A 57671-nucleotide genomic window follows, 5' to 3' on the forward strand; every position below is an offset into this window, starting at 1 on the left:
GGCGACCTTGTCGGCACCCCAGCCGGGCTGGACGGGCACCTCGTGAGCCGCGGCCAGCCGCCGCAGGTCGTCGACCGGCGTCTCGACGTCGACCCGCTCCCCCATCGCCGCGGACAGGCCCTCGTAGAACGACAGCCACTCCCACTCGGCATCCAGGTCGATCGTCCCGGCCGCGCTCTCCACCTGCCGGCTCCCGATCTCGTCCGCGGCGGCCAGGATCATCCGCCGCATGAGGTCGGCCATGGTGAACTGGTCGCCGTAGGACTGGTAGCACTCCAGCATGGTGAACTCCGGCGAGTGCGTGGAGTCGATGCCCTCGTTGCGGAAGATGCGCCCGATCTCGTAGACCCGCTCCACCCCGCCGACGACGGCCCGCTTGAGGTGCAGCTCCAGCGCGATGCGCAGGGTCATCGGCAGGTCGAAGGCGTTGAGGTGGGTGTTGAACGGCCGGGCGTTGGCACCCCCGTGCAGGGCCTGCAGGACCGGGGTCTCGACCTCGACGTAGCCGTCACCCTCGAGCACCCGGCGGACCGCCCGGGTCATGGCCGCCCGCTTCAGGACCATCTGGCGCGCGTCCTCGCGCACCAGCAGGTCGACGTACCGCTGGCGCACGCGCTGCTCCTCGGAGAGCTCCTTGTGCAGCACCGGCAGCGGCCGCAGGGCCTTGGACGCCATGCGCCAGGAGGTGGCCATGACCGACAGCTCCCCCCGGCGCGAGCTGATGACGCGGCCCTCCACGAAGACGTGGTCTCCCAGGTCCACCCACGCCTTCCACCGGTCCAGGGCGTCCTGGCCGACCTCGGCGAGGGAGAGCATGGCCTGCAGCCGGGTGCCGTCACCGGACTGCAGCGAGGCGAAGCAGAGCTTGCCGGTGTTGCGGACGAACATCACCCGGCCGGCGACACCGACCACGTCGTCGGTCTCCTCACCGGTCTCCAGGTGCGCCCAGCCCTCGCGGACCTGGGCGAGGGTGTGCGTGACCGGCACCTCGACGGGGTAGGGGTCGACGCCGGCGTCGAGCATGGCCTGACGCTTGCCCTGGCGGACCGCGATCTGCTCGGGCAGGTCGGTCTCGGGCACGCTCGGTCGGGTCTGCTCGCTCACCCTCCCAGGGTAGTCGGCGACGGGCGCGCCCCCGGCACCGCGTCGGGCCCCGACCCGGTCACCGGTAGCGGGTCAGACGGGCAGCGTGGGCGCGGTCCGCGACCGTTCCAGGTCCAGGAGGACCTGCTTGCGCTCCACCCCGCCGCCGTAGCCGGTGATCGAGCCGTCCGCCCCGACGACCCGGTGGCACGGCACGACGATGGACAACGGGTTGCGGCCGTTGGCGAGCCCGACGGCGCGGGAGGCACCGGGGCTCCCCAGGGCGCGGGCGAGCTCGCCGTAGGACCAGGTCCGGCCGTAGGGGATGGCCCGCAGCCGGGCCCAGACCCGCTGCTGGAAGTCGGTGCCCGGTGCGTCCGTCGGCAGGTCGAAGTCGGTGCGGTCGCCCGCGAAGTACTCCTCGAGCTGCCGGGCGGTCTCCCGCAGCACCGGGGGCGCCAGGGCGGCGTCGACCGGCTCGCCCAGGTCGTCGGGCGCGTGCCGGTGCTCGGTGAAGAACACCCCGGTGAGGTGCTCGCCGTCGCTGCGCAGGCGGAGGGGTCCGACCGGGGAGTCGGTGGTGAGGTGGACGGTCATGAGGTCTCCTTGGGGGCCGTGGGTATGCCGTCGCCCCGGCGGGACGACGGCGCGGGGGTGGCGGGCGTGGCGGCCGTGGCGGCCGTGGCGGCCGTGGCGGCCGCGGCGGGCAGGGTCGCGGCGGCGTGGCCGGAGGCCGCCCACAGGACGGCGGCGGCGTAGCTGCGCCAGGGGCGCCAGGCCTCGGCGTGCCGGAGCAGCCCCGCGCCGGCCGGGACCCCGGCCGCGGCCGCGGTGACCTTGACGCCGAGGTCGGTGGCCGGGAAGGCGTCGGGGTCACCCAGGCCGCGCAGCAGGACCATCTCGGCCGTCCACGGGCCGACGCCGGGCAGCGCCAGCAGCGCCTCCCGGGCGTCCTGCCGGTCGGCCCCCGGCCCCAGCCGCAGGTCCCCCTCGGCGAGCGCTCGGGCGACCGTCCGCAGGGTGCGCTGGCGGGAGGCCGGCATGGCGGGCAGCTGGGCGGCGGACGCCTCCGCGACGGCCTTCGGCGTGGGGAAGAGGTGGGTCACGGACCCGGTCATCGGCTCCGGCAACGGCTCCCCCAGCGCCCGGACGAGACGCGCCGTGTGGGTGCCGGCCGCGGCGGTGGAGACCTGCTGGCTCAGGACCACGCGCAGCGCGAGCTCGTCGGCGTCCACTGTCCCGGGGAGCCGGACACCGGGGTGCGCGTGCACGAGCGGGGCCAGTCTCGGATCGGCCGCGAGGTGCTCGTCGACCGCGACCGGGTCCGCGTCGAGGTCCAGGAGCCGCCGGCAGCGCCCGATCGCGGCGGCCAGGTCGGCGACATCGCTGAGCCGCAGGGTGACGCCCACGTGCCGATCGCCCTCGCCACCGGGGCGCAGCACGATGAGGGCGGGTCCACCCGGCAGCCGCACCGCGCGGGTCAGGGCCCCGTCGGACCACGCCTCCGGGCCCCGGACGGAGGTCGCCACGAGGTGGCCGAAGAGGCTGGGCACGTGCAGCGGCGGCCGGAACGGCAGCCGCAGGGTGATGCCCACCGGGGCGGGACCGCTCGCCCGGTCGCCCCCGGCCCACCCGCCGGACGGTCCTCCGGCCGGACGACGCCGCCCGGCGGCGCGCAGCTCGGAGGGCGCGGCGGCATACACCTCGCGCACGGTGGCGTTGAAGGAGCGGGTGCTGGAGAAGCCGGCGGCGTGGGCGACGTCGACCATCGGCAGCGTCGTCCCCTCGAGGAGCAGCCGCGCGGCCTGGGCACGTTGCGCCCGCGCGAGGGCGAGCGGCCCCGCGCCCAGCTCGGCCTGCACGAGCCGCTCGAGCTGGCGCACGGAGTACCCCAGCCTGGCCGCCAGGCCGGACACCCCCTCCCGGTCCACCACCCCGTCGGCGACGAGCCGCACCGCCCGGGCCACGACATCACCCCGGACGTGCCACTGCGGGGACCCCGGCGTCGCGTCCGGGAGGCAGCGCTTGCAGGCCCGGAAGCCGGCCCCCTGGGCGGCGGCGGCACTGGGGTAGAAGCGCATGTTGCGCACCTTCGGCGTGATGGCCGGACAGCTGGGGCGGCAGTAGATCCTCGTGCTCAGCACCCCGGTGACGAACCAGCCGTCGAACCGGGGGTCCTTGCTGCGCACGACCGCGGCGCAGCGGTCGTGGTCGAGGTGGAGGTGAGGGGTGGGCACCCCTCCATGGTGCGACACCCGGCCCGGCGGGTCTAGCAGGAAAACGACATCACGGCACGGGCTCCCCGTCGGCCACCTTCTGCCGCACGCGACGGCGCTCGGCCAGCACCCCGGCCTCGAAGGTGGCGGTGACGAGCAGGGTGAGCCCGACGAGCGGCAGCACGAAGATCACCATGACGATCTCGAAGCCCTGGAGCGCCTCGTGCCGGGTCGCATTGAGCACGACAAAAGCGGTGTAGGCGAGGTAGAGCAGCACGAAGAGACCGCCCTCCCACCGCGCGACCGTGAAGCCGGTGAAGACCACCGGCGCGAGCGCCACCGAGGCGGCGACCATGAGCGGGATGTCGAGGGCGATCGCCGGGAAGGGCACCGGCAGCCCGCCGGAGGAGATGATCGCCGGCACCCCGAGCACCAGACCGATGTTGGCGATGCAGCTGCCGACGACATTGCCGACCGCGAGGTCGCGCTCGCCGCGGACCGCGGCGATGACGGAGGCCGCGAGCTCGGGCAGCGAGGTGCCCACGGCGACCACGGTCAGCCCGACGACGAGACCGCTGACGCCGAGCGCCTCGGCGATGTTCACCGCACCCGCCACCAGGAGGTTGGCACCGAGCACGAGCAGCGCCACCCCGGCGACGACGAGACCGAGAGCCGGCAGGACCCCCATCGGCTCCCCCTCGCGGGACGCGGGGGCCCGACGCTTGCGCAGCTCCCGGCGCTGCTTCCTCCGGCTGACCACCACGGTGAGGACGGTGTGGGCGACCATGACGACCAGCAGGATGAGCCCCTCGACGGTCGTGATCACCCCGTCGAGCGCGACGAGCAGCAGCGCCACCGACAGTCCCACCATGACGGGCACGTCGATCTTCACCAGCTGCTCGCGCACCGTGAGCGGCAGCACGAGTGCCGCGATCCCGAGGATGAGCAGGATGTTGGCGATGTTGGAGCCGACGACATTGCCGACCGCGAGCTCGGGCTGCCCGTCGAGGACCGCCCCGACGGTGACCGCGAACTCCGGGGCGGAGGTCGCGACGGACACCACGGTCAGGCCGACCACCAGGGGGCTGAGACCAAGGCGGGTGGCGAGGTTGGAGGCCCCTCGCACCAAGAGCTCCCCGCCCACGACGAGCAGGACGAGGCCGCCCAGGATCCGGGCGATGTCGAGAAGGTCCACGATGCGGCACCCTAGTGCCATGAGCCTCCCGGCACCTCCCCACGGGACCACGGTCTGGGAGCCGGCGTGGCAGGAGGCGCTCTACGGCCCCGGCGGCTTCTACCGCGCCAGCGCCCCGTCCGCGCACTTCGCGACCTCGGCCCAGGGCATCCCCGGGGGTGGGGAGCTGCTGGCCGCGGCGGTCGTCGCCCTCGCGCACCGGCACCGCTGCCGGCGCGTCGTCGACCTCGGGTGCGGCCGCGGCGAGCTGCTGACGCAGGTCCGGCGGCTGGACCCGTCGCTGCACCTGACCGGGGTCGACGTCGTCGCCCGACCCGCGGGGCTCGACGTCGACGCGTGGCTGGTCTCCCCCGGCGGTGCGGCCCTGCCCGACGGGCTGCGGGACCTCGGGGCGACGCTGGTGCTCGCGCACGAGTGGCTCGACGTCGTCCCGTGCCCCCTCGTGGCCCGCGACGAGACCGGGGTATGGCGCTCCCTCACCGTCGCCCCGGACGGCACCGAGCACCTCGGTCCGGTCCTGCGCGGCGACGACCTCGCCTGGGTGCGCCGCTGGCTCGACGACCACGGCGCTGACGACGACGGCGAGGCGACGGCCGCACTCGTACGCAGCAATCCTCCCTCCGGGGTGATGCATCGCGGCAGAGGAACACCTCCTGCAGGTGAGTGGTGCCGGCGCGGTGAGGTGGGTCGGCCGCGGGAGGCCGCGCTGGCCGACCTGGTCGGCCGGGTCCGCAGCGGCCTGCTGGTGGTGGTCGACTACGGCCACACGGCCGACGACCGGCCACAGGACGGCACCCTCACCGGCTTCCGCGGCGGGCGCGAGGTCGCCCCGGTGCCCGACGGCAGCTGCGACCTGACGGCCCACGTCGCCGTCGACGCCCTGCTCGCCTCGCTCCCTGACCCCCACGCCGGACACGCTCCGGGCACGCCGCCGCCCGGTGCGGGACGGCCGGGAGGCCCGCCGCGGCTGGTCCGCCAGCGCGACCTCCTGGGCGAGCTCCTCGGCGACCCCGGACCGCCGGTGCCGCACGCGCTCTCCCGGAGCGACCCACCGGCATACCTCGCGGGGCTCGCCCGGCGCGCCGCCCTGACCACGCTCACCGGCGGGGCCCTGGGCGACTTCTGGTGGCTGCTCGTGCCGGTCCCACCAGAGCCCGGCGACGCCGCGGACCCGGGCATAGGGTGAGGGTGTGAGCAGCCGAGACGTGGACGTGACCCTGGGCGCCGCCGGCGTGGGCGGGCTCTCCACCACCGAGATGGTGCTCAACATCGGGCCGCAGCACCCGGCGACCCACGGTGTGCTGCGGCTGCGGATCACCGCCGACGGCGAGCGCATCACGGCCGCCGAGCCGGTCGTCGGCTACATGCACCGTGGCGCGGAGAAGCTCTTCGAGGTCCGCGACTACCGGCAGATCATGGTGCTCGCCAACCGCCACGACTGGCTCTCGGCGTTCAACAACGAGGTGGGGGTGGCGCTCACCGTCGAGCACCTGCTCGGCATGGAGGTGCCCGAGCGGGCCACCTGGGCACGCACCCTGCTCAGCGAGCTCGGCCGCGTGCTCAACCACCTCATGTTCCTCGGGTCCTACCCGCACGAGCTCGGCGCCATCACCCCGATGTTCTACTCCTTCCGCGAGCGCGAGGAGATCCAGGCTGTCATGGAGGAGTTCTCCGGCGGCCGGATGCACTTTATGGCGACCCGGGTCGGGGGGCTGCTGCACGACCTGCCCGAGGGCTGGCTGGACCGGGTCGACGCGGCGGTCGCGACGGTCCGCGGCCGGATGCCGGACCTCACCGGCCTCGTGCTGGGCAACGAGATCCTGCAGGGCCGCACGCGGGGGGTCGGCGTGCTCGACCTCGACACGGTGCTGGGGTACGGCGTGTCCGGCCCCATCGCCCGCGCCTCCGGGCTCGACGTGGACCTGCGGCGCGACGAGCCCTACCTCGCCTACGCCGAGCTCTTCGCCGAGGGCGGTCCCGGGCGGGTGGTGACCCGCGAGGCCGGCGACTGCTTCGCCCGGCTCGAGGTGCTGGCCGAGCAGATCGAGGTCAGTCTCGACCTCGTCGAGGCCTGCACGGCCCGGCTGCGCGAGCTGGGCGAGGGACCGGTGAGCACCCGGCTGCCGAAGAAGCTCAAGGTGCCGGCCGGGGAGCACTGGTTCGCGGCGGAGAACCCGCTCGGCTTCAACGGCTACTACCTCGTCAGCCGCGGCGACACCGTCCCGCACCGGCTCAAGCTGCGCTCGGCGTCCTTCAACAACGTGCAGGTGCTCCGCGAGATGCTGCCCGGCACGGTCGTCGCCGACATGGTGGCGATCCTCGGGTCGATGTTCTTCGTCGTCGGGGACATCGACAAGTAGTTCTGGACATAGCTTTCTGGGGCCCGTTCCCCAGAAATCTATGTCCAGAACGGCAGGTGGGCACGTGGGCACGTGGGCACGTGGGCACGTGGGCAGGGTCAGCCGTAGGCGAGGTCGCCGTCGCCCACGCCGTCGTCATCGTCGTCGTCGTGCTCGGTGGGCGGGATCCGGCACCACGCCTGGCCGAGGTAGCCCGCGCCGGACAGCCCCAGCGCCACCGCCGCGTGCACGAGCCCCCACACCAGCTGCACGCGCTCGCTGGGGACGTCGGCGTTGGGCAGGTGGACCAGGGCGTTCGCGGCGTACCACCCCACGAGCGCGGCGCCGCCCAGCGCGGCGGCCTGCGCGCCCACGAGGGTGCCCCGGCCGCGCTGCGGGGAGGGTCGCACGCTGCCGCGCCCGAGGAGGTAGCGGCGGATCTGCCAGCACATCACCAGCACGAGCAGCGCCACGGCGACCAGCGGGACCAGCCCGATCCAGGAGATCGCCGGGTAGCCGCCACCGAGCGAGCGCACCACCTGTAGCAGCAGCCAGCTCGCCATCGCCGAGAGCACGGCGAGGATGACGCCGGTGCCGACCCGCACCCCGTCCCGCGAGCTCACCCCGCCTCCTCGACCGGTGTGACGGCCTGCCCGGCCAGGTCGGGTATGAGGTCGCGCACCGCCACTGCCCGGTCACCGACGCGCAGGGTGGCCGTGGGGTCGACGTCGTCCCAGGGGACGAGGACGAAGGCGCGCTCCCGGGCGCGCGGGTGCGGCAGCGTCAGGTCCGGGTCGTCGCTGCGCACGTCGGCGCCGGCAGCGGGATCGCCGTACTGGACGAGGTCGAGGTCCAGGGCGCGGGCCTCCCACCGCACGTCGCGGGTGCGTCCCAGGTCGGCCTCCACCCGGTGCAGGACCGCGAGCAGCGAGGCGGGGGCGAGGCTGGTGCGGGCCACCGCGACGGCGTTGACGTAGTCCGGCTGACCGGCGACGGCCGCACCACCCACCGGCGCCGTCCGGAAGGAGCGGGACACCCGGACCCGGTGCAGACCGCGCAGCCGACGCAGCCGGCGCGCCGCCCGGGCCACGGTCGCCGCCGGCTCCGACCCGTCCGGACCGGGGAGGTTGGCCCCCAGCGCGACGACCACGGGCACGTCCGTGCGGCGGCGCACCACGACGGCGACGTCGTCGAAGGGCACGCCCACCGGGGCCTGCGGCTTGTGCACGGTGACCTCCACCGCCTCGACGAGGGGGTGGACCAGCACGCGGGCGGCGATCTCCTCGGCGACGGTCTCGACGAGGTCGCGCGGCTCCCCCTCGACCACGGCGACGACCTGGGCGGCCACCGCGCCGTAGTCCACCGTCCGGGCCAGGTCGTCGCTCGCACCCGCGGCGGCGAGGTCGACCTCCAGGGTGACGTCGACGACGAAGTCCTGCCCGTCGCGCCGCTCGTGCTCGAAGACCCCGTGGTGCCCGCGGGCGCGGACCCCGGTGAGGCGGATCAGGTCACCTCGCACCGGCAGCCCCCTGCGTCAGCTCCCACACCGCGAGCGCGTCGCGGGTCGGACCCACCTCGTGCACCCGCACCGCCCAGGCGCCCGCCTGTGCGGCAAGCAGGCTCGTGGCGGCCGTCGCGACGTCGCGCTCCTGGGGCGCGGTGGGCTCGTCGGGCACCGGCGCACCGGGGCGCGCGGGCAGCCGGCCGAGGAAGCGCTTGCGCGAGGCCCCGACGAGCACCGGCAGCCCGAGGGCGACGACCCGGTCCAGCCCGGCCAGCAGCGTCCAGTTGTGGCCGGCGTCCTTGGAGAAGCCCAGGCCCGGGTCCAGCACCAGCTGCTCCTCGCGCACGCCCAGCCCGACCAGCGCGTCCACCCGGTCGCCGAGCTCGGCGCAGACCTCGCCGACGACGTCGTCGTAGTGGTGGGTGGCGGTGGGGTCGCTCAGCAGCCCCCGCCAGTGCATGACGACGTAGCGGGCGCCGGTCTGCGCCACCATCGGCCCCATCTCGGGGTCGCCCAGCCCGCCGGACACGTCGTTGACGAGGACCGCGCCCGCCTCCAGGGCCGCCTGCGCGACGGACGCGCGCATGGTGTCGATGGACACGGCATACCCCTGCTGCGCGAGCGCGGAGACGACCGGCAGGACGCGGTCGCGTTCCTCGGCCTCCGACGGACGGCTGCTGCCGGGTCGCGTCGACTCGCCCCCCACATCGACGAGCTCGGCGCCGGCGGCGACGAGCTCACGCCCGCGGGCGACCGCGGCCTCGGGGTCGACGAAGCGGCCCCCGTCGCTGAAGGAGTCGGGGGTGACGTTGACGACGCCCATGATCGAGGTGTGCCGTTGGCTCACGGGGACCTCAGCGCCCGGTGATGAGGCTCATCGCCTCGGCGCGGGTGGCCTGGTTGCGCAGCTGGCCGCGGACGGTGGACGTCACGGTGCGGGCCCCGGGGCGCCGCACCCCCCGCATGGACATGCACAGGTGCTCGGCCTCGACGACGACGAGGACGCCGCGAGGCGCGAGGTGCTCGACCAGGGCGTCGGCGACCTGGGTGGTCAGCCGCTCCTGGACCTGGGGCCGACGGGCGTAGACGTCGACCAGCCGGGCCAGCTTGGACAGGCCGACGACCCGCCCGTCGCGCCCGGGGATGTAGGCGACGTGCGCCGAGCCGTGGAAGGGCACGAGGTGGTGCTCGCAGACGCTGTAGAGCTCGATGTCCTTGACGAGGATCATCTCGTCGTGGTCGACGTCGAAGGTGGTGCCGAGGACCTCCCGGGCGTCCTGCTGGAGCCCGCCGAAGATCTCGGCGTAGGAGCGGGCCACCCGGGCCGGGGTGCCCTGCAGCCCGTCCCGGTCCGGGTCCTCGCCGACCGCGAGCAGGATCTCGCGCACCGCGGCCTCGATCCGGGCGTGGTCGACCGGTCGGGTCGCGGGCGGCTCGCCCGCCCCCGCCTCAGGCGTGGCCGGGGTCGACATGGCCACCCTCGGGCACCTGGACCACCTCGGCCGGGGGGTTCTCCTCCCCGACCTCGGTCAGCGGGTGGTGGCCGTTGGCCATGGCCCGCCGCTCCGCGTCGGTGAGCACCGGGCCCGCCTCGTGGATCGTGCGGGCGTCGGAGGAGAGCCAGACCGGGCGCACCGGGCGCTTGCGGACGTCGGTGAAGACCTCGGCGATCGCGTCGGCGTTCAGCGTCTCCTTCTCCAGCAGCTCCAGCACGAGGGCGTCGAGGATGTCGCGGTTGTCGTTGAGCGCGTGCCAGGCCTCGTCGTGCGCGGCCTCGATGAGCCGGCGCACCTCCTGGTCGACGACGCCGGCGAGGTTCTCGGAGTAGTCGCGCTCGTGGCCCATGTCGCGCCCGAGGAACACCTCGCCCCCGGCCGACCCGAGCTTGACCGCCCCGACCCGCTCGGACATCCCGAACTGCGTGACCATCTTGCGGGCGAGGCCGGTGGCCTTCTCGATGTCGTTGGCGGCGCCGGTGGTCGGGTCGTGGAAGACCAGCTCCTCGGCCACCCGGCCGCCGAGGGCGTAGGCGAGCTGGTCCAGCAGCTCGTTGCGGGTGGTGGAGTACTTGTCGTCGGCGGGCAGCACCATCGTGTAGCCGAGTGCCCGGCCACGGGGCAGGATCGTCACCTTGCTCACCGGATCGGTGTGGTTCATCGCCGCGGCGACGAGGGCGTGGCCGCCCTCGTGGTAGGCGGTGATCTTCTTCTCCTTCGCGCTCATGACCCGGGTCCGCTTCTGCGGGCCGGCCATGACGCGGTCGATCGCCTCGTCGAGGTCGGCGTCGGTGATGACCTGCTCGTTCTTGCGGGCGGTGAGCAGGGCGGCCTCGTTGAGCACGTTGGCCAGGTCGGCGCCGGAGAAGCCCGGCGTGCGCCGCGCGATCGCCATGAGGTCCACGTCGGCCAGCGGCTTGCCCTTGCCGTGCACCTGCAGGATGTGCAGGCGGCCCAGCATGTCGGGCGCCTCGACCGCGATCTGCCGGTCGAAGCGGCCCGGGCGCAGCAGGGCCGGGTCGAGGATGTCGGGCCGGTTGGTGGCGGCGATGAGGATGATGTTGGTCTTGACGTCGAAGCCGTCCATCTCGACGAGCAGCTGGTTGAGCGTCTGCTCCCGCTCGTCGTGACCGCCGCCCATGCCGGCGCCGCGGTGGCGGCCGACGGCGTCGATCTCGTCGACGAAGATGATCGCCGGGGCGTTCTCCTTGGCCTGCTCGAAGAGGTCGCGGACGCGGGAGGCACCCACGCCGACGAACATCTCGACGAAGTCCGAGCCGGAGATGGAGTAGAACGGCACCCCGGCCTCGCCGGCGACGGCCCGGGCGAGGAGGGTCTTGCCGGTCCCGGGCGGGCCGTAGAGCAGCACACCCTTGGGGATCTTGGCGCCCACCTCCAGGAACTTGCGCGGCTCGGAGAGGAACTCCTTGATCTCGTGCAGCTCCTCGACGGCCTCGTCGGAGCCGGCGACGTCGGCGAAGGTGACCTTGGGCATGTCCTTCGTCGCGAGCTTGGCCTTGGACTTGCCGAACTGCATGACGCCTCGGCCGCCGCCCTGCATCCGGGTCATGAGCCACAGGAAGAGCGCCAGGATGAGCAGCAGCGGCAGGAAGTTGACCAGGATGGACACGAAGACGTTCTGCCGGGCCGGGTCGTCGGTCCACCGCTCCGTGGGCGGGTTCGCGTCCAGGGCCTCGATGACCTGCGGGCCGCGGGCGTCGACGTAGAACGCCTGCACCTGGTCGGTCTCCCGGACGTCGTCGCTGGAGAAGGTCTCCCCGTCGCGCAGGGTGAGGTCGATGCGGTCCGGCGTCACGACCGCCTCGGCGACCTGCCCGTCCTCGATCAGCTGGAGCGCGTCGGCGGTGTCGATCCTGCTGTAGGGGCTCTGCGACAGCAGCGAGTACCACAGGATGCCGAGACCGAGGAAGAGGAAGACCCACATCCACGGGCTGGGCTTGGGCCGCTTGCTGGGCCTGTTGGTCGGGGCAGTGCTCATATCAGTGACGTTCGGGGAGCCACGGGACCCCCCGGTCCTCCTGGTCGGTGGTCCGGCAGTGATTCTTCTGCCCGTCAACGCGCGGCAGATGGACAGTGTTCCACCTCACCCGGGGGCTCCGCCCCACACCCCGCGCCGGGTGCGGCGGCACCCGCCCCTCGCCGGTCCGCCCAGGACGCCCGACCCCGGGCTACGGTGACGCGTATGACGCCCCTCGGCCTGATCTTCCCGCCGGACCAGCCCCCCGAACGGCTCCGGGAGGTGGCCCGGGCCGCGGAGGAGGCCGGGCTGGACGAGCTGTGGCTGTGGGAGGACTGCTTCAAGGAGCGCGGGATCGCCCCCGCGGCGGCCGCCCTCGCGTGGACCTCGAGCCTGCGGGTCGGCATCGCCCTCATGCCGGTGCCGCTGCGCAACGTCGCGCTCACCGCGATGGAGATCGCGACCCTGGCGCGGCTCTTCCCCGGGCGCTTCCTCCCGGCGGTCGGTCACGGGGTGCAGGGCTGGATGGGGCAGACCGGCACCCGGGTCGACTCGCCCATGACGCTGCTGCGCGAGCAGGTCGAGGCGCTGCAGTGCCTGCTGCACGGGGAGCAGGTGTCGCGGCAGGGGCGCTACGTCACCCTCGAGGAGGTGGCGCTGGACTGGCCGCCCGCGCAGGTGCCGCCGCTGCTGGTGGGCGCCCAGGGGCCCCGGACCCTGGCGCTGGCCGGTGAGCTCGGCGACGGGGTGGTCGTCGACGTGGCCGAGCACCTGCCGCGGGCGGCGGCGGCGGTGCGCGACGCCCGGGCCGCGGCGGGCCGGGAGGGGGAGCCGGACGTGCTCGTCTTCCAGACCGTGGCCCTCGGGACCCCGGCCGAGGAGGTCGCCGAGCTGGTGCGGGCCCGCGTCGCCGAGGGCGCGCGGCGGGTGGCGATCACGGTGGTGACCGCGCCGGGCGGACCTCCGGAGCCGGGCCCCGCGCTGCTGGACGCCGTCCCGACGCTGGGCCGCGCCCGGGAGCTGCTCGCTCAGCTGTAGACGTGCGGGGCCAGGGTGCCGATGACGCGCAGGTTGCGGTACTTCTCCGCGTAGTCGAGGCCGTAGCCCACGACGAACGCGTCGGGGATGTCGAACCCGACGTACCTCGTGTCGATCTCCACCTTGGCGGCCTCCGGCTTGCGGAGCAGGGTGCAGATCTCCAGGCTCGCCGGGCCGCGGGAGCGCAGGTTGGCGCTGATCCACGACAGGGTGAGGCCGGAGTCGATGATGTCCTCGACGATGAGCACGTGCCGCCCGGTGATGTCGGTGTCGAGGTCCTTGAGGATCCGCACCACCCCGCTGCTCTTGGTGCCCGAGCCGTAGCTGGAGACGGCCATCCAGTCCATCTCCGCCGAGCCGGGCAGCGCCCGCATGAAGTCGGCCATGACCATGATCGCGCCCTTGAGCACGCCCACGAGGAGCACGTCCTTGTCGTGGTAGTCCGCCCACACCTCCTCGGCCAGCTCGGCGAGGCGGCCCTGGATCTGCTCCTCGGTGTACATCACCTCGGCCAGGTCCTCACCCATGTGCTGTGCGTCCACGCAGCCTGCTCCTTCGTCGTCCGGCGCTGAGACCCGGGCGGTCACGCACCCGCGTCGGACCCCATCCAACTACGCCTCCCGGTGCAGCCGCACCCCCTCCCCCGTCCGGACGGCCCGGACCCCGCCGGGCAGGTGCAGCGGTCCCTGCCCGTGCCAGTCCGTGACGAGGGCGTCGACGGCCCGCAGGTGCTCCCCCGTGAGATCGGTGCCGGGGCTGCCCTGCTCGAGCGCCGCCCGACGCCACAGCCGGGTCCGGACGGCCCGGGGCAGGGCCGCCAGGGCCGGTGCGCCCCACGGCTGCTCACCCAGGTCGAGGTATGCCGTGTCCGCCAGCGCGTCCAGCGCGTCGGCGTCGTCGCGCAGCAGGTCGGCGGAACGCGCCAGGTTGCCGGCCAGGCCGGGTCCGAGGTCGCCCTCCAGCCGGGCGAGGGCCCCCCGGGCCCGGACCCGCGCGAAGCGGCGGTCCTCGTTGTGCGGGTCGCGGTGGGGAGCCAGGCCCAGCGCCGCGCAGGCGTCCGACGTCCGCTGCCGGGAGAGCCCGAGCAGCGGCCGGCCCAGCAGCAGGCCCCCGCCGAGCGGCCGCCGGTCGGACATGCCGGCCAGCGAGCGGGCGCCGGACCCGCGAGCCAGGCCGAGCAGCACCTGCTCGGCCTGGTCGTCGCGGGTGTGCCCCAGCAGCACCGCCGCCGCACCGAGCCCTCGCGCGGCGTCGGCCAGCGCGGCATACCTCGCCGTCCGGGCGTCCGCCTCCGGACCGGCCCCCGAGGACGAGACCGACACCCGCACCACCTCGACGGGCGAGCCGTCGGGGAGCAGCGACCGGCACCGGTCAGCGGCCTCCCGGGCCACCCCCGCCGACCCGGGCTGCAGCCCGTGGTCGACGACGACGGCACCGACGGCATACCCCGCGCGGGGGGCGACGAAGCCGGTCGCCCCGGTCAGCGCCAGCGAGTCGGCCCCGCCGGAGCACCCGAGCAGCACCAGCGCCCCCCGCTCCAGGCCGCTGCCGTCCAGCCACCGGCGCACCGCGACGCGCGCGTCCGCCAGGGCCGGGGGCGGTCCGGGCACCGGCTCAGCCGTGCACGCGGGCGACCCACGCCTGCGGGTCGGCGATCTCGGTCGGCCGGGGCAGGGTCTGCGGCGAGGTCCAGACGCGGTTGAACCCCTCCACGCCGACCTGGTCCTGGACCGCCCGGACGAAGATCGCGCCGTCCTTGTACTGCCGCATCTTCGCCTCCATGCCCAGCAGCCGGCGCAGCAGCTTGTCGACGTTGCCCGCCCCCTTGCGCCGCTGGGTGAACCGGCGGCGGATCTCGGCCACCGAGGGGATGACGCTGGGCCCGACCTCGTCCATGACCACGTCGGCATGGCCCTCGAGCAGGGACATGACAGCGGTGACCTCGGCGAGCTTCTCCCGCTGCTCGGGCGTGGCCACGACCTGGGTGATGTCCGCCTCGCCGCGGACGACGTCGGGGAGGGCGCCGACGATCTCCCTGAGCCGCTGGCCGAGGTCCTCCGGCTCGGGCATGATCCGGGTGCCCATGCTGCGGGCGCGCTCGATGAGGTGCTCGCGCAGCCAGGGCACCGCGGTGAACTGCACCCGGTGGGTCTCCTCGTGCATGGCGACCCACAGCCGGAAGTCCGTCGGGTCCACCCCGAGCTCGCGCTCGGCCGCGAGGATGTTGGGGGCCACGAACATCAGCCCGGGGGTGCCCTGGGGCGCCAGGTCGTACTGGCCCAGCACCTTGGTCGAAATCCAGGAGAGCAGGCCCGCGACCTCGGTCCCGGTGACCTTGGCGGAGATGGCCTGGGAGGTGGCCCCCAGGTCGGGCAGCTCCCGGCCGGCGCGCTGCGCCCGGTCCCGGTCGGCGGCCCGCTTCCTGCGCACGACCTCGTCGAGGACGGGAGCGAGCATGGCGTCCATCGAGGCGCAGTTGGCGCGGATCCAGCCGGCCCGGTCGACGACCAGCGCCTCGGGGGTGCCGGGAGGGGTGGAGAGCCGGGCCGTCGTGGCGACCGGGTCCACCGCCCGCGCGGCGGCCGACCGCAGGTCGGTGACCAGGTCGGTGATCTCGCGCCGGCTCGCCCTGGGTCCGGGGGGCGCCAGCCGGGCGGCGGCCGCGGCGGCGAACTCCCAGTCCACGAGGGCGCTGCCCCGCACGTCGTCGAGGGGAGCGTCGTCGGTGGTGGCGGGCTGCTCGCTCATGCCGTGACGGTATGCGCTCGCCCGCCCCCGCGGCGACCCGGGACGCTCAGCAGCCGCACCGGGCGAGGTCGGCGACCACCTCGTCCAGCACCGAGGCGGCCTCGATCGCGGCGGAACCCCGGTCGATGTCGTCGGCCGTCAGGGCGTAGACGAGCAGCCGCCCGTCGCGCGTCACGACCGTGCCGGCGAGGGAGCTGACCCCGGGCAGGGTGCCGGTCTTGGCGCGGGCGTTGCCGACGGCAGGCTCGTGGACGTCGAGGTGGAATCGGGTGGTGAGGGTGCCGGTGTAACCGGCGATCGGCAGGCCACCCGCGGCGAGCACCTCCTGCAGCCGGGGGTGGGAGCCGTCGGCGCCGGCCACGAGGACGTCGGCGACCGCGGCGACGGGGATGAGGGTGCCGTCGGACAGCCCGCTCGCGTCCGTGAGGCGCACCCCCGTCATGTCGAGCCCGTAGTCGTCGACCATCGTCTGCCGGATCCAGGCGGTGACGGACTCCTGGTCGGCCGCCTCGCCGTCGGCCACCGCGGCCTGCCGCGCCAGCTGCTCGACCATGGCGTTGTCGCTGGTGGCCAGGGCCAGGGCCAGCACGTCCCGGGCGGCCGCGGACTCCACCACGGCGAGCTCACGGGCGTCCGTGGCGGCCTGCACCTCCTCCGCCCGGGCGTCGTCGTCCCGGGCGCCCTCGACGTCGACGCCCTCCTCCGCGAGCGCCTCCCGGAACACCCGGGCCACCTCCTGCTCGGGCGCGCGGGGCGAGGGGTTGAAGGGGCGGGCACGGTCGACCGAGCGGCCGATCTGCACGATGCGGCCGGCGTAGCCCTCGTCGAGCCAGCGGTCGATCCACGTGGGCATGGCGTGCGGGCCCTCGACGTGGGTCAGGTCCAGGCTCACCCGCACCGGTCCGTCCGCGGCGGCGTCGTCGGACTCCTGCGCGGACCCGAGCGAGGCCGCGGTCTGCGCCGCCAGGTCGGCGATCCCGGCGTGCCCGGCGACAGCCTCCGGGTCGCCGTCCCCGTCGGCGAGGAGCATGTCCCCGCCGGCGACGAGGACCACCTCGCCCGGCTCGGCCCCCGCGACCACCCGCGTGGTGAAGGTGTGGTCCCCCGGCAGCCCGGTGACGACCGCCGCGGCGGCGAGCAGCTTGGTCGTCGACGCGGGGGTGACCAGCCGGGAGGAGTAGCGGTCGCCCAGCGGCTCCCCGGTGAGCGCGTCCCGGATGGCGACGGCGCGGCGCGTCGTCCCGCCCAGCCAGGTGCTGTCGAGCTCGTCGCTGATCTGGCCGGAGACGGCGCCACGGTCCGGCACCGGCGCCGAGGTGACCGGCCGCAGGGGCTCGGTCGCGGGCGCGATCCGGGGGCGCACCTCACCCGGGGACGGCGCGGCGTCCGCGGTGGCCGTGGCCTGGTCCGGCGACGGCGGTTCCTCCGTGGCGCCGACCTGCTCGGCGGCGACGGCGCGCGGGTCGGCCGTCCCGGGCGCGAGCGCACCGAGGGCGACCACGAGCGCGGCGACCCCGGCGAGGGCATACCGTGTGCTGCGGGGGGTGTTGCGCAGACCTTCCACCGACGTGCTCGACCTCCGTCGTCCCGGACCCCCAGGATGAGGGACACTGGGGCCCGAGCCTATGCCGTCCCCGAGCCAGAGAGAGCAGCAGATGCAGTTCGACGTGACGATCGAGATCCCGCAGGGCAGCCGCAACAAGTACGAGGTCGACCACGCGACCGGCCGGATCCGGCTGGACCGCATGCTCTTCACCGCGACCCGCTACCCCGCCGACTACGGCTACATCGAGGAGACCCTCGGCGAGGACGGCGACCCGCTGGACGCGCTGGTCCTCCTCGACGAGCCGACCTGGCCCGGCTGCCTGGTGCTCGCCCGCCCGATCGGCATGTTCCACATGCGTGACGAGGCCGGCGGGGACGACAAGATCATCTGCGTGCCGGCCGAGGACCCGCGCAAGATGGGCATCCAGAGCCTGGACGACATCGGCACCCACACCCGGCTGGAGATCCAGCACTTCTTCGAGGTCTACAAGGACCTCGAGCCGGGCAAGTCCGTCGAGGGCGCCCACTGGGCCGGCCGCGAGGAGGCCGAGCAGTGCTACCTCGAGGCCGTGAAGCGCGCCAAGGACGAGGGGATGTCGACCGCGCGCTGGCCCATGCCGCAGCACTGACGCCCGACCCCTGAGCCTCGGGGCGGAACCATCGGTGCCCACCTGTCGTCGTAGCGGTGCACGGGGCGGACACCCGTGCCGCGCGCGGTACCATGGCTCCCGCACGGGCCACCGGCCGGCGACGACGACGCCCGCGGAGTGACCGCGGCACACGACAGGGGATTTTGATGACAACGGTGAACGACACGACCGGCGAGGTCGACGAGGGTGGGCGCAGGACGCCGTGGCTGCTCATCGGCGGGGGTGTCGCCGCGGCCGCCGTCATCGGGGGTGGCACGGCGTTCGCGCTCATGATGGGGGGTGGCGGTGACCGTCCGGACAGCGTCCTGCCCGGCGAGGTCGCGGCCTACGCGCAGGTCGACCTGGACCCCTCGGCGGGGCAGAAGGTCGCCGCGGTGCGCTTCTTCCAGGGCCTGGACTCCGAGATGGACGAGCGCCTGTCCGAGGGCGAGTGGCGCGAGTGGGTGTGGGAGCAGATCGAGGCCGAGGGCGAGGTCCCCGGCGACGTGTCCTTCGAGGAGGACATCGAGCCCTGGCTCGGGGACCGTGCCGGGATGGTCGTCATGGGCGCCGGCGAGGGCGAGGAGCCGGTCGTCGCCGTCGCGCTGCAGGTCAAGGACGGCGACGCCGCCCTGGCCTTCCTCGACGAGCACGTCGCCGAGAGCTCGGAGGAGGTCGGCTACTACCTCGAGAGCGACTACGTCGTCTTCAGCGAGGCCGACACCGTCGAGGCCGTCCGCTCCGCCGCCGAGGCCGGCACCCTGGCGGACAACGAGAACTTCACCTCCGACATGGAGGACCTGGGCGAGCCCGGCGTCATGGCGATGTGGGCCGACCTCGCGCAGACCGACGAGATCGACCCCGCGGCCTACGACCCGAGCCTGCAGATGACCCAGGACCAGCTGGGGCTGGGGACCGAGCGGCCCGAGGTCGCCGGTCGCATGGCCGCGACGGTGCGGCTCACCCCGGACGCGATCGAGATGCACGGCATCAGCCGGGACGTCACCGGTATGGAGTCGCTGCCCGCGGGCGGCAACGCCGACAACCTCGTCACCCAGCTCCCCGCCGACACCGCCGTCGCGATGTCCTTGGAGCACGGTGACGAGATGGTCCAGTCGCTCTGGGACCTCTACAGCGAGGACTACGCCGAGGAGCTGCAGCAGGCCTCGGACGCCGCGGCGCAGCAGGGCTTCTCCCTCCCCGACGACCTCAAGGTCCTCCTCGGGGAGTCGATGACCCTGGCCGTGGGGCCGGGCATCGTGGACGCCGTCATGGGGATCTCGCAGACCGACCCCTCGGTGCCGGAGCTGCCCCTGGTCTACCGCGCCACGACCGACACCGCCCGGGCCCAGGAGATGCTCGACGACAACGGCATGGGCGCCGGGGTCCTCGTGGTCCGCGACGACGACGGCACCCTCTCGCTCGGCACCGACCAGTCCTACGTCGACGCGGTCGCCGAGGGCGGCGGCGAGACGCTCGGCGAGAGCGACCTCTTCACCCGGGCGGTCGCCGACGCGGGCGAGGCGCAGTCGACCTTCTTCGTCGACGTGGCGCCCTTCGAGCAGTACTACCTGCCCGAGGTCACCGACGAGAACGCCCGCACGGCGCTCGAGAAGCTCGCCGCGGTCGGCATGTCCAATGTCACCGAGGAGGGCGGCGACAGCCGCTTCACCCTGCGGATGGTCGCCGACCAGGAGTGAGCCGGAGGGGCGGGTGACCAGCACCGCACCCGCACCGTCCCTGACCACCGGCCGACCCCCGCGGACCGGCTCCACGAGAGCCCGTCCACGGGGGTCGCTGGTTTGGGAGGCCCGACCCGGTCGGGTATCCTCGTCGAGTTGCCCGGCGGGCGACGCGCCGCCTTAGCTCAGTCGGCCAGAGCGATTCACTCGTAATGAATAGGTCGGGGGTTCGATTCCCCCAGGCGGCTCCGCAGCACCACCCACGACGCCCTCGACCCCCGGTCGGGGGCGTCGCTCGTCGCCGGTGGACCCGCGCGGTGACGGGTCCACCCCGGTCCCGGTCAGCAGGTGGTGCCGTCCGCCGGGACGGTGCCCTCGAGCAGGTAGGCGTCCACGGCGTCGTCGACGCAGTCGTTGGAGCGGCCGTAGGCCGTGTGCCCGTCGCCGTCGTAGGACAGCAGCACGCCCGAGTCGAGGGTGTCCGCGAGCCCCTCGGCCCACTCGTACGGCGTGGCCGGGTCGCGGGTGGTGCCGATGACGAGGATCGGGTCGGCCCCCTGCGCCGAGTAGTCCTCCACGGTCTCGCTGGCCTCCGCCGGCCAGTACTCGCACGCACCCTCACCGGCGAGGTAGCGTCCCCACGTCGGGGACACCTCCTCGAACTGCTGCTCCACCGCCTCCGAGTCGAGGTCCTCACCGTCCGAGCCGGCCGGCCGGTCGAGGCAGTTGACCGCGTAGATCGCCTGCATCCCGTTCCCGTCGTAGCTGCCGTCGCTGGACCGGGAGGCGTAGAGGTTGGCGAGGTACATGAGCAGCGTGCCGTCGCCCTGGAACGCCCGGTCGAAGGCCTGGGACAGGATCGGCCAGGCGCCCTGGTCGTACATCGCGACGATGATGCCGTACATCCCCCAGCCCTCGGTGAGCTCGCCGGCCGCGTCGTCCCCGACCGGGAGTGGCGCGGAGTCCAGCTCGTCCAGGAAGGCGGGGATCCGCGCCATGGCCGACTCGACGTCCGAGCCCAGCGGGCACTCCCCGCCGGCCACGCAGTCCTCGACGTAGGCGCGGGTGGCCCGCTCGAACCCCTCGGCCTGGCCGAGCCCCATCTCCAGGCCGGTGAGCTCGGGGTCGATGGCACCGTCCAGCACCAGGCGCCCCACCCGGTCCGGGAAGAGCGCGGCGTAGGTCGTGCCGAGGAAGGTGCCGTAGGAGGCCCCGAGGTAGGTCAGCTCCCCGTCGCCCAGGGCCGCGCGCAGGACGTCGATGTCGCGCGCGGCCTCGACCGTGGAGACGTGCCCGAGGAGGTCGGGGGCGTTGGCGCCGCACGCCTGGGCGAAGTCCTCGACGAGCTCCTGGGACGCCTGCTCCTCGGCGGCGTCGTCCGGGGAGGGGTCGGCGGAGAGGAACTCGTCCATCTGCGCGTCGTCGAAGCAGGTGATGGGCGCGGACCGGGCGACGCCCCGAGGGTCGAAACCGACGACGTCGTAGGCCTCGCGCACCGGGGCGGAGATCGCCATACCGGCACTCATGGCGTAGTCGACGCCGGAGCCGCCCGGACCGCCCGGGTTGACCACGAGCGAGCCCTGCGCCTCTCCGTCGGCCGGGCTGCGCAGCAGGGCGAGGTCGATGGTCTGCCCCTGCGGCTCGGCGTAGTCCAGCGGGACGGTGAGGGAGGCGCACTCGAAGTCGCCCTCGCAGGCGCTCCACACCAGCTCCTGCGAGTAGTAGTCCTCCAGGCCCTCCGGCGCCTCCTCGGGCGCCGGGGTCGAGGTCGCGACCGCCTCGCCGCCGCCCTCGTCGCCGCCCTGCGAGGAGGTCGCCCCACCGCCCTCGGGGGTCGCCGGGTCCGGGGCGTCGTCGCTGCAGGCCGCCAGCAGCGCGATCGCGCTGAGTCCGGCGACCGCCCTGGCCGTCATCGAGGTTCGCACGTGGTGTGTCCCTTTCCCGTCTGGTCTCACCCCCGGGGCAAGAGCAACCCAATCATCATGGCCTCGAGGACCAGCAGCGGCGCGCCGTTGGCGATGAGCCGCTGCCGGGCCTCGCCGATCGTCTCCAACGCCCCGAGCAGGCCCTCTGGTGTGAAGGAACGCGCGAGCCGCTCGATCTGCTCCGGCTCGCTGGCGTTGATGCGGCCCACGGACGCGCCGGTCGCCACGAGCAGCGCGTCGCGGTAGACCGAGGCCAGGTCGGTCAGCGCCGCGTCGATGCTGTCGTGCTGCTGCCGCTTCGCCTCAGCCTTGAGCCGGTCGTCGAGGCGGCGCAGGTGGGCGCGCACCGACGGCGGCTGGGTGCGCGCCGAGGCGTCCGCGCCCAGCTGCTCGAGCAGCTCGCGACGCTGCTGCTCGGCGTGGTCCGCCGAGGTGGCCTTGGCCCCCTCCCCGGCCTCGTCGACGAGGTCCTGCGCCGCCCTCAGGGCGTCCCCCAGGGAGCCCAGCGTCAGAGGTATGCCGGTGATCTCCCGGCGACGGGCCCGCGCGTGCTCGTCGGTGGCCAGCCGTCGGGCGATGCCGATGTGGCTCTGGGCCGCGCGCGCGGCGTAGTGCGCCATCGCCGGGTCGATGCCGTCGCGCTCGATGAGCAGGTCGGCGACCGCGCCCGCCGACGGGGTGCCCAGCCGGACGTGCCGGCAGCGTGAGCGGATCGTCACCAGGACGTCCTCCAGGGAGGGGGCGCACAGCATCCACACGGTCCGGGCCGTCGGCTCCTCCAGCGACTTGAGCAGCGTGTTGGCCGAGTGGTCGTTGAGCCGGTCGGCGTCCTCGACGACCATGACCCGCCACCGGCCCAGGCTCGGTCGGGCCTGCGCCTCCAGCACCAGCGCGCGGGCCTCGTCGACCTTGATGAAGGTCTGCTCGGTGTCGACGATCCGCACGTCCGGGTGGCTCCCGGCCATGACCATCCGGCACGGCTGGCACCGCCCGCACCCCACCTGCTCGGGCCCGCCGGCCTGCTCCTCGCACTGGAGGGCGGCCGCGAAGGTCCGCGCCGCGACCGACCGGCCCGACCCCGGGGGGCCGGTGAACAACCAGGCGTGCGTCATGGACGCCGGGTCGCCGGAGGCGCGCCGCAGGGTCTGCACGACCCGCGGCTGGCCCACGAGCTGGGTGAAGACGCTCACCGCACCCCCTTTAGCAGCGGGGCCAGGCGCTCGCGCACCTGCTCGGCCAGGCGACCGGCGTCCTCGTGCGCGTCGAGGACGAGGTAGCGCTCCGGAGCGCGGGCGGCGAGGTCGAGGAAGCCCTGACGGACCCGGTCGTGGAAGTCGTCGGCCTCGCGCTCCAGCCGGTCGTGGACCCGCCCGCGCCGCGCCCGGCCACGCTCGGCGCTGACGTCGAGGAGCACAGTGAGGTCGGGCAGCAACCCCTGCGTGGCCCACAGCGAGAGCTCGCGCACCTCCTCGTGCCCCAGGGCTCTCGCCGCCCCCTGGTAGGCGACCGAGGAGTCGAGGTAGCGGTCGGTGATGACGACCTCGCCCCGCTCCAGCGCCGGGCGGACGACGGTGGCGACGTGCTGGGCCCGGTCGGCAGCGAAGATCAGCGCCTCCGCGCGCGGCGACACCGAGCCGTCCTCGCCGTGCAGCACGAGCTCGCGCAAGGTCCGCCCCAGCGCGGTGCCACCCGGCTCGCGGGTGTGGAGCACGGCATACCCCTGCGCCTGCAGCCACTGCCCCAGCCGGGCGGACTGCGTCGACTTCCCCGCCCCGTCACCCCCCTCGACGGCGATGAACAGACCCCGTCCACGACCGCGTCCGGTCGCGCTGGGCGGGGTCGGCTCGGTCACGTGGGCAGCCTACGGGACGGGTATGACGTGCCCACCGTCGTCCACAGCGGGCCGGGCAGGGCGCGGGGCGGCTACTCGTCGCCGCCCGACGTGCCGGTCGTCGCCGTGGATCCGTCCCCCGGAGCGACCGGGGCCTGCGTCTGGCCGGAGCCGTCCTGCGGGGTCGGCGTCGCGGTCTGGCCGGCCCCGTCCACGACGCTGCCCCCGCCGTCACCGGACAGCACGCTCACCATCGAGGCCAGTGCGGCGATGCCGATGACCATCCCTGCCACCCCCAGGACGACGGTGCCCCGCGCCCTGGTGAGCTTCTCCACGAGCACGGAGGCGGCCTTGACCGTCTCGGCCGCCAGGCTGCGGCGGCCCACCGTGCTGCCGTGGATCTCCACCTCGGCCGCGGACCGGCCCTCGACGGGCTTCTTCAGCACCGCGCGGGTCTCGATGACGGCCAGCACGCCGGCGGCGATGATCGCCAGGCTGGCCACCCACAGAGCGAGCAGCACGACGAGGACGGCCGCCCGCTGGGCGAAGGAGCCGTCGACCCAGCTGGAGTCCTCGACGACCCCGGCCGCCTCGGTCAGCTCGATCCGGGCCGCCGCGCGCGTGAAGATCCAGGTCGAGACGACGGCGGCGACGACCCCGGCCGTGGCGGCCACCCCGGCCACGTCACCGCTCCACTCTCCAGGAACCACGGAGACCTTCGACGTGTCCTCGGACATGGCAGCTCCTTTGCTCGCCCACCGGTCACGTCCGGCGCGTGCGAGGCATTGTCCCGCTGGGGACGCGCACCGCACAAGAGGTCGCCGGCCACCTGTCACGGTGGCCGGCGACCTCCTCTCAGCCGCGGGCGGCGTTGGCCACGACCGCGTCGTGGACGTACTGTGCGAGCCCCGGGGCGATCTCCTCGTAGGAGGCGGTGAACCGGGGGTCGGTGACGTACATCTGCGCGATCGCGGCGTGCATCTCCCGCGGGCAGTCGTAGAACCAGCGGCAGATCTGCTGGCGGGCCTCCTCGGCGAGCGCCGTGCCGACCTCCGAGCCGGCCTCGTGACCCTGCTGCATCGCGGCGACGAAGCGGGCGTTGAGGTCGTCCTGCTCGTCCTTGACCTGCTGCCACTGCTCGACCGAGTAACCCTGGGTGCGCCGTGCGGACTGCTGCCACGCGTCGGTGTCGCCCCAGCGCTGCTCCGCCTCGGCGGCGTAGTCGTCGTCGAAGCCGTCGCCGAAGATCCGCCTCAGCTCGGCAGGGCTGACCTGGTTGCCACTCATCTCGTCCTCCAGTGCTGCGTCGATCAACCGGGTCAGCTCCTGGAGCTGCCCGATGCGGTCCGTGACGCTCGCCCGCTGCCGCCGCAGGTGCGCCGTGACGTCGGCGTCCTGCTGCAGCAGCTCGGCGATCTCCTCCAGCCCGAACCCGAGCCGGCGGTAGACGACGACGTGCTGCAGACGGGAGAGGTCGCCCGCGGTGTAGAGCCGGTACCCGGCGAGGCTCCGCCCACCCGGCACCACCAGACCGATCTCGTCGTAGTGGTGCAGCGTGCGGATGCTCACGCCGACCTCGCTGGCCACCTGGCCGACCGTCCACGTCTCCTGCGCCGTCATCTGCGTCACGTGCCCCAGCGTGCAGCCTCACGGAGCGTGAGGGTCAAGCCTCTTCTGCGGGAGCCTCGTCGGCGGCGGTCATGGTCCCGTGCCCGCGCAGCGACTCGAAGATGAGGCTGGTCTCGGCGTGCAGGACCCCGGGCCGGTTGGTGAGGTGGTCGAGCACGAAGTCCCGCAGGGCGTCCGCGCTCGGGACCGCCACGTGCACGTAGTAGTCGATGGCCCCGGAGACGTGGAAGGCCCCGAGCACCCCGGGCAGCTGCGGCACCTCGCGGGTGAACTCCTCGAAGTTCGCCCGCCGGTGCCCGCCGAAGCGGATAGCGATCATCGCCTCGACCGGTCTCCCCACCGCCACCGGGTCGATGTCGGCATGGATGCCGCGCACGACACCGCGCTCGCGCAGCGACCGCACCCGGACCAGGCAGGTGGACTCGGCGACACCGACCTCACGGGCCAGCATCGCGTTGGACATCCGCCCGTCGACCTCGAGCAGGCGGACCAGGGCGAGGTCGGTGTCGTCGAGCGGCTTGTCGTCACGAGGATTCTTCGGCACGAGGTCAGGATATGCCGTCCGCAGCGGCAGACGCGGCAGCCCGACCGGGCGGGGGCCAGGTCGGGCTGCCGGTCCCGGCGGGCCTACTCCAGGGTGCGCAACCGCTCCAGGACGTCGTCGGCCACGGCGCCGTCACCGCCGAGGACGCTGACGAGCGCCGGCTGGAGGCGTTCGAGCGTGGTCCAGGTCGACGGGGGGACGGAGGCCTGGCGGACCAGGAGCATCGGCGCGTCCGCGCTTCCCGAGGCCGCCGCCCCGGCCAGCGCGTCCGGCCAGTTCTGCCCCGAGGCCACGAACACCTGGGCACGGGTGTCGTCCGCTCCTGCCAGCAGCGCGGCCGTGGCGTACCGGTTCTTCCCGGCCACCCGCGTGACCGCGCCCCACTCCTCCAGCGCCTCCTCGACCTCGCTGTCGACGACGCCCTCCCCACCGAGCAGGACGATCTCCTCCGCGCCGAGGTCGGTGAGCGCCGCCGCCGTGGCCGCCGGCACCGCGTCGGGCCGCACGAGCAGCACCGGCGCGTCGGAGCGACCCGCCCGGGCCGCGCCGGCCAACGCATCCGGGTAGTCCCGGCCGGTCGCGACGTAGACCGTGTCCGACGTGCCGACTTCGGCCGCGACCAGTGCTGCCGTGCCGTAGCGGTCCTTCCCGGCGAGACGGCGGACCTCCACCCGGGCCGCCTCCTCGATCGCCTCGACGACGCCGTCCTCGACCGCGCCGTCCCCGCCGAGGACGACGACCTCCCGCGGGTCGAGCCGCTCCAGCTCACCGGCGGTCGCCGCCGGGAGCCGGTCGGGCTTGGTGAGGAGCACCGGAGCGCCGATGCTCCCGGCCCGCGCAGCCGCCGCCAGGGCGTCCGGGTAGTCGGCGCCGGTGGCCACGAAGACCGCCTCCACCCCCGGGTCGAAGGTCCGCGACAGCAGGACGGCGGTGCCGTAGCGGTCCTCCCCCGCGATCCGCTCGACCTCGGGGTGGACCGGCCCGGGCGGCGTGCCGCAGTCCTCGTGGAGCAGGGCGAAGTCCTGCTCCACCACCTCGCCGCGACGCGGGCTGACCGTGGCGCTGTCGCTGAGGTGGGACGCGGCGGAGGCGAGCAGCTCCAGGTCACCGACCCGGGTGTCGATCCACCGGGCGTACGAGCCGTCGGCGTCGGTCACCATCCGCCAGCGCGGCTGATCGGCCCGCTCGGGGGTCGCGTCCACGACGGCCCCGCCGAGCGGGTCCGTGACGCCCTCGCAGTCCTCCCCCTCGACGAGACCGGACAGCTTGCCCCAGGTCGCCGGCGGCCGGACCGTCATCGCCACCTCCATGGTGGGGTCGCTGCCGGCCACGCCACCGGTGACGCGGACGCCTGCGGTGTAGGCACCTGGCTGGGCCACGTCCCCGTCGGTCGTCACCTCGACGGTCACCGACTCCCCCGGCGCGAGAGTGAACTCGGTCCGGGAGAGCGAGAGCCACGGCACGTCCACCCCGGCGTCCGAGCACTCGTCGAACCCGGGCAGCAACTCGACCACGTCGAGCACGGTCCCCCCGTCGATCCCACCCACCCTGACGAAGCCGCAGGCGCCGGCCCCGCGGTAGCTGGGCACGTTGGCGTTCGGCAGGTCGACCCAGGTATCGGTCGCCGGGTCGTAGCCGAAGGTCTCGTTGGACAAGTCGCCCTGCTGCACGCCGCCGCTGACGACCAGCTGACCGGCGGCCGCGGCGTAGGCCGCCGCCCAGTGGTCGCTCGGCGCGTCCGCGACCGGGGACCACGCGTCGTCCGCCGGGTCGTAGGCGTAGGTGGCCGCCGAGCTGGAACCGCTGTCGGGGTCGACGCCGCCGGAGCAGTACAGCTGGCCCTCGGCACCACCGCACGCGGCGAAGGCGATCTCCTCGGGGTAGTCCGCCAACACCTCCCAGGAGTCGGACCCCGGGTCGTAGGCCGTCACGGCGGCCGAGGCCGGCGCACAGTCGCCGGTGGTGCACCCCCCGACGGTGTAGAACCGCCCGTCCAGGACACCGTGACCTGCGGCCGAGACCGCGGACGGGTTGTCCGCCACCTGGGTCCAGGCATCGGCGCGGGCGTCGTAGACGACGGTGGCACCGGTCGTCGCGCCGGCCTCGTCCCACCCGCCGGACACCACGATCTGCCCGCCGACGACGCCGGCCGACGGCGCGTTGACCCTCATCGGCAGCGGCGCCACCTCGGTCCACTCCATCGCGGCGTTGTCGTAGCGGTGGACGGCGTCCGTCGGCTCCATGCCGTCGCTGCCGCCCACGACGTACCACTGGCCGTCGAGGGCCACGACCCGGTGGTCCATGATCCCGGTCGGGTAGGGCGTGAGCTCCGTCCACGGCTCCTCCTGGGGGGCGCGGGGCGACGGGGAGGACTGCCCCGCCCCGGGCGCCGCACCGAAGGAGGTCTCGACGTCGGCGGTCCGCACCGGCGCCCCCTCGGCAGCCCGGACGTCGGAGGCGGAGGAGCGGGAGCCGTCGGCACGCAGGATGGTCATGTCACCGCCCACCTCCCGCAGCTCCACCTGTGCGGTGCCGGTGCCCTCGTTGCTCACCGTGAGGTCGCGGGTCTGCGCCTCACCGAGCAGGACGTCGGTCGCGATTGACCCGGGGTCCACCGTGAGGACACCACCCTCGAGCGTGAAGTCGGCGCGGACCGCGCCCTCGTCGGGCACGCCCACGTCCTGGCGCGCCGGGCTGTAGCTGCGGGCGGTCGCCTCGAACGGGTGCGGTCCGGCCAGCGAGCTGAACAGCCAGTAGAAGCCGTCGTCCTGCCCCTCGTCCGCCGGGGTGTCCTTGCTCATGCCGGAGTCGCCGGAGTCCAGGTTGGTCACCGTCGCGCCGCTGACCGGGTCGTCGTCCACCCCGGAGGTGACGGTGCCCACGACGTACCCGCCCTCACCGACCGGGTCGCACGACATGCTGCCGAGCAGCACGTCGTCCACCTGCCACCAGAGCGTCCAGTTGGCGTCGTAGAAGTGCCAGCGCACCTGCACCTGGCTCTGTCCGGCCGCCATCGGCAGGGGCACGGTGTCCCTGACCTCGATCTGCTCACCCGTGTAGGTCTTCACCGTGGTCCAGGTGCCGCCGCCGTCGATGCTGACGTCGAGGTCGGCGGTGTCACCGAGCTCCACGTAGAAGTGGTTGAAGGCGACGACGGGGGTGGTCTGCCCCGTGAGGTCCACGACCGGGGAGACCAGGGAGGTGTCCTGGCTGCCGTCCGGGCCGTAGAAGTCGCTGTTGACGTCGGCGAAGCCGCCCTCGCCGCCGGTGAGGTTGCCCATCCCGCCCGGGTCGTCGAAGGTCCACACCTGGCCGTTGTCGAGGTTGTCCTCCACGGTCCACCCGTCCGGCAGCTCGAGGGTGTCGAAGGACTCGGTGAGGCCGGTGGAGCTGGCGGCATACCCGTTCGCGACGCAGCTGAGGACGTCGACCAGCATGCTCACGTCCAGGGTCTCGTCCCCCTCGAGCGACACCTCCTCCGAGACGACCGTGTAGCCGGGGTACTGCGCCTCGACCCGCACCACGACCGGGGTGCCCAGCGGGACGTCCAGGGCGTAGCTCCCGTCGAGCGGGTCGGTGAACGTCGTCAGCGCCGTGCCCCCGACGGAGACCTTGGCGTAGAGCGGGTAGCCCTGGCCGGAGCCGTCACCGACGGTCCCGCTCAGGGTGCCCGTGGGCGCCTGGTCGAGAGCGAAGTCCCGCACCACCGTGCCGTCCACGGGCACGGTCACCTCCGCGCTCTCGGAGACCCAGCCGAAGCTCGAGGCGATCACGGCGTAGTCGCCGGAGGTCACCAGGGCGCGGTACCTGCCCTCGGCGTCGGTCGTGAGCTCACGCTCCAGCGGGCCGTCGAGGCTCACCTGCGCCCGGCCCAGCGGGTCGCCGGAGGCGGCGTCGGTCACGGTGCCCTCGACGAACCCGGTGTCGCCGCGAGGGGCGGACTCCACGAGCGCGAGCGCGTCCAGGCGTCCCTCGCCGAAGACGTTGTTGTCCTCGTCGGTGCCCCCGCACTGGTCGTCCGGGCTGTCGACGGCGGTGCCGTCCAGCAGGTTCTTCGTCGCCTCGAGGTCACCGACGAGCACCGGCGCGCTCGACCACAGCAGGGCGATCGAGCCGGCCACGTGCGGCGAGGCCATCGACGTGCCGGAGAACGCGGCGTAGTCGTTGCCGGGCACCGAGGAGCGCACGGCGGTGCCGGGCGCCGACACGTTGGGCTTGGTCTCCCCGTCCTGGCCCGCGCCGCGGCTGGAGGTGTCGGCGATCTGGTGCGCGGCGTCGTAGTTGCCCACCGAGTAGTTGACGACCAGGCTCCCCGGCGACCCCGAGGTCTCGCAGCCCGGACCGATGTTGCCGTTGGCCCAGACCCCGAACTGGCCGGCGGCCGCCCAAGCGAGCGACACGTCCTCCATGAACGGGTCGTCGGACGGTATGCCCGAGCCCCAGGAGTTGTTGATGACGTGCGGACGCTGGGCGGGGTCGGGGTCGCTGCCGTCGACCCGGGTCGGCGCGAGCATCCACTCCCCGCTGGTGATGAGCGCGTCGTCGGAGGGGCAGCAGCCGTTGGCGGCGATCCACCGGGCGCCCGGGGCGACGCCGACCTGGTTGTCGCCACCGTCGTCGCCGACCATGGTGCCGGTCACGTGGGTGCCGTGGGCGTCGACGTCGACCGGCTCCTCGGGCGAGACCCCGGCCGCGTCGAACCAGTTGTAGTCGTGGTCGAAGGTGCCGTCGCCGTTGTTCCCGCGGTACTGCTCCACCAGCGCGGGGTGGTCGTACTGCACGCCGGTGTCGATGGTCGCGACGACGATGCCTTCGCCGGTGACGCCGAACTCGCTCCAGACGTCGTCGGCGTTGATGTCGGCGATCCCCCACTCGACCGCCGCCGGACCGACCGCCGTGGGCTCCACCGGGCGCACCTCGGGCACGTCGTAGGTGCGGGTCGGGTAGATCCCCTCGACCTCGGAGCGCCCTGCCAGGGCCAGCGCGAGGTCCTCCGACCCGGCGGTCACGTGCACCGCGTTGGTGATCCAGTGCGTCTCGTAGGTGGCGCCCTCGGCGTCCAGCTTGGCGCGCACCCCCGCCTGGCTGGCGGTCGCGGTGCTGGTGAGCGCGTCGTACACCCCCTGGCCGCGAGCGGCCCAGTCCCGCACCCCCTCGAACTGCGTGAGGTCGGGGCGCTCCTCCAGCCGCACCCAGAAGTCGGTCCTCCCCTGCGTCTCGAGCTCCTCCTGCACCGCCTGCTCGATCTTGGCCTCGGCGTCCGGCGCCGGTGCCGCGAGCGCAGGCGCCGTCGTCGTCGCCCCCGCCAGCACCACCCCCAGCATGCTGACCCCCGCGACTGCCCTGCGCCATACCCCTGCCTGAACCATGTCGGCCTCCCAGCGCGTCCTGCCTCGATCGGATGACCTGACCGTAGGCAGCGCCGGGGCGTCCCACAACGACCGGCGTGGGGCAATCGTCGGGCAGTGTCACCCGCCGGCGGAGGCTCCCGTGGGCGCGGCGACGGTCAGGGTGCGGGCCTGGAAGCCGCAGCCCCGGACGGTCTCCACCGTCAGCGGCAGGCGGGCCCCGCCCAGCTTGCGCCGCAGGCGCTTGATCACCGAGCGGACCTGCGCGCCGTCCCCCACGAAGGACGTCCCCCACACGTCGCGGGAGAGCTCCTGGATGGACCACGCGTGCCCCTGGTCGGAGACCAGGAGAGCGAGGACGTCGTACTCCAGGGGGGTCAGGCGCACCGCACGGCCCCCGGCCACCACCGTCCGCGCCTCGGGGTCGAGGACGACGTCCGGCCGGGGCGCGCCCTCCGCCTCCCGGCAGCCCAGCTCCGCGGCGCCCGAGCCCAGCAGGGTGGCGGCGTGCTGCCGGCTCGTCGCGAGGAGGACGCAGACCCCGTCGGGGAGTCGGGCGAGGAGCCGCTCGCGCTCGGCCCGCGTGGCCGCGATGACGAGCACCATGGACCGACCGGCGTCCTGGACCGGGACGGGGCGCACGTCCCCGAGGTGAGTGACCCCCATGGCCGAACCCTAGTGGCGGTCGGGTCCGGTGTCACGACCTGCGGCCACACGGGCTTCTCGACGCACATCAGGGACGTTGTGGCAGATAATTCCGCGGATCCTGCCGGATTCTTGACTGCGGACCGCAGTATCCGCATCATGAGGGTATGCCGCTGCCTCGCCCCGACCTCGACACCCGCGCCGTCCACGCCGGGCGCGCCGACCTCACCGCGCTCGGGGTGCACGTGCCCCCGATCGACCTGTCCAGCACCTACCCCCTGCCGGACGTCGAGACCGGTGGGCAGGCCTACGACCAGATGGCCGGAGGCGGAGCCCGGCTGGAGGGCCAGTCGGCGGTCTACCAGCGGTTGTGGAGCCCGGGCGTCGCGCGCTTCGAGGAGGCCCTGGCCGAGCTCGAGGGAGGCGAGGCCGGCGTGGCCTTCGCCTCCGGCATGGCGGCGCTGAGCGCCGTGCTCCTGGCGTGCACGGGCGCCGGCACCCCCCACGTCGTCGCGGTGCGTCCGCTCTACGGCGGCTCCGACCACCTCCTGGCCACCGGGATCCTCGGCACGCGGGTGACCTGGACCGACCCCGAGGGTGTCGCCGCAGCGGTCGAGGCGGACACCGGGCTCGTCGTCGTCGAGACCCCGGCCAACCCCACCCTCGACCTGGTCGACCTGCGCGAGGTGGTCGCCGCCGCCGGCGACGTGCCCGTGCTCGTGGACAACACCTTCGCCACCCCGGTCCTGCAGCGGCCGCTGGAGCTGGGTGCGAGCATCGTCCTGCACTCGGTCACCAAGTTCCTCGCCGGGCACGGCGACGTCCTCGCCGGTGCCGTGGTGACCTCAGAGACCTGGGCCCGGCGGATCCGGCCGGTGCGCGCCGTCACCGGTGCCGTCCTGCACCCGCTGTCGGCCTACCTCGCGCACCGCGGCCTGCAGACGCTGCCGCTGCGGGTGCGCGCCCAGCAGGAGGGCGCCCAGGTGGTGGCCCGGTGGCTGCGCGGCCATCCCGCGGTGCGGGAGGTCTTCTACCCCGGCGCGGACGGCGACCCGCGCCGGCTCATCGGCCGTCAGATGGCCGGCCCCGGTGCCGTGCTCGCCCTCGACCTCGGCAGCTACGAGGCCGCCGCGGCCGTGGCGCAGGGCTGCCGGCTCATCACCCACGCCGTCTCCCTCGGCGGGGTGGACTCCCTCGTCCAGCACCCGGCCGCCCTCACCCACCGCCCGGTCGCCGCCGAGGCCCGGCCGGGCGCGGGCATACTCCGGCTGTCCGTGGGCCTGGAGGCCCCCGAGGACCTCATCGACGACCTCGAGCAGGCGCTCGCCGCCGCCCCCGTGCGCGAGGAGCACCCCGCCACCACGTCGGTCTGAGGCGCGGGGCGGCTCAGGACTTCTTCGTCGACGCCCGGCCGGTGGAGCCCTTCTTCGCCGGGGCCTTGCGCGTGGTCTTCGCCCTCGTCGCCGGCTTCTTGCGGGTGGTCGGTCCCTTCGAGCGCTTCTCCGCGATGAGCTCGAAGGCCCGCTCCTCGGTCAGCGTCTCGGGGTCGTCCCCACGGCGCAGGGTGGCGTTGGTCTCCCCGTCGGTGACGTAGGGCCCGAACCGGCCATCCTTGGCGACGACCTTGCGGCCCGACACCGGGTCCTCGCCGAACTCGGCCAGCGGCGGCTTGGCGGCCCCGCGCCCGCGCTGCTTGGGCTGGGCGTAGATCGCCAGGGCCTCCTCGAGGGTGATGTCGAAGATCTGCGCCTCGGTCTCCAGCGAGCGGCTGTCGGTGCCCTTCTTGAGGTAGGGCCCGTAGCGGCCGTTCTGCGCGGTGATGTCCACGCCCTCGGCGTCCTGGCCGACGACCCGGGGCAGCGAGAGCAGCCGCAGGGCCGTGTCCAGCTCGATGGTGGCCAGGTCCATGTCGGCGAAGAGCGACCCGGTGCGCGGCTTGACCTTGGCCTTCTTCTTCGCGCCCTTGGCCTCGCCGTCCTCGTCCTCGACCACCTCGGTGACGTAGGGCCCGTAGCGGCCGTTCTTGGCGATGATCTCCCGGCCGGTCTCGGGGTCGGTGCCGAGCACCCTCCCGTCGTCGGCGGCGGCCGCGAGCAGCTCCTCGGCCTTGGCCGCGGTCATCTCGTCCGGGGCGATCTCGTCGGGCACGGTCGCCCGGCGCGGGGTCTCCCCCTCCTCGCCGGGCAGCTCGACGTAGGGGCCGTAACGACCGACCCGCACGACCGTCCCGTCCCCGGTCGTCACCGCGGACACGGCGCGGGCGTCGATGTCGCCGAGGTCGGCGACGAGGTCGCGCAGCCCCTGGGTGGAGGTCGCCTGGTCGCCGAAGTAGAAGCGCTGCAGCCAGGCGACCCGCTGCTCCTCGCCGTGGGCGATCTTGTCGAGGTCGCTCTCCATCGACGCCGTGAAGTCGTAGTCGACCAGCCGCGGGAAGTGCTGCTCGAGCAGCTGGGTCACCGCGAAGGCCAGCCAGGTCGGCACCAGCGCCGAGCCGCGGCTGTGCACGTAGCCGCGGTCCTGGATGGTGCCGACGGTCGCGGCGTAGGTCGAGGGCCGGCCGATGCCGCGCTCCTCCAGCGCCTTGACCAGCGTCGCCTCGGTGTAGCGGGCGGGCGGGCTGGTCTGGTGGCCCTGCGCGTCGGCCCGCAGCGTCTCCAGCGCGACACCCTCGCTCAGCTTGGGCAACCGCATACCCATGGCGCTGTCGTCGCCGTAGCGGCTCTCGTCGCGACCCTCCTCGTAGGCGGCGAGGAAACCGCGGAAGGTGATGACGGTGCCGGAGGCGGAGAACTGCGCGCTGGAGTATGTCGTCCCCCCCGCGCTCGTGCCCTCCGGCAGGGTCGCGGTGAGCCGGACGCTGGCGGTCGACCCCTTGGCGTCGGCCATCTGGGAGGCGACGGTCCGCTTCCAGATGAGCTCGTAGAGCGCGTACTCCCCGCCGCGGATCTCACCGGCCACCTGCGCCGGGGTGCGGAAGGTGTCGCCCGCGGGTCGGATCGCCTCGTGCGCCTCCTGGGCGTTCTTGCTCTTCTTGCCGTAGACGCGAGGGCTCTCGGGCACGAAGTCGGCGCCGTACATGTCGCGCGCCTGGCTGCGGGCGGCGCTCACGGCCCCGCTCGACAGGTTGGTCGAGTCGGTGCGCATGTAGGTGATGTAGCCGTTCTCGTAGAGCCGCTGCGCGGTGCGCATGGTGCTCTGGCTGTTCATCCGCAGCTTGCGGGACGCCTCCTGCTGCAGGGTGGAGGTCGTGAAGGGGGCCGAGGGGCGGCGGGTGTAGGGCTTCTCCGAGACCTCCCGCACGACGACGTCGGCCTCGCGGGTGCCGGCGGCGATGGCCTCCGCCGCGGCGGCGTCCAGCTGGACGGCGTTCGCGGTCCTCAGCGTGCCGTCGTCGGCGAAGTCGCGGCCGCTGGCGACCTTGGACCCGTCGATCCCGGTGAGCTTGGCCTCGAAGCCCTGGCCGCTGTTGCCGCCGGGGGCGAACTCCCCCTCGACGTCCCAGTAGGAGGCGACCTTGAAGGCCATCCGCTCGCGCTCGCGCTCCACCACCAGCCGGGTCGCGACCGACTGGACGCGGCCGGCCGACAGCCCCTGCTTGACCTTGCGCCACAGCACGGGGGACACCTCGTAGCCGTAGAGCCGGTCGAGGATGCGGCGGCTCTCCTGCGCGTCGACGAGGTGGGTGTCCAGCTCGCGGGTGTCGTTGACGGCGCGCTGGATGGCCTCCTTGGTGATCTCGTGGAAGACCATGCGGCGCACCGGCACCTTGGGCTTGAGGACCTCGAGCAGGTGCCAGGCGATCGCCTCCCCCTCACGGTCCTCGTCGGTCGCCAGGAAGAGCTCGTCGGCGTCCTTGAGCGCCCGCTTGAGCTCGGTGACCTTCTTCTTCTTGTCCGCGTCGACCACGTAGTAGGGCTCGAAGCCGTCGTCGACGGCGATCGCGAACTTGCCGTAGGGCCCCTTCTTCATGTCGGCAGGGAGCTCGGAGGGGTTCGGCAGGTCCCGGATGTGCCCGACGCTCGCGTCGACCCGGAAGTCCTTGCCGAGGTACTCGCCGATCTTCTGCGCCTTCGCCGGGGACTCGACGATGACCAGCTTGGTGCCAGGTGCCACAGGATCTCCTTCGCCCCGTGTGCCGCGGATTCGTCGCGACCTCCGACACGGGACCTCGGGCGTCACCGTAGCCCATCGCCAGGGGCGGGCTACGCTGGCTCCCTATGGCGGCGAAGCGTGCGACCTCGACGAGCGGCAGGCAGCGGCGGCCGGGCCGTGGTTGCGCCCGGGGCGCGAGGCCGACGGTCCTCCTCCTGGCCCTGGGGGCGGTGCTGGTCGCGGGCTGCGACGACGACGCCGGCGGGGGCGGGGACGACCCGGCCTCCGGCGACGGTCAGACGTCCACCCCCACCGGGGGCGGCGGGGACACCGGGGGTGGTGACGCGGGCGGGGACGGTGCCGACGGCACCGCGGACGCACCCGCGGCGGAGCCGGCTCCCCCGCCCACCGCACCGGCCGACATCGAGCCCGAGCGGGGCGAGCGCAGCGTGTCCGAGGACGGCTCGACCATCACCGTCCAGGGGGACCGGGCCGCCTTCGTGACGCCGACCGGCAACCTCGCGTGCGTGCTCAACGGCCCGAGCGCGTCCTGCCAGCTGCTCGACATGGCCTACTCGCCGAACCCCGACCACCTCGTCGAGGACGCGGTCGGCGAGTGCGCCGCGGACGCGGCCGACACCATGGTCCTCACCGATGCCGGGGGCGTGTGGACGTGCCCCCCGGAGACGCTCACGAGGACCGCCGCCGCCACCGAGGGCGGCTGGTGGGCCGAGGCGGCGGGCGCCCCGACGACCGGCGTCGAGGACACCGACGCGGCCGTCCTGGAGTACGGCCTCACCCTGCGCGTCGGGGACACGACCTGCCTGTCCAGCGAGGACGGCGTCACCTGCCGCAGCGGCGACCTGGGCCGGCAGTTCTTCATCTCCCGCAACGCCTACCGCTTCGGCGCCAGCTGACCGAGGCCGCGGGGCCGGGCGCGGGGCCTCGGCTCAGCGCAGCAGCCCGTCCTTGACCAGCTCGCGCAGGGTCGGCAGAACCGCCTGCTCGACCTGGTCCGCGGGCTGCTCGGTGAGGACGGCCAGGCCGGCGCACAGCTGGCGGGCGGTGAGCTCGCCGTCGCAGGCACCGACGAGCCCGGCGGCGAGCGTGTCGAGTCGTACGGTGCGGCGCAGCCCGCCACCCTGCCGGACCTGGATCACCTGCGGGTCGGGGTCGCCGGGCCGGCCGATGCGGTCCTCCGTGACGTCGTCGGCGACCTGCCACGGCGTGTCCAGCAGCTCGGCCTCGCCGTGCTCGGCCAGCCAGGTGCGGGCCTCCAGCCCGGCGAGGACCGTCGGTCCCATGGGGGAGGCCACCGGTCCCCGGACGTCCATGAGGTCCAGCCACGGCTCGCGCCCGGTGCGCGGTCGACGGAGGGTCACGACGCCGAAGCCGAGCCGCTCGACCCCGCGCTCGGCGAAGTCGTCCAGCCACGCGGCATACAGCTCCTCGAAGCCGGCACTGCCCGGCTGGTGCCCGCCGTCGCGCGTCCACGTCTCGGCGTAGTCCGCGACGTCCTGCTCCTCCCGCTGCACGACCCAGGCGTCCAGGCCGGAGCCCGCGAACCAGGCCCCCACGTGCTCGGTCCAGTCCTCCCCCGCGCGCAGCTCCCAGTTGGCGAGCAGCTGGGCGGTCCCGCCCGGCCTCAGGTGCTCGCGCAGCCCCCGCACGAGGCCGGCGACGAGGGTGTCGCCGGCCCGACCCCCGTCGCGGTACTCGTAGAGCGGCACGCCGGTACGGCGCGGGGTGATGACGAAGGGCGGGTTGCTGACGACGAGGTCGAACTGCTCCCCGGCCACCGGCTCCAGCAGGCTGCCCGCCCGCAGCTGCGCGTCCACCCCGTTGAGCGCCAGCGTGAACCGGGCGAAGGCCAGGGCGCGCTGCGAGACATCGGTCGCGGCGAGGTATGCCGCGTGCCCGGCCAGGTGCAGGACCTGGACCCCGCTGCCCGTGCCGATGTCCAGGGCGCGCTCCACCCGGGGCCGGGGTGCCCAGCTGGCGAGCGTCGTGGAGGCCCCACCGATCCCGAGGACGTGGTCGGTCGGCAACGGACCACCGGTCGCCATCTCCGAGCGGTCGGAGACGACCCACCACGACTCCTGCTCGGTGGCGTAGGGCCGCAGGTCGCAGGCCGCCACGAGCCTCCCCTCGGCGTCGTCGACGACCAGGCCGAGCCGCAGCAGACCGGTGGCGCCGAGCCGGGGCAGGGCCGCGTCGAGGAGCTCACGTCGGACCGCGCTGCCCAGCGCGAAGAGCCGGCACAGCACGGCGACGGGGTCGGAGGACCCCTGCGTGGCGCGGAGCGCCGGGAGCGGCTGCTCGCGGTGCAGCGCCGCCACCGCGACCGGCCCGAGCACCTGCGCCAGGGCGTCGACGGTGTAGCCCACCTCCCCCAGGTCGGCCCGCAGGTCGGCCAGGAGGCTCGGGTCCTCGACGGAGGGCGGGGGCAGGCTCAGCGCTCGACCGCCGTGGCCGGCACGTCGTCGCTCTCGCCGATGGCGATGTCGCGCCGCTTGGACACGACGACGGCGGTGACGATGACGGCGAAGGCCGCCGCGGCGATCCCCCACCGGACGACGTCGTTGGCGCCGTCGCCGTAGGTGAGGCCGATGATGGCCGGGGCGATGAGCAGCGCCACCAGGTTCATGACCTTGAGCAGCGGGTTGATCGCCGGGCCGGCGGTGTCCTTGAACGGGTCGCCGACGGTGTCGCCGATGACCGTCGCCTCGTGGGCCGGGGTGCCCTTGCCGCCGAAGTTGCCGTCCTCGACGATCTTCTTGGCGTTGTCCCACGCGCCGCCGGCGTTGGCGAGGAAGACCGCCATGAGCACGCCGGTGCCGATGGCTCCGGCGAGGTAGCCCGCGAGCGCGCCGACGCCGAGACCGAAGCCGACGGCGATCGGGGCGAAGATCGCGAGCAGGCCGGGGGTGGCCAGCTCGCGCAGCGAGTCGCGGGTGCAGATGTCGACGACCCGGGCGTACTCCGGCTTCTCCGAGTAGTCCATGATCCCGGGCTTCTCGCGGAACTGCCGGCGCACCTCGAAGACGATCGCGCCCGCCGCGCGGGTCACCGCGTTGATCGCCAGACCGGAGAAGAGGAAGACGACGGCGCCGCCGATGAGCACGCCGACCAGGGCCCGCGGGTCGAAGACGAGGAAGGACTGCAGCACGTCGCCGCTGGCGTCCCCGGCCGTCTCCAGCGCCTGCAGGATCGCGTCGAGGTAGGACCCGAAGAGCGCGGTGGCGGCGAGGACGGCCGTCGCAATGGCGATGCCCTTGGTGATGGCCTTGGTGGTGTTGCCCACGGCGTCCAGCTCGGTGAGGATCTGGGCGGCCTCGCCGTCCACGTCCCCGGACATCTCGGCGATGCCCTGGGCGTTGTCGCTCACCGGGCCGAAGGTGTCCATCGCGACGATGACGCCGACCGTGGTGAGCAGCCCGCAGCCCGCGAGGGCGACGTAGAACAGCGACAGGATGAGCGACCCGCCGCCGAGGGTGAAGATGGCGAAGATCGCCGCGGCGATGGTCACCGCGGTGTAGACCGCGGACTCCAGGCCGACGCCGATCCCGGAGAGGATGACCGTGGCCGGCCCGGTCAGCGAGGTGCGCGCCACGTCGTTGGTGGGCTTGGTCTCGGTGCCGGTGAAGTAGCCGGTGAGCCAGAGGATGAAGGCGGCGAGCACGATGCCGATGACCACCGAGGCGGCGGCACCCATGGCGGCGTTGACCTGCTCGCCGCCGCCGTCGCCGGCCCCCAGGTCGAAGCCCCCGGTGACCGAGAGCTCGGTGGGCAGGAAGACGAAGGCCGCGACGACCGAGGCGACCGCGGCGATGCCCGCGGAGATGTAGAAGCTGCGGTTGATCGCCGCCAGTCCGCTCTCCCCCGCGCGGGCCTTGGTGATGAAGACCCCCACGATCGCGGTGAGCACGCCGATGGCCGGGATGACGAGCGGGAAGACCAGGCCGCCGTCCGAGCCGAGCGCCGCGGTGCCGAGGATGAGCGCCGCGACGAGGGTCACGGCATACGACTCGAAGAGGTCGGCCGCCATGCCGGCGCAGTCACCCACGTTGTCGCCGACGTTGTCCGCGATCGTCGCGGCGTTGCGGGGGTCGTCCTCGGGGATGCCGGCCTCGACCTTGCCGACGAGGTCGGCCCCGACGTCGGCGGCCTTGGTGAAGATGCCGCCGCCCACGCGCATGAACATCGCGAGCAGCGCGGCCCCGAAGCCGAAGCCCTCGAGCACCTTGGCGGCATCCCCCTGGTAGACGAGCACGACGACCGCCGCGCCGAGCAGCCCCAGCCCGACCGTGGCCATGCCGACGGTGCCGCCGGTGCGGAAGGCGATGCGCATGCCGTCGTCCCGTCCGGTGGTGCGCGCGGCCTCCGCGACCCGCATGTTGGCGGCGGTGGCGAGGTTCATCCCCAGCCAGCCGATGGCGGCCGAGAAGCCGGCACCGAAGAGGAAGGCCACCGAGCGCCCGACCCGGACCATCATGTCGTCCGCGGGGAGCGCCAGGAGCAGCACGAAGGCGACCGCCGCGAAGACCGCGAGCGTCCGGAACTGCCGACCGAGGTAGGCCGAGGCACCCTCCTGGACCGCTCCGCCGATCTCCTGCATCGACTCCGTCCCGGGTGAGGCGGCCAGGACCTCCCGGCGGAACATGAAGCCCATGACGAGGGCGACGAGGGCGATGCACAGCACCACGATGACGATCGAGGTGTCGGCACCCGAGAGCGAGACCTCGCTCGCGGCAGCGACTGGGGACATGTGTGCCTCCTCAGAGGGCCCGCACCGTTGCGGGCGACGACGCGGTGAGACCGCAGGACATCCATCGGACGTGGCCACTGTAGTGATCCCGGGTGCGCGTGCCTAACACCTCGTGCCGTGCGGTGCGCACACGGTGTCGGTGCACGGGCGTAGCGTGGTGGCGAGATGGACGACCCGACCTCGCCGACCTTCGACCCGCAGACCGCCCTCGACCGCCTCGCCTCCGGCGCGCGCTCCGGGCGGCTGCGGCACGTGCGGACGGTGCCCGCGCGCCAGGGCCGGAGCGCGCCCTGGCCGACGTGGTGCGCAGCGCCGGTCAAGGCGGCGCTCCTGGGCCAGGGGATCCAGGCGCCGTGGGAGCACCAGGCGCAGGTGGCCGAGCTGGCCCGCTCGGGGCAGCACGTCATCGTGTCGACCGGGACGGCCTCGGGCAAGTCGCTGGGCTACCTCGTCCCGGTGCTCACCGCGCTGAGCGAGGGTACCGGCGCCGTGACCGGTCGCGGGGCCACCGCGCTCTACCTCGCCCCCACCAAGGCCCTCGGCGCCGACCAGGAGACGAGGGTGCAGGGCCTGGCCGTGCCGGGGGTCCGGGTGGCCCGCCTCGACGGGGACACGCCGACCGAGGAGCGCCGGTGGGTCCGCGAGCACGCGCACTACGTCCTCACCAACCCCGACCTGCTGCACCACACCCTGCTGCCCGGCCACGAGCGGTGGGCCCCCTTCCTCCGCTCGCTGCGCTACGTCGTCGTCGACGAGTGCCACATCTACCGCGGGGTGTTCGGGGCCCACGTCTCGGCCGTGCTGCGGCGCCTCCTGCGCGTCGCGGCGAGGTATGGCGCGACCCCGACCGTGGTCCTGGCCTCGGCGACCGTGGCGGAGCCGGAGCCGCTGGGCCGGGCCCTGCTCGGCCAGGACGTCGTGGCGGTGACCGCCGACGCGTCGCCCCGGCGGGAGACCGTCGTGGCCCTGTGGCAGCCGGACGAGCGGGAGGACGGGCGGCGTCGCAGCACCGTCGGCGAGGCCGCCGACCTGCTCACCGACCTCGTGGGCGCCGGCGTGCAGACCGTCGCCTTCGCCCGCTCGCGACCGGGGGTCGAGCAGGTCGCCAGCCGCGCCCGGGACGCCTCCGCCGGGCTCCCCGGGACCGCGGGGGCCGTCGCGGCCTACCGGGGCGGCTACCTGCCCGAGGAGCGGCGAGCCCTGGAGTCGGCGCTGCGCGAGCGACGGCTCATGGGCCTGGCCGCGACCAGCGCCCTGGAGCTCGGCATCGACATCGCCGGGCTGGACGCCGTGGTCATGGCCGGCTGGCCGGGCACCCGCGCCTCCTTCTGGCAGCAGGTGGGGCGCGCCGGGCGCAGCGGTGCCCCCTCCCTCGCCCTGCTGGTGGCGGCTGACGACCCCCTCGACGCCTACCTCCTGGACCACCCCGAGCTGATCTTCGAGGCACCGGTCGAGTCCTGCGTCCTGGACCCGGAGAACCCCTACGTGCTCGGACCGCACCTCGCCGCGGCCGCCGCCGAGCTCCCGCTCACCGAGCAGGACGAGCGGTGGTTCGGGACGGGGCTGCGGGCGCTGGCCGAGCAGCTCGTCGTGGGCGGCGTGCTGCGGGCCCGGCCGACGGGGTGGTACTGGGCACGCCCGGACCGCGCCAGCGACCACGTGGCCCTGCGCGGTGCCGGTCAGACCGTGCAGATCGTCGACAGCCGCAGCGGCCGCGTCCTCGGCACGGTCGACGAGGCCCGCGCCCTGACGACGGTGCACGAGGGCGCGGTCTACGTCCACCAGGGCGAGCCGTACGTCGTCACCTCCCTCGACCTCGACGCCTCCGTGGCGCTGGTCGTGCACGGCGACCCCGGCTGGACGACCCGGGCGCGCAGCGAGAGCAGCTTCCGCATCCGCGCCCGGCACACCGAGGCGCGGTGGGGCGCGGCGACGCTCGCCTCCGGACGGGTGGAGGTGACCACGCAGGTCACCGCCTTCCAGCGGGTGCTCCCCGACGGCAGCGTCATCGGCACCCACCCGCTCGACCTGCCTGCCCGCACCCTCGTCACCCAGGCCGTGTGGTGGACCCTGCCTGCGGAGGAGCTCGCCCTCGCCGGGCTGTCCGAGCAGGACGTGCCCGGCGCGCTGCACGCCGCGGAGCACGCCTCGATCGGCATGCTGCCCCTGCTGGCCACCTGCGACCGCTGGGACATCGGTGGGGTGTCCACGGCGCTGCACCCGGACACCGGCCTGCCGACCGTCATGGTCTACGACGGCTACCCGGGAGGGGCCGGGTTCAGCCACCGGGCCTTCCGGGAGGCCGCCCAGTGGCTGGCCGCGACCCGCGACCTCGTCGAGAGCTGCCGGTGCGCCGAGGGCTGCCCGGCCTGCGTCCAGTCGCCCAAGTGCGGCAACGGCAACGAGCCGTTGGACAAGGCCGGCGCGGTCGCCGTGCTGGACCACCTGCTCAGCGAGCGGGACGCCGTCCTCCCCACCGGCTGAGGCCCCGGTCGCGGACCGGCCCCAGCCGCGGCCCGGCGTGCACGGCGCCACCTGGCTGATCTGCCCAGGTCGCCCCACCGGCTGCGCTAGTCTCAGCCCCGACGGGTCGGCCCGTCGTCAGGCTCCTGCTGGGGCCAGCCCTCCTCGAAAGGATCCGCGATGGTCGTCTTCGGAGTCGTCCTGCTGCTCCTCGCCCTGGCCGTCATCATCTACATGTGGTTGGCCACCCGGGGCATGGACCCGGTCCAGATCTCCTACGGCGTCCTCAACGTGGACCTCACCCCGATCTGGCTGTTCGCCATCGGGGGCATCGCCCTGGCCGCCGCCACGAGCGGCCTCTGGCTGCTGGCGGTCGGCACCCGCGCCAAGGCCCGTCGGGCCCGCGAGGTCCGCGAGCTGCGCCGCCAGGCCAAGGACTCCGACCGGCGCACCGAGCGAGAGCGGGACGCCGCCCGCCTCGGCAGCACCGAGGGCCGGACCACGGGCACCGACGGCCCGGCGACCAAGGACGACCGGTCCACCCCCATCCTCCCCCGTCAGACCCCGGGCAGCAGCAGCGGCCAGGGCACTTCCGGGCGTCCCACCACCGGTCCCAGCGCCTGACCAGGCGCCCGACCCGCATCTCCACCCGCGCCGGGGCACCACCCGGCCTGCACGGCCCACGACCGCCCCACCACCGTGCGCACCCACGGCCCCTACAGGGCCACCACCGCACACAACCACCCCCCAGGTCCAGCACGACCCACGACCGCCCCACCACCGTGCGCACCCATGGCCCCTGCAGGGCCACCACCGCACACAGCCCCCCACGTCCAGCACGACCCACGACCGCCCCACCACCGTGCGCACCCATGGCCCCTGCAGGGCCACCACCGCACACAGCCCCCCAGGTCCAGCACGACCCACGACCGTCCCACCACCGTGCGCACCCACGGCCCCTACAGGGCCACCACCGCACACGGAGGGCCCGGGCCGAGCGGCCGCGGCCGGGCTCGGCGGGTGCGTGGTCACCCGGACGGAGCGACCGAGGCACCGGCACGGGCCGTCACCGCGACGGCCCACCGGGTCCCCCCGACGGCCCGCTCCACGTCAAGGGTGACCTCCGGCAGGGGCGAGGGACCCTGGCGGGTGACCGTGCATCTCCGCAGCTCCACGCCGTGCTGATCGGTCACCCGCGCCGCCCGTGCACAGGCGGCACTGTCGTCGACCCCCTGCACGAGCTGACCAGCAGCCGCCAGCGACGCCAGGTCGGCGGCCGTCCGCGCCTGCTGGCCGGCGACGAGGACGGCGACCAGCCCCAGGGCCAGCACCAGGACGGTGACCAGGCCCCCGACGACGCCGATGGCCAGCACCACCGCGGAACCGCGCTCCAGCTCTGGCGCTGCCTCTGCCGGCAGCCGGACCTTCCGCCTCACGGGAGCACCCCGGGCTCCCAGACCGCGTGGGCGCTCGCCGTCGCCCCCGGCAGCCCCGGGAGCAGCCGGGAGCGGGGTCGGGCCTCGACGATCACGCGCACCCCCACCGCGTCCTCCACGACCTCGACGGTGGAGCCCCCCGGGGCCCGCTGCAGCGCGGCCTGCTGGACCGTGCCGGGCTGCTCGCCGCGGGACGCGGCGCGCGCTGCCACGCGCGCCGCGTCCTCGCACCGGACCTGATCCACCCCGAGGCTCAGGGCGGTCAGGCAGATCGCGAGCACCAGGAGGATCGAGGGGATCGTGAGCGCCAGCTCGGCGCTGACCATCCCCCGGTCACCGACGTGGCGCCCGCGACCGGTCACAACGACACCGAGAGCGCGGTCGTGATCACCGAGGTGACGACCCCCTGAACGGCCCCCGACTGCAGGATCGCCAGGAGCACGGCCGCGAAGGCGCAGGCGGCGATGGTGCCCACGGCATACTCCGCCGTCGTCATGCCGGCGTCCCGACGCTCGCGCAGCTGCCGGATGGCTGCTGCGGGAGTGATGGTGTTCTTCTTCTTCATGGTTCCCCTCCTTGTGGGTGGGTGCGCCTCAGGGCGAGACGCACGTCGGACGACCGTCTGGCCGTCAGTTCAGCGGCCTCACCAGGACAGGTCCCGGACGAGGGCGAGGACGAGCGGGACGACGGTGCTGAGCACGAAGCCGGGCAGGAAGGCCAGCCCCAGGGGGACGACCAGCCGCACCCCCAGCCGAGCGGTCGCCACCTCCACCCCCGCGACGGCGTGCCGCCGCAGGTCGGTGGCGGCCTGGCGCAGCGCCGGTCCCGGCGACACCCCCGCGAGCGCAGCGATCTCCATGCTCAGCCGGGCGGCCCGCCACCGCGGCCCGGCGGTCGCCCAGCTCGGGCCCGGGTCCAGACCCAGCAGGAGGTCCCGGCCCACGCCGTCCAGCTCCTCCCGCAAGGGCGGCGGCAGGACCAGGGCCACGTGACGGGCCGCCGACCCCAAGGAGCTGCCCCCCTGCAGTGCGAGAGCCAGCAGGTCCAGCGCCTCGGGAACCCCGGCCACCGTCACCCCGGGGCGGGTGGTCCGTCGGTGAGGACGAGGTGTCCACCCCGGTGTCGCGGCCGACCACCACAGCAGCGGGACCACCCCGGCGGCCGCGGTCAGCGCGGCCAGCACCACGTGGACCCCGCTCATGGGGACCACCCCGACCACCGGGACCACCGGGACCCCGCGACGGGCGCCCTCACCGTGCGCTCCGCAGCACGTCGGCGACCAGGCGGCGCACCAGCACCTGGCCGAGCAGCAGCAGGGTGGCCCCCGCAGCCAGGCTTGCCCACGCCGTGGGGGTCGCGTACAGCACGGTGGGAGGCACCCCGAGCACCGCGGCCAGGGCGACGCCGGCCAGCGGCAGGCAGGTCAGCACGGTGGCGGTGGCCCGGGCACCGGCGCTGGCGGCGTCCACGGCGTTCTCCAGCCGGCGCCGCTCCCGTGCCGTGTGGGCGCTGACCCGCAGGGCCTCGGCGAGCGGTGCGCCCGCCCGGGAGGCGACCTGCCAGGACCGTGCCACCGCGCCGAGGGTGGGGGTCCCGGCCCGGCGGGCCAGTCGGTCCCAAGCAGGGGCCAGCGGCTCCCCCTCCCGTGCGGCACGGGCGACGACGGCCCAGTCGGGCCCACCCGACCGCGCGGCAGGCCGGGCGCGCTCCAGGGCGAGACCGACGGCTCGGTTCACCGGGAGCCCACCCTCGAGCGCGGCCGCAATGGTGTCCACCACCTCGAGCTCCGCGGCGTCGGCCTCGACACCGGTGTGCCGGCGCCCCGGCGAGCGCAGTCGCCGACGGCGCAGCAGGTCGTGGAGCCGCCGGAGCATGAGCGGGGTGCGGTGCGTGCGAGCGGGCTGGGCGGACCCGGGGCGCTCGGCGGACCCGGGGCGCCCGGCGTGCCCGGGGCGCCCGGCGTGCCCGGGGACACCGCCCACCAGCACGGCCGTCGCCGCCAGCACGGCGAGCACCACCAGCTGCACCCCGGGCGGCCACGGCGGGAGGGTCACGGGAGCACCTGCGGTGGCAGACCGAGACGGCGCGCCAGTTGCGGTCGCGCGGGCCCGGGACGCCACGCGCCGGGTCCCCCGCCGAGCGCGGTGACACACTCCACCCCCTCGCCCCTCGCCCCCAGGACGGCCACCTCGCGGAGCCGACGGTGTCCCGCGGCGTCCCTGTCGAGGTGCAGGACGACCTCGATGGCACTGAGGAGCTGGGCCCGGACCGCGTCGCCCGACATGTCCGCGAGCGCACCGAGGGCGGTGAAGCGGGCCACGACGTCGCGCGCCGTGTTGGCGTGCACGGTGCCGCAACCCCCCTCGTGCCCGGTGTTGAGCGCGGTCAGCAGTTCCCGCACCTCGGCTCCGCGGACCTCGCCCACCACGACCCGATCGGGCCGCATCCGCAGCGACTGGCGGACCAGGGTCGTCATCGTCACCTCGCCACGCCCCTCGATGTTGGCCGGCCGGCCCTGCAGGTGGACCACGTGGGGATGGGCGATCCGCAGCTCCCGGACGTCCTCGACGACGACGATCCGCTGGCTCGGCGCGCAGCGGGACAGCAGGGCGCCCAGCAGCGTGGTCTTGCCCGTCCCGGTGCCGCCGCTGACCAGGAACGACACCTGGGAGGCCACCACCGCGTCCAGGACCCGGGCCGCCTTCTCGTCCAGGGCACCCCACGCGGCCAGGTCCTCCAGGGTCGGCACCTCGGTGCGCGGCACCCGGAGGCTCACGTGCGCCCCACCATCCACCAGGGGCGGCAGCAGCGCGTGCAGACGCAGCCCACCGGGGAGCAGCCCGTCCACCCACGGGCTGGACTCGTCCAGCCGTTGCCCGGCGAGGGCGGCCAACCGGACGGCGAGCCGCCGCACGCTGCGCTCGTCCGCGAGGCGGGCAGCGGTGCGCTCGGGGCCCTGGCCCCGGTCGACCCACACGCCTGCCTCACCGTTGACCAGCACATCCGTGACCAGCGGGTCCTGGAGGAGGGGCCCGAGCGGCCCCAGGGCGGCCATGAGGTCCGGTTCCGGCGGACGCGTCGTCGTGGTCATGCCCCGACCGTGGCCCGGGCAGCCGTGCCACCGCCAGGTGCGGCCGCCGATCTGTGGACGGGACACGTCGGCCGCGGAGGATGTGGAGGGCGCGAGGAGGTCGACGCCGACCGTGCGGGCGACAGGGTCGTGGAACCACTCGTGAAGGCGGCCCGGGGCCGACCCCGCAGGCGCCGGACGAGGGCGACCGGGCGAGGAGGAAACCCCCGGGAAAGGGGACGGCCCCGGCGGGGGGAGCCGGGGCCGTCGGTGTTCAGGATCAGGGGGGGATGATCCTGAACACCCGCGCTGCAACTCTTTCGAGGAGCGCTGTTCATCAAGTATGCACGACCGACGAGGCCCGATGCAAGCTGCTGGAGGCATGTCGGAGCGTCGCCGGACAGCAGCCCGGACGACCGCGTCCGCACCGGCCTACGACCGCTGCGCCGCTCCGCCCCTCGTCCGGCGCGACGGCACCCCGGCACCGCCCGGACGACCTGCCGAGGACGCTCAGCCCAGACGCCCGGCGCGGACGGCGTCGGCGACCCGGCCACCCTCGGCAGCTCCGCGCACGACCGCCTCCGTGCAGTGCTCCAACCACAGCCTCACACCGTCCGGGTCACCAGAGGTGTACGCGGCCAGGGCACCGCGGTAGTCCGTGCCGACACGATCGGCGTGACCGTGCTCGGGCACCGCCACCCCCGTCGGGTCCACCCCCGAAACCCGGAGCACGCTGCGCTCCAGCGCCCGCGCGACCAGACCGTTGCCGACGACGAAGGGACGGGCCACGACGATCTCCGCGTGCGCGACGGCGACCACGAGCAGGGCGGGCAGGCGGCCCCCGGGGACCTCCCGGAGGAGACCGTGCACCGCCTGCAGCCGGGCGGTCGCCTCAGCGGCTTCTGGCGCCGGACCGAGCACCGCCACCCCCTCCGCAGCCTCGGCCGTCCCCCGCGGTCGCCCCACCTCCTGCGGGGGGACCAGACCCGCGGCCGCGGCCGTGTGCAGACCGGCCAGCAGCTGGGCGGGCGCCGCCAGCTCCGCCAGGGTGACCCGCTCGGTGCGGGCGGTGACGCGAGCGGCGGCCCGGACGGTCCGCCATACCGGGTCGTCGTGGTCGCCGTCGGAGACCGCCCCACGCATGAGGTCCCGGACGGCGGCCAGGCTGCCGTCGGAGCCGGCCGGCTCGGCCCCCTCGAGCAGGGCGGAGGCCGTCGCGCCACGGACCCGCGACTCCGCCGCCGCCTCGGGGGTGCGTCGGCGTAGTCCTCCGTGCCAGCGCAGGGTCGTGCAGGCGTCCCGGGCGCGGTCCATGCCCTCCCCGACGCCGGGCAGCGCAGCCAGTGCCCGGAGGGCGTCGTGCGCGGAGCTCATCGGGCCACTGTAGGTCGGCAGCAGCCGCCCCCTCACCCCCTGGGGGGAGCCGCCCGACCTGCGGAAAAGCCTACTGGGAAGTCTTTAACAAATCTTTGCCAAATGTGGTTCAGAGCACTGACGGGCCACTGGCACACTGGACGTATCGACCCAGGAGCCCCCTCCGCGGAGGGTGCGGCTCTGCCGGCTGTCACGGGACCGGTTCGTCGACACGGTGCCCGCTCGGCACTGAACAGGGGGTGCCGGGCGGGCATCGTGCTGTCCGGACGCCGCCGAGCCACCCCCGGTGAGCCAGCCGGTCCGCCGATCCTGCGCCCGCGTAGCTGCCGGGATACGATCGGCCGCATGTCAACTCCCGCCAAAGCCGACACCACCGCGCCGGCCGCACCCGCCGACAAGCGTTCCCTCGGCCAGCTCGTGTCCGACGTGTCCCTGGATGTCTCGCAGATCATGCGGGGCGAGATCGAGCTGGCCAAGGCCGAGATCAAGCAGGACGTCACGCACGCCGGCAAGGGCGCAGGCATGTTCGTCGGGGCCGCGCTTTTCGGTCTCTACGGCCTCGGCCTGCTCTTCCTGGGCCTCGCCGGCGTCCTCGCCATCTGGCTGAGCTGGTGGGCCGGGCTCCTCATCGTGGCCGGCGTCCTCTTCGTCGTGGCCGGCGTCCTCGCCCTGGTCGGCAAGGGGCAGGTCACCAAGGTCAACGGGAAGCCGGAGCGGGCCATCCGCGAGGGCAAGGAGACGGTGGACACCGTCAAGGCTGCGGCGAAGGGTGAGCAGCGCGCGCCGGCACTGGAGAACGCGCGCCGCTGACGCCGAGCCGGGAGCGAGCGCCGCGGACGCTCACGCGGCGACCGCCTGGCGCCGGCACGCCCGCCGCCGGCGCGCTCGCCGCAGTCCGGTCCCACCAGCGGCGGTCCGGCCTGCCCACCCCGACGACGACCGCCCCCTCAGAGCTCGAGCTCGCGGGTCGGGGCGCCACCCCACTCCGGGGCGATCCCCGCGAGCTCGAGGATGCGGTCCAGCAGTCCGGCCGTGAAGCCCCAGACCAGCAGCCCGTCGACCTCCCAGCCCGGCCCGACGAAGCCGCTGGGGTGGTGGACCCGGAAGCGCCGACCAGGGTCGGTGAGGTCCCGGACCTCCGGCTGCAGCACCCTCGCCACCTCCCGCACCTCCTTGGCCCACAGCGAGGCCGGGTCCGGTCGACGCCACCACGCCAGCACCGGGGTGACGTCGTAGCCCGAGACCGGGATGTGCAGGGTCGGCAGCTCCCCCAGCACCTCCACGCCGGAGGCCTCCAGCCCGACCTCTTCGGCGGCCTCCCGGAGCGCTGTCGCGGCGGCGTCCGCATCGCCGTCCTCGGTCCCGCCGCCCGGGAAGGCGGGCTGGCCCGCGTGCGAGCGCATGGTGTGCGCCCGCTCGGTGATGACCACGGTCGTCGCGTCGGGGTCGCCCGGGTCCTCGACGCCGGGCGCGAAGAGGACCAGCACGGCCGAGCGCCGACGACCGCCGTCCGGCGGGGGCAGGAACCGGCTGAAGCGCTCCCCCGGCAGCTCCGGCAGCGCCCCGACCAGCGTGGTCAGCCACTCGGGTGGGGGCCAGCCCTCGGCAGGCACCGCGCTCACGCGCGGGGACCCGTGCGCACCAGGCGGGCGGCCGCCGCCGGGTCGGTCTCTCCCTCGCCGTAGGACGGGCAGAGGCGGGCCACCGGGCAGGCGCCGCAGGCGGGCTTGCGCGCGTGGCAGATGCGGCGACCGTGGAAGATGAGGACGTGCGAGAGCTGGGTCCAGTCCCGCCGGGGGAAGAGCGCGCCGACCGCGTGCTCGACCGCCACCGGGTCCGTCTCGTCGGTCCACCCGAAGCGGCGCGCCACCCGACCGAGGTGGGTGTCGACCGTGATGCCGGGCACGTCGAAGGCGTTGCCCAGGACGACGTTGGCGGTCTTGCGACCCACGCCGGGCAGCGTGACCAGGTCGGAGAGCCGGCCGGGCACCTGGCCCCCGAACCGCTCGACGAGGGCGGCCCCCAGCTTGAGCAGGGACTCGGTCTTGGCCCGGAAGAACCCGGTGGGCTGGATGATGGTCTCGACCTCGGTGCGGTCGGCCGCCGCGAGGGCCCGTGCGTCGGGGTAGCGCGCGAAGAGCGTCGGCGTCACCCCGTTGACCCGGACATCGGTGGTCTGCGCGGAGAGCACGGTGGCCACCAGGAGCTGGTAGGCGTCGGCGAAGTCGAGCTCGCAACGGGCGTCCGGGTAGTGCTCGTGCAGCACACGCGACATCCGGCGCGCTCGACGGGTCAGCGCCAGGGGAGTCTCCCCGGTCGGGGTCTGCGGGTCCGCTCCGGACGGATGGCTCTCGACGCTCACCCCCACACCCTAGAGGGGTGGGCCGACACACCCCGGCCCCATTCCGCCGCTGGTCATGGCACCATGAGGCGGTGGACCGGCACGTCGTCATGAAAGCACCGTTGTTCGCCGCGCTCGACGGCGCGACGGCCGACCAGCTCATGGACTCGATGAGCCCGCACCGGCTGGCACGGGGGGACGTGGTCTTCCAGGAGGGGGACCCGGGGGACTCGTTGCACGTCATCACCAAGGGCAAGGTGAAGCTCGCCCGCGCCTCGGCCGACGGGCGCGAGAGCCTGCTCGCGGTGCTCGGCCCGGGCGAGATGTTCGGCGAGCTGAGCCTCTTCGACCCCGGCCCGCGGCTGACGACCGCCTACGTGGTCTCGGACACCGAGTTCATCTCCCTCGGCAACGACGCCCTGCGCGCCTTCCTGGGCCACCACCCGGAGGTCGCGATGCAGATGCTGGCCGGCCTCGCGCACCGCTTGCGCAAGACCAACGAGGGCCTGTCCGACCTGGTCTTCACCGACGTCCCGGGCCGCGTCGCCAAGGCGCTGCTCGACCTGTCCGACCGCTTCGGCCGGCGCTCGGAGGCCGGGATCGTCGTCTCGCACGACCTCACCCAGGAGGAGCTGGCCCAGCTCGTCGGCGCCAGCCGGGAGACGGTCAACAAGGCGCTCGCGGACTTCGCGCAACGGGGCTGGGTCACCCTGGGGGCCAAGGCCGTCACGCTGATGGACCTCGACCGGCTCCGGCGCCGCGCGCGCTGAACGTCGAGCCCCCGCCCGGCACCACCGCGGCCCCTGCCTGCGGGCTCAGCCGTCGAGCGCGCCCAGGTAGTGCAGCTGCGCCAGCACCGACAGGCGCGCCGCCGGCCAGACGGCACGGGGGGTGTCGGCATACACCAGCTCCACGACCCGGTCCGCCAGGTCGCCCCCACCCGGCTGCAGCCGCGCGACGGCGTCCCTGACCTGCGCCAGACGCTCGTGCCGGTGCCGCCAGTAGTGCTCCACGACGCCCGCGGCGTCCGGCACGACCGGCCCGTGCCCCGGCGCGATGCTGCTCGCCGCCCCGCTGCCGGTCAGCGTGCGCAGGCGCTCCAGCGACTCCAGGTATGACGTGAGGTCCCCGTCGGGGTAGGCGACCACCGTGGTGCCCCGGCCCAGCACGGTGTCGCCGGTGAGCAGCACCTGCTCGGACGGCAGCAGGAAGGACAGCGAGTCCGCGGTGTGGCCGGGGGTGGGCACGACGAGCACCTCGAGCCCGTCCACGTCCAGGTGCTCTCCCTCCCGCAGGTCGTCGTGCCCCCGTCCGCACCTCCGCACCGGCGCCCCGGTGAGCCGCGCCCACCGGTCGGCGGACTCGGCGTGGTCGGCGTGCCCGTGCGTCAGGAGGGTCAGGGCGACCCGGGCGTCCCGCCCGGCGACGTGGTCGAGCACCGTCGCGAGGTGGGCCTCGTCCAGCGGCCCGGGGTCGACCACGACCGCCTGGCTGCTGCCGGGCTCCAGGAGCACCCAGGTGTTGGTGCCCTCCAAGGTCATCGGGGAGGGGTTCGGGCACAGCACCGCGTGGGCACGCTCGCCCCAGGACCCCCCTTGCCAGGCCGCGTCCGCGGCCCCACCCGGCCTCACCGCGCGTCCACGGGCCGCGGCGCCCTCATCCACAGCCGTCCGTCGTGCTCGACCGGGACCGGCATGACGGCCGGCACCTGGGGCCGCTCCCCCAGCCAGTCGTCGAGGTCATCGATGCCCGCGAGCTCCTCGACCATCACCTGGGTGGGGGGCAGCAGCAGGTCGCGGCCCTCCCGCTGGCCCTGGAGGATGTCCGCCGGGGTGCGCCACCCGGCCTCGGCGGCCTCGCTGCTCTCGTCGTCGGCCACCTGGCCCGGCGGCATACGGGCGGCCAGGAACCGCGTGTCGTAGCGCCGCGGCTCGCACTCGGGGGTGATCCAGTGGCCGCGCAGGCTCAGCAGGTCCGTCCGGAGCACCAGCGAGTGGCGCTGCAGCACCTGGGCGAAGCTGTGGGTGCGGTCCAGCAGCCCCACCCGCTCCTGACGCCATACCTCGTCGCGCAGGTCGTCGACCACCGTGTCGGGCGACCGGCCGGCCAGCAGCACACCGCACTCCTCGAAGACCTCCCGGGCGGCTGCGGCGACCAGCTGCCGCGCCTCGGCCTCGCCCGTCCCCAGCCGCCGGGCCCAGGAGCGCGCGTCCGGCCCGGCCCAGGGCACTCCGACGTCGGCGTCGCGCGGGTCGACGCCGCCGCCGGGGAAGGCGACCATCCCGCCCGCGAAGGCCATGCCCCCGGCGCGACGGAGCACGAAGACCTCCAGTCGAGGGTCGTCACGCAGCAGCATCACCGTGGCCGAGTCCCGTGGCGTCGCCGCGGACCGCTCGGCGGGCGGGCGGCGCAGCCAGGCGCGGGAGTGCTCCGTCACGACGTCGGGGACGTCGAAGTCGCGGTATGCGGCCGCCCCGGGGCCGGCGGCATCCTCCCCCGCCACGTCAGTCCCGGACGGCGACGGTGATCTCGACCTCGACGGGCACGTCGAGCGGCAGCACGGCGACGCCGACGGCGGAGCGGGCGTGCACCCCGGCCTCGCCGAACGCGTGGCCGAGCAGCTCGGACGCCCCGTTCACCACGCCCGGCTGCCCCGTGAAGGAGGGGTCGCTGGCCACGAAGCCGACGACCTTCACCACCCGGACGACGCGGTCGAGGTCACCGATGACCGACCGGACGGCGGCGATGGCGTTGAGGGCGCACACCCCGGCGAGACGCGTGGCGTCCTCAGGGCTCACCAGCCCCTCCCCCTCGCCGACCTTGCCGGTGCGCTCCAGACGCCCGTCGACGAACGGCACCTGCCCCGAGCTGAAGACGAGGTCACCGTGCCTGACCGCCGGGACGTAGGCGGCGACGGGCGCCGCGACCTGGGGCACCCGGTGGCCGAGCTCGGCCAGCCGGCCCTCCACGACACCCGCTGCGGAGTCGGCCATGACCGACCCGTCAGGCGTTCTTGGGACGCTTGAGGTACGCCACGAGGTTGGTGCCGTCGCCCGGTCCGGGCACCACCTGCACCAGCTCCCAGCCGTCCTCGCCCCACTGGTCGAGGATCTGCTTGGTCGCGTGGATCATGAGGGGGACGGTCGCGTACTCCCACTGCTGCACAGTCATGGTGCCGACCCTACCGGCCACGTCGGCCCGGTCGCCCGACCACCCGCGGGCGGCTCGGCGTGGGTCAAGGACCTCTCAGAAACCTCACGTACCGTGTCTGGTATGCGCTCTGCTCTCACTGTCGCACGGGTGACCTCCCTGCTCGGGGTCTTTCTGGCCGTCTCGATCCTCATGGGGATCATCGGTGCCGGCCTGCTCGCCCCGGTGGTGGGGGCCACCGGCCTCGCGGCCCGGGAGAGCGTGAGCATGTTCGAGGAGCTGCCGGGGGACCTGGAGCAGAACCCGCTGGCCCAGCAGTCCCGCATCCTGGCCGCGGACGGCACCATCCTCGCGACCCCGGCGACGCAGAACCGCATCATCGTCGAGAGCGACGAGATCAGCCAGAACATGAAGGACGCGCAGGTCGCGATCGAGGACGAGCGCTTCTTCCAGCACGGCGGCGCCGACGTCGAGGCGCTGGCCCGGGCGGTGGTCCAGAACTCCACCACCGACACGACCCAGGGCGGCTCGACCCTGACCCAGCAGTACATCAAGCTGGCGCTGCAGGACCAGGCGCTCAAGGAGGGCGACGCCGAGGCCTACGCCCAGACCCAGGCCAGGTCGGGCATGGAGGGCTACGTCCGCAAGCTGCGCGAGCTGAAGTACGCCATCACCCTCGAGGAGCGGCTCACCAAGGACGAGATCCTCGTGGGCTACCTCAACCTGGCCTTCTACGGCGACCGGGTCTTCGGCGTCGAGGCCGCGGCCCGGCACTACTTCAACGTCAACGCCGCGGACCTCACGGTCGCCCAGTCGGCGCTGCTGGCCGGGGTCGTCCGCTCGCCCAGCAACACCAACCCGGTGGCCAACCCCGAGCTGGCCCAGGCACGGCGCGACGTCGTGCTCGGCAACATGTTCGACCAGGGGATGATCACCGAGGAGGAGCTGGAGGAGGCCCGCTCGCAGCAGGTCGAGGACATGCTCGAGATCCGGGACAGCCAGCGCTCCTGCCTGCGCTCGGCCAACCCCTACTTCTGCGACTACGTCGAGGCCTGGCTGCTGGAGCAGCCGGCGCTGGGCAAGACCCGGGACGAGCGGCTGGAGAACCTCACGACCAACGGGCTGACCGTCCAGACCACCCTCGACCTCGAGCTCTCGGGCGAGATGAAGGACATCCTGCGCGACGCCACCCCGGAGGGCAACGAGTACTTCCTCGGCTCCGCCGCGACCGTCGTCGAGCCCGGCACCGGCAAGATCCTCGCCTTCAACCAGTCCTCCCAGTACGACCTGGAGGGCACCAACGACAAGGTCCGGGAGACCTCGGTCAACTGGAACGTCGACAACGCCTACGGCGGCCCGGGAGGTATGGCGATCGGCTCGATCGCGAAGGCGTACACCCTGGTCGAAGCCCTCGAGAAGGGCGTGCCGGTCGAGGCGGACATCCGGGTGCGCGAGCCAGAGGACAGCACCTTCGGCAACGTCTGGCTCGAGGACCCGGAGAACCGGCCCACGTCGTACCCCCCGTCGGACGAGGTCTTCCCGGCCGGCATCTTCTTCCGCGACGACTTCGACGAGGGCTGCACGATCGGCGAGGACCACTGGGCGGTCCGCAACGCCAATGACGAGAACCACGTCGACGAGATCACCCTGCGCAAGGCGTCGGCCCTGTCGGTCAACACCGCCTTCGCCACCCTGGCCTCCCAGGTCGGGACGTGCGACATCGCGGAGACGATGACCGAGATGGGCCTGCACGCGGCCAACGGCCAGGACTACGGGCTGGACCCGGGCAACGCCGACAACACGCTCGCTCCGTCCCTGGTGCTCGGCGCCGACACCGCGAGCCCGCTCACCGTGGCCGCGTCCTACGCGACCTTCGCCTCGGGCGGCATCTACTGCCCGCCGGTGCCGGTCACCCAGGTGCTGGACGCCGACGGTGAGGAGCTGCCGCTGGAGCTGCCGGAGTGCGAGCGGGTCATCGAGGAGGACGTCGCGCTGGGTGCCGTGGAGCTGCTCGAGGGTGTCCTCAGCATCGAGGGCTCGGGGTGGCAGGCCATCCTGGATGACGACCGCCCGGCCGGCGGCAAGACCGGCACCAACAACGACTCGACCGCCACCTGGTTCGCCGGCTTCACCCCGCAGCTCTCGACCGCGGTCTTCGTGGGCAACGTGCCGGCCGGGGCCCGCTACGACGGGGACCTCGTCGACATCACCATCGGAGGCGAGTACATCGAGGGTCCGCTCTTCGGCTCCTCGCTGGCCGCGCCCACCTGGAAGCGGATCATGGAGACCGCCTCGGAGGGCATGGACGTCGAGGGGTGGGACGAGCCGTCCAACGAGATCCTCAACGGCAAGCGGGTGACGATCCCCCGCGTGGTCGGTCTGGAGGTCGGGGAGGCTCAGGAGCGCCTCGAGGACGCCGGGCTCACCGGTGCGGTCGTGCGGGTCGGCTCCAGCCGCCCTGAGGGCACCGTCGTCTACACCACGCCCGGGGTGGGGTCCTCGGTACAGACGTCCGATCCGGTCACCCTGCACGTGTCCAACGGCTTCGAGCAGGCCGCGGCGCCGCCGCCGGCGCCCGTCCAGGCGGCCCCCCGGCGGAGCCAGCCGCAGCCACCTGCTCCGGCGTCGTCGCAGCCGTCCCCGGAGCCCGAGCCCACGCAGGAGCCCGAGCCGGAACCGACGCAGGAGCCCGAGCCCGAGCCGGAACCGACGCAAGACCCGCAGCCGGCCCCCGCCCCGACTCCCGACCCGCCCGACGAACCCCCGGGCACCGACCCGCCCGGCGACGACGAGGACGACGACTGAGGGTCACCCCCTCCGGCCGCACCGGCCGCACCGGACGCGCCGCCCGGCCGCACAGGACGCGCCGGCAGGTCACACCGGACGCGCCGCCCGGCCGCACAGGACGCCTGGCGGGCGCCCGCTGACGGCCTCCGGAATGCCGCAGGGGGTCCGCGGCCGGGGTGAGACACTGGCGGACATGACCGAGCAGACCGGCCTCAAGGCCACCCTCCAGCAGGACCTCACCGCAGCCATGCGCGCGCAGGACAAGGTGCGGGCGGGCACGCTGCGCATGACGCTCTCCGCCGTGACGACCGAGGAGGTCGCCGGCAAGCAGGCGCGCGAGCTCTCCGACGACGAGGTGCTCCGCGTCATCACCAAGGAGGCCAAGAAGCGCCGCGAGGCGGCCGAGGCCTACACCGGGGCCAACCGTCCCGAGCTCGCGGCCCAGGAGGAGGCCGAGCTGGAGGTGCTGGAGGCCTACCTGCCCGCCCAGCTCAGCGACGAGGAGCTCGACCAGCTCGCGCGCGCGGCGGTCTCCGAGACCGGCGCCACCGACATGCGCGGGATGGGCGGGGTGATGAAGGTGCTGCAGCCGCGGGTGGCCGGCCGCGCCGAGGGTGGCCGGGTCGCCGCCGCGGTGAGGCAGGCGCTGGGCGCCTGAGCGTCCCCGGCGCGCACCCGATGACGACCTCCTCCGTCCACCGACCGCTCGGCACCACCCTCGCCGCCGGCACGGTCGTCGGTGCGGGCGCGGCGGTCTACGCCACCTGGGTGGAACCGCGGTGGTTCGCGCTCCGAGAGCTGACCGTGCCCTGCCT

General features: G+C 74.2%; 50 protein-coding genes, 1 tRNA gene and 1 pseudogene (2 of these 52 running past the window's edge). 15 read left to right on the top strand and 37 right to left on the bottom strand.

Features of this window, described 5'->3' with window-relative positions:
* The 4 genes from lysS to AVL62_RS13080 all read right to left on the bottom strand — a co-directional run.
* On the bottom strand, positions 1-1104 hold the 5' portion of the coding sequence (gene lysS, locus AVL62_RS13065) for a lysine--tRNA ligase (protein WP_058892097.1). The gene continues 399 nt to the left of window position 1, outside the view; only the first 1104 of its 1503 coding nucleotides appear in the window; the start codon lies at positions 1102-1104; the stop codon falls past the left edge of the window.
* Between the two features lie 72 nt (positions 1105-1176).
* On the bottom strand, positions 1177-1680 hold the full coding sequence (locus tag AVL62_RS13070; protein ID WP_058892098.1) for a methylated-DNA--[protein]-cysteine S-methyltransferase: 504 nt from the start codon (positions 1678-1680) through the stop codon (positions 1177-1179).
* On the bottom strand, positions 1677-3320 hold the full coding sequence (locus AVL62_RS13075; protein ID WP_058892099.1) for a DNA-3-methyladenine glycosylase 2 family protein: 1644 nt from the start codon (positions 3318-3320) through the stop codon (positions 1677-1679). Before AVL62_RS13075 ends, AVL62_RS13070 begins: the two co-directional genes overlap by 4 nt.
* Positions 3321-3369: 49 nt before the next feature.
* Positions 3370-4494, bottom strand: coding sequence for a calcium/sodium antiporter (locus AVL62_RS13080; RefSeq protein WP_058892100.1), 1125 nt, complete (start codon positions 4492-4494; stop codon positions 3370-3372).
* Positions 4495-4513: 19 nt separating this feature from the next.
* Between AVL62_RS13080 and AVL62_RS13085 the strand changes: the two genes are divergently transcribed.
* Both AVL62_RS13085 and AVL62_RS13090 read left to right on the top strand, forming a co-directional pair.
* Positions 4514-5680, top strand: coding sequence for an SAM-dependent methyltransferase (locus tag AVL62_RS13085; protein WP_058892101.1), 1167 nt, complete (start codon positions 4514-4516; stop codon positions 5678-5680).
* Positions 5681-5684: 4 nt separating this feature from the next.
* Positions 5685-6854 carry an NADH-quinone oxidoreductase subunit D gene (locus AVL62_RS13090; protein ID WP_058892102.1) on the top strand — a complete coding sequence of 390 codons (1170 nt, stop codon included), beginning with the start codon at positions 5685-5687 and terminating at the stop codon, positions 6852-6854.
* Positions 6855-6952: 98 nt separating this feature from the next.
* Here AVL62_RS13090 and AVL62_RS13095 read toward each other — a convergent pair whose 3' ends face one another.
* The 5 genes from AVL62_RS13095 to ftsH are packed head-to-tail and all read right to left on the bottom strand — an operon-like array spanning position 6953 to position 11832.
* Complete coding sequence (locus tag AVL62_RS13095) at positions 6953-7456, bottom strand: DUF3180 domain-containing protein (protein WP_058892103.1); 504 nt, start codon at positions 7454-7456, stop codon at positions 6953-6955.
* The gene (gene folB / locus AVL62_RS13100) at positions 7453-8352 is read right to left on the bottom strand and encodes a dihydroneopterin aldolase (RefSeq protein WP_058892104.1); all 900 of its coding nucleotides are present in this window, start codon (positions 8350-8352) and stop codon (positions 7453-7455) included. The genes AVL62_RS13095 and folB overlap by 4 nt, the downstream gene beginning before the upstream one ends.
* Entirely contained in the window at positions 8342-9184 is an 843-nt protein-coding gene (gene folP / locus AVL62_RS13105) for a dihydropteroate synthase (protein WP_235585702.1), read from the bottom strand. Before folP ends, folB begins: the two co-directional genes overlap by 11 nt.
* Positions 9185-9191: 7 nt before the next feature.
* Entirely contained in the window at positions 9192-9809 is a 618-nt protein-coding gene (folE, locus tag AVL62_RS13110) for a GTP cyclohydrolase I FolE (protein WP_058892304.1), read from the bottom strand.
* Complete coding sequence (gene ftsH, locus AVL62_RS13115) at positions 9787-11832, bottom strand: ATP-dependent zinc metalloprotease FtsH (protein ID WP_419177491.1); 2046 nt, start codon at positions 11830-11832, stop codon at positions 9787-9789. Before ftsH ends, folE begins: the two co-directional genes overlap by 23 nt.
* A 204-nt stretch (positions 11833-12036) precedes the next feature.
* Between ftsH and AVL62_RS13120 the strand changes: the two genes are divergently transcribed.
* On the top strand, positions 12037-12849 hold the full coding sequence (locus AVL62_RS13120) for an LLM class flavin-dependent oxidoreductase (protein ID WP_058892106.1): 813 nt from the start codon (positions 12037-12039) through the stop codon (positions 12847-12849).
* Here the strand turns inward: AVL62_RS13120 and hpt are convergent.
* The 4 genes from hpt to AVL62_RS13140 form a co-directional block, all read right to left on the bottom strand.
* On the bottom strand, positions 12840-13391 hold the full coding sequence (hpt, locus tag AVL62_RS13125; protein ID WP_058892107.1) for a hypoxanthine phosphoribosyltransferase: 552 nt from the start codon (positions 13389-13391) through the stop codon (positions 12840-12842). The two genes, AVL62_RS13120 and hpt, sit on opposite strands and share 10 nt — an antisense overlap.
* A gap of 69 nt (positions 13392-13460) precedes the next feature.
* Complete coding sequence (tilS, locus tag AVL62_RS13130; protein ID WP_058892108.1) at positions 13461-14459, bottom strand: tRNA lysidine(34) synthetase TilS; 999 nt, start codon at positions 14457-14459, stop codon at positions 13461-13463.
* A 4-nt stretch (positions 14460-14463) separates the two neighbouring features.
* The gene (locus AVL62_RS13135; protein WP_058892109.1) at positions 14464-15597 is read right to left on the bottom strand and encodes a zinc-dependent metalloprotease; all 1134 of its coding nucleotides are present in this window, start codon (positions 15595-15597) and stop codon (positions 14464-14466) included.
* 46 nt (positions 15598-15643) lie between these two features.
* Positions 15644-17161, bottom strand: coding sequence for a D-alanyl-D-alanine carboxypeptidase/D-alanyl-D-alanine-endopeptidase (locus tag AVL62_RS13140; protein ID WP_058892110.1), 1518 nt, complete (start codon positions 17159-17161; stop codon positions 15644-15646).
* A 91-nt stretch (positions 17162-17252) separates the two neighbouring features.
* On the opposite strand from AVL62_RS13140, the gene AVL62_RS13145 reads away from it, so the two are divergent.
* From AVL62_RS13145 to AVL62_RS13155, 3 genes are all read left to right on the top strand, one after another.
* Positions 17253-17771 (top strand): inorganic diphosphatase, encoded by a 519-nt coding sequence (locus AVL62_RS13145; protein WP_058892306.1) that lies wholly within the window; start codon positions 17253-17255, stop codon positions 17769-17771.
* 176 nt (positions 17772-17947) lie between these two features.
* The gene (locus AVL62_RS13150; RefSeq protein ID WP_058892111.1) at positions 17948-19471 is read left to right on the top strand and encodes a DUF3352 domain-containing protein; all 1524 of its coding nucleotides are present in this window, start codon (positions 17948-17950) and stop codon (positions 19469-19471) included.
* A 156-nt stretch (positions 19472-19627) separates the two neighbouring features.
* A tRNA-Thr gene (locus AVL62_RS13155) sits at positions 19628-19701 on the top strand.
* Positions 19702-19794: 93 nt separating this feature from the next.
* Here the strand turns inward: AVL62_RS13155 and AVL62_RS13160 are convergent.
* The 8 genes from AVL62_RS13160 to AVL62_RS13195 form a co-directional block, all read right to left on the bottom strand.
* Positions 19795-21378, bottom strand: a complete 1584-nt coding sequence (locus AVL62_RS13160) for an alpha/beta hydrolase (protein ID WP_235585703.1) — start codon at positions 21376-21378, stop codon at positions 19795-19797.
* A 26-nt stretch (positions 21379-21404) separates the two neighbouring features.
* On the bottom strand, positions 21405-22568 hold the full coding sequence (locus AVL62_RS13165; RefSeq protein ID WP_058892113.1) for a DNA polymerase III subunit delta': 1164 nt from the start codon (positions 22566-22568) through the stop codon (positions 21405-21407).
* Positions 22565-23230 carry a dTMP kinase gene (gene tmk / locus AVL62_RS13170; protein ID WP_058892114.1) on the bottom strand — a complete coding sequence of 222 codons (666 nt, stop codon included), beginning with the start codon at positions 23228-23230 and terminating at the stop codon, positions 22565-22567. Before tmk ends, AVL62_RS13165 begins: the two co-directional genes overlap by 4 nt.
* 71 nt (positions 23231-23301) lie before the next feature.
* On the bottom strand, positions 23302-23946 hold the full coding sequence (locus tag AVL62_RS13175) for a hypothetical protein (protein WP_058892115.1): 645 nt from the start codon (positions 23944-23946) through the stop codon (positions 23302-23304).
* Positions 23947-24064: 118 nt separating this feature from the next.
* Positions 24065-24829 carry a MerR family transcriptional regulator gene (locus AVL62_RS13180; RefSeq protein WP_058892116.1) on the bottom strand — a complete coding sequence of 255 codons (765 nt, stop codon included), beginning with the start codon at positions 24827-24829 and terminating at the stop codon, positions 24065-24067.
* Positions 24830-24872: 43 nt separating this feature from the next.
* The gene (locus AVL62_RS13185) at positions 24873-25382 is read right to left on the bottom strand and encodes an Lrp/AsnC family transcriptional regulator (protein ID WP_058892117.1); all 510 of its coding nucleotides are present in this window, start codon (positions 25380-25382) and stop codon (positions 24873-24875) included.
* 83 nt (positions 25383-25465) lie between these two features.
* Positions 25466-30706 (bottom strand): cell wall-binding repeat-containing protein, encoded by a 5241-nt coding sequence (locus AVL62_RS13190; protein WP_235585704.1) that lies wholly within the window; start codon positions 30704-30706, stop codon positions 25466-25468.
* Between the two features lie 144 nt (positions 30707-30850).
* On the bottom strand, positions 30851-31396 hold the full coding sequence (locus AVL62_RS13195) for a winged helix family transcriptional regulator (RefSeq protein ID WP_058892119.1): 546 nt from the start codon (positions 31394-31396) through the stop codon (positions 30851-30853).
* A gap of 146 nt (positions 31397-31542) precedes the next feature.
* On the opposite strand from AVL62_RS13195, the gene AVL62_RS13200 reads away from it, so the two are divergent.
* Positions 31543-32748 (top strand): trans-sulfuration enzyme family protein, encoded by a 1206-nt coding sequence (locus AVL62_RS13200; protein WP_058892120.1) that lies wholly within the window; start codon positions 31543-31545, stop codon positions 32746-32748.
* Positions 32749-32761: 13 nt separating this feature from the next.
* On the opposite strand, the gene topA is transcribed toward AVL62_RS13200, so the two are convergent.
* Entirely contained in the window at positions 32762-35488 is a 2727-nt protein-coding gene (gene topA / locus AVL62_RS13205) for a type I DNA topoisomerase (RefSeq protein ID WP_058892121.1), read from the bottom strand.
* Between the two features lie 104 nt (positions 35489-35592).
* Here topA and AVL62_RS17345 point away from each other — a divergent pair, with 104 nt between their 5' ends.
* Entirely contained in the window at positions 35593-36384 is a 792-nt protein-coding gene (locus AVL62_RS17345) for a hypothetical protein (RefSeq protein WP_161937888.1), read from the top strand.
* A 744-nt stretch (positions 36385-37128) separates the two neighbouring features.
* Here the strand turns inward: AVL62_RS17345 and AVL62_RS18250 are convergent.
* Both AVL62_RS18250 and AVL62_RS13220 read right to left on the bottom strand, forming a co-directional pair.
* A pseudogene (locus AVL62_RS18250) lies at positions 37129-38037 on the bottom strand (DUF7059 domain-containing protein); the annotation flags it as partial.
* Complete coding sequence (locus AVL62_RS13220) at positions 37920-40235, bottom strand: sodium-translocating pyrophosphatase (protein WP_058892123.1); 2316 nt, start codon at positions 40233-40235, stop codon at positions 37920-37922. The pseudogene AVL62_RS18250 and the gene AVL62_RS13220, both read right to left, overlap by 118 nt.
* Positions 40236-40400: 165 nt before the next feature.
* Between AVL62_RS13220 and AVL62_RS13225 the strand changes: the two genes are divergently transcribed.
* The gene (locus tag AVL62_RS13225) at positions 40401-42719 is read left to right on the top strand and encodes a DEAD/DEAH box helicase (RefSeq protein WP_058892124.1); all 2319 of its coding nucleotides are present in this window, start codon (positions 40401-40403) and stop codon (positions 42717-42719) included.
* Between the two features lie 159 nt (positions 42720-42878).
* Complete coding sequence (locus AVL62_RS13230) at positions 42879-43322, top strand: hypothetical protein (RefSeq protein ID WP_058892125.1); 444 nt, start codon at positions 42879-42881, stop codon at positions 43320-43322.
* Positions 43323-43726: 404 nt separating this feature from the next.
* On the opposite strand, the gene AVL62_RS16700 is transcribed toward AVL62_RS13230, so the two are convergent.
* The 7 genes from AVL62_RS16700 to AVL62_RS13265 all read right to left on the bottom strand — a co-directional run bounded on the left by AVL62_RS16700 (position 43727) and on the right by AVL62_RS13265 (position 48578).
* Positions 43727-44134 carry an Rv3654c family TadE-like protein gene (locus AVL62_RS16700; protein WP_161937889.1) on the bottom strand — a complete coding sequence of 136 codons (408 nt, stop codon included), beginning with the start codon at positions 44132-44134 and terminating at the stop codon, positions 43727-43729.
* Positions 44131-44496 (bottom strand): TadE family type IV pilus minor pilin, encoded by a 366-nt coding sequence (locus AVL62_RS13240; RefSeq protein ID WP_235585705.1) that lies wholly within the window; start codon positions 44494-44496, stop codon positions 44131-44133. The genes AVL62_RS16700 and AVL62_RS13240 overlap by 4 nt, the downstream gene beginning before the upstream one ends.
* The gene (locus tag AVL62_RS13245) at positions 44493-44699 is read right to left on the bottom strand and encodes a DUF4244 domain-containing protein (RefSeq protein WP_058892127.1); all 207 of its coding nucleotides are present in this window, start codon (positions 44697-44699) and stop codon (positions 44493-44495) included. The genes AVL62_RS13240 and AVL62_RS13245 overlap by 4 nt, the downstream gene beginning before the upstream one ends.
* Positions 44700-44777: 78 nt before the next feature.
* Positions 44778-45335, bottom strand: coding sequence for a type II secretion system F family protein (locus tag AVL62_RS13250; RefSeq protein ID WP_153011797.1), 558 nt, complete (start codon positions 45333-45335; stop codon positions 44778-44780).
* Positions 45336-45384: 49 nt separating this feature from the next.
* Positions 45385-46188, bottom strand: a complete 804-nt coding sequence (locus AVL62_RS13255) for a type II secretion system F family protein (RefSeq protein WP_058892129.1) — start codon at positions 46186-46188, stop codon at positions 45385-45387.
* Positions 46185-47225 (bottom strand): TadA family conjugal transfer-associated ATPase, encoded by a 1041-nt coding sequence (locus AVL62_RS13260; protein ID WP_058892130.1) that lies wholly within the window; start codon positions 47223-47225, stop codon positions 46185-46187. The genes AVL62_RS13255 and AVL62_RS13260 overlap by 4 nt, the downstream gene beginning before the upstream one ends.
* 489 nt (positions 47226-47714) lie before the next feature.
* Positions 47715-48578, bottom strand: a complete 864-nt coding sequence (locus AVL62_RS13265; protein ID WP_058892131.1) for a hypothetical protein — start codon at positions 48576-48578, stop codon at positions 47715-47717.
* A gap of 345 nt (positions 48579-48923) precedes the next feature.
* On the opposite strand from AVL62_RS13265, the gene AVL62_RS13270 reads away from it, so the two are divergent.
* Positions 48924-49388 (top strand): phage holin family protein, encoded by a 465-nt coding sequence (locus AVL62_RS13270; protein WP_058892132.1) that lies wholly within the window; start codon positions 48924-48926, stop codon positions 49386-49388.
* A gap of 137 nt (positions 49389-49525) precedes the next feature.
* Here the strand turns inward: AVL62_RS13270 and AVL62_RS18075 are convergent, their stop codons facing one another.
* Complete coding sequence (locus AVL62_RS18075; protein ID WP_058892133.1) at positions 49526-50200, bottom strand: NUDIX hydrolase; 675 nt, start codon at positions 50198-50200, stop codon at positions 49526-49528.
* Positions 50197-50853, bottom strand: a complete 657-nt coding sequence (gene nth / locus AVL62_RS13280) for an endonuclease III (protein ID WP_083518952.1) — start codon at positions 50851-50853, stop codon at positions 50197-50199. The genes AVL62_RS18075 and nth overlap by 4 nt, the downstream gene beginning before the upstream one ends.
* Before the next feature lie 158 nt (positions 50854-51011).
* On the opposite strand from nth, the gene AVL62_RS13285 reads away from it, so the two are divergent.
* Positions 51012-51689, top strand: coding sequence for a Crp/Fnr family transcriptional regulator (locus AVL62_RS13285; protein WP_058892135.1), 678 nt, complete (start codon positions 51012-51014; stop codon positions 51687-51689).
* A 45-nt stretch (positions 51690-51734) separates the two neighbouring features.
* Here AVL62_RS13285 and AVL62_RS13290 read toward each other — a convergent pair whose 3' ends face one another.
* The 4 genes from AVL62_RS13290 to AVL62_RS16705 all read right to left on the bottom strand — a co-directional run bounded on the left by AVL62_RS13290 (position 51735) and on the right by AVL62_RS16705 (position 54090).
* Positions 51735-52460: an MBL fold metallo-hydrolase gene (locus AVL62_RS13290; RefSeq protein WP_083518973.1), complete on the bottom strand. Its 726-nt coding sequence runs from the start codon at positions 52458-52460 to the stop codon at positions 51735-51737.
* An 86-nt stretch (positions 52461-52546) separates the two neighbouring features.
* Complete coding sequence (locus AVL62_RS13295; RefSeq protein WP_153011799.1) at positions 52547-53422, bottom strand: NUDIX hydrolase; 876 nt, start codon at positions 53420-53422, stop codon at positions 52547-52549.
* A gap of 1 nt (position 53423) precedes the next feature.
* Positions 53424-53912: a RidA family protein gene (locus AVL62_RS13300; RefSeq protein WP_058892136.1), complete on the bottom strand. Its 489-nt coding sequence runs from the start codon at positions 53910-53912 to the stop codon at positions 53424-53426.
* A gap of 10 nt (positions 53913-53922) precedes the next feature.
* Complete coding sequence (locus AVL62_RS16705; RefSeq protein WP_083518953.1) at positions 53923-54090, bottom strand: DUF4177 domain-containing protein; 168 nt, start codon at positions 54088-54090, stop codon at positions 53923-53925.
* 102 nt (positions 54091-54192) lie between these two features.
* Here AVL62_RS16705 and AVL62_RS13305 point away from each other — a divergent pair, with 102 nt between their 5' ends.
* From AVL62_RS13305 to AVL62_RS13315, 3 genes are all read left to right on the top strand, one after another.
* Positions 54193-56874 (top strand): transglycosylase domain-containing protein, encoded by a 2682-nt coding sequence (locus AVL62_RS13305; protein WP_083518954.1) that lies wholly within the window; start codon positions 54193-54195, stop codon positions 56872-56874.
* Between the two features lie 175 nt (positions 56875-57049).
* Positions 57050-57514 carry a GatB/YqeY domain-containing protein gene (locus AVL62_RS13310; protein WP_058892311.1) on the top strand — a complete coding sequence of 155 codons (465 nt, stop codon included), beginning with the start codon at positions 57050-57052 and terminating at the stop codon, positions 57512-57514.
* A gap of 20 nt (positions 57515-57534) precedes the next feature.
* Positions 57535-57671 carry the 5' portion of a metallophosphoesterase gene (locus AVL62_RS13315; protein WP_058892138.1) on the top strand. The gene runs 856 nt beyond the window's last position, so only the first 137 of its 993 coding nucleotides appear in the window; the start codon lies at positions 57535-57537; its stop codon lies beyond the right edge, outside the window.

The sequence above is a fragment of the Serinicoccus chungangensis genome (assembly GCF_001483745.1).
In the GTDB taxonomy this organism is placed as follows: domain Bacteria; phylum Actinomycetota; class Actinomycetes; order Actinomycetales; family Dermatophilaceae; genus Ornithinicoccus; species Ornithinicoccus chungangensis_A.

Bases quoted from the DNA above. Each gene is read 5' to 3' on its own strand.
- AVL62_RS13085 (WP_058892101.1), top strand. From the start codon at position 4,514: ATGAGCCTCCCGGCACCTCCCCACGGGACCACGGTCTGGGAGCCGGCG.
- AVL62_RS13145 (WP_058892306.1), top strand. From the start codon at position 17,253: ATGCAGTTCGACGTGACGATCGAGATCCCGCAGGGCAGCCGCAACAAG.
- AVL62_RS13135 (WP_058892109.1), bottom strand. From the start codon at position 15,597: ATGAGCGAGCAGCCCGCCACCACCGACGACGCTCCCCTCGACGACGTG.
- AVL62_RS16705 (WP_083518953.1), bottom strand. From the start codon at position 54,090: ATGACTGTGCAGCAGTGGGAGTACGCGACCGTCCCCCTCATGATCCAC.
- AVL62_RS13250 (WP_153011797.1), bottom strand. From the start codon at position 45,335: ATGAGCGGGGTCCACGTGGTGCTGGCCGCGCTGACCGCGGCCGCCGGG.
- folE (WP_058892304.1), bottom strand. From the start codon at position 9,809: ATGTCGACCCCGGCCACGCCTGAGGCGGGGGCGGGCGAGCCGCCCGCG.
- AVL62_RS13175 (WP_058892115.1), bottom strand. From the start codon at position 23,946: ATGTCCGAGGACACGTCGAAGGTCTCCGTGGTTCCTGGAGAGTGGAGC.
- AVL62_RS13310 (WP_058892311.1), top strand. From the start codon at position 57,050: ATGACCGAGCAGACCGGCCTCAAGGCCACCCTCCAGCAGGACCTCACC.
- AVL62_RS13265 (WP_058892131.1), bottom strand. From the start codon at position 48,578: ATGAGCTCCGCGCACGACGCCCTCCGGGCACTGGCTGCGCTGCCCGGC.
- AVL62_RS13190 (WP_235585704.1), bottom strand. From the start codon at position 30,706: ATGCTGGGGGTGGTGCTGGCGGGGGCGACGACGACGGCGCCTGCGCTC.
- nth (WP_083518952.1), bottom strand. From the start codon at position 50,853: ATGTCGCGTGTGCTGCACGAGCACTACCCGGACGCCCGTTGCGAGCTC.
- AVL62_RS13305 (WP_083518954.1), top strand. From the start codon at position 54,193: ATGCGCTCTGCTCTCACTGTCGCACGGGTGACCTCCCTGCTCGGGGTC.
- AVL62_RS13180 (WP_058892116.1), bottom strand. From the start codon at position 24,829: ATGACGGCGCAGGAGACGTGGACGGTCGGCCAGGTGGCCAGCGAGGTC.
- AVL62_RS13230 (WP_058892125.1), top strand. From the start codon at position 42,879: ATGGTCGTCTTCGGAGTCGTCCTGCTGCTCCTCGCCCTGGCCGTCATC.
- AVL62_RS13120 (WP_058892106.1), top strand. From the start codon at position 12,037: ATGACGCCCCTCGGCCTGATCTTCCCGCCGGACCAGCCCCCCGAACGG.
- AVL62_RS13245 (WP_058892127.1), bottom strand. From the start codon at position 44,699: ATGAAGAAGAAGAACACCATCACTCCCGCAGCAGCCATCCGGCAGCTG.
- AVL62_RS13200 (WP_058892120.1), top strand. From the start codon at position 31,543: ATGCCGCTGCCTCGCCCCGACCTCGACACCCGCGCCGTCCACGCCGGG.
- AVL62_RS13070 (WP_058892098.1), bottom strand. From the start codon at position 1,680: ATGACCGTCCACCTCACCACCGACTCCCCGGTCGGACCCCTCCGCCTG.
- AVL62_RS17345 (WP_161937888.1), top strand. From the start codon at position 35,593: ATGGCGGCGAAGCGTGCGACCTCGACGAGCGGCAGGCAGCGGCGGCCG.
- AVL62_RS13260 (WP_058892130.1), bottom strand. From the start codon at position 47,225: ATGACCACGACGACGCGTCCGCCGGAACCGGACCTCATGGCCGCCCTG.
- AVL62_RS13220 (WP_058892123.1), bottom strand. From the start codon at position 40,235: ATGTCCCCAGTCGCTGCCGCGAGCGAGGTCTCGCTCTCGGGTGCCGAC.
- AVL62_RS13290 (WP_083518973.1), bottom strand. From the start codon at position 52,460: ATGACCTTGGAGGGCACCAACACCTGGGTGCTCCTGGAGCCCGGCAGC.
- AVL62_RS13225 (WP_058892124.1), top strand. From the start codon at position 40,401: ATGGACGACCCGACCTCGCCGACCTTCGACCCGCAGACCGCCCTCGAC.
- ftsH (WP_419177491.1), bottom strand. From the start codon at position 11,832: ATGAGCACTGCCCCGACCAACAGGCCCAGCAAGCGGCCCAAGCCCAGC.
- AVL62_RS13270 (WP_058892132.1), top strand. From the start codon at position 48,924: ATGTCAACTCCCGCCAAAGCCGACACCACCGCGCCGGCCGCACCCGCC.
- AVL62_RS13195 (WP_058892119.1), bottom strand. From the start codon at position 31,396: ATGGGGGTCACTCACCTCGGGGACGTGCGCCCCGTCCCGGTCCAGGAC.
- AVL62_RS13300 (WP_058892136.1), bottom strand. From the start codon at position 53,912: ATGGCCGACTCCGCAGCGGGTGTCGTGGAGGGCCGGCTGGCCGAGCTC.